The 41,104-nt window shown below is 69.0% G+C and carries 42 protein-coding genes and 1 pseudogene (1 of these 43 only partly in view); 30 read left to right on the plus strand and 13 right to left on the minus strand.

All coding sequences use genetic code 11. The features are described from left to right. From ACIRPP_RS29815 to ACIRPP_RS29870, 12 genes are all read left to right on the plus strand, one after another. Positions 1-451, plus strand: the end of a protein-coding gene (locus ACIRPP_RS29815) for an AAA family ATPase (RefSeq protein WP_403649172.1). Its footprint begins 512 nt before the window's first position; 451 of the gene's 963 nt are visible here — the last part of the coding sequence; the start codon falls outside the window, past its left edge; the stop codon is at positions 449-451. 97 nt (positions 452-548) lie between these two features. Then, positions 549-851, plus strand: coding sequence for a hypothetical protein (locus ACIRPP_RS29820; RefSeq protein ID WP_403649175.1), 303 nt, complete (start codon positions 549-551; stop codon positions 849-851). Positions 852-940: 89 nt separating this feature from the next. Further along, on the plus strand, positions 941-1,618 hold the full coding sequence (locus tag ACIRPP_RS29825; RefSeq protein ID WP_403649178.1) for a GGDEF domain-containing protein: 678 nt from the start codon (positions 941-943) through the stop codon (positions 1,616-1,618). Next, positions 1,615-2,055 carry a hypothetical protein gene (locus ACIRPP_RS29830; RefSeq protein WP_403649181.1) on the plus strand — a complete coding sequence of 147 codons (441 nt, stop codon included), beginning with the start codon at positions 1,615-1,617 and terminating at the stop codon, positions 2,053-2,055. The genes ACIRPP_RS29825 and ACIRPP_RS29830 overlap by 4 nt, the downstream gene beginning before the upstream one ends. Beyond that, positions 2,052-2,345, plus strand: coding sequence for a hypothetical protein (locus tag ACIRPP_RS29835; RefSeq protein WP_403649184.1), 294 nt, complete (start codon positions 2,052-2,054; stop codon positions 2,343-2,345). The genes ACIRPP_RS29830 and ACIRPP_RS29835 overlap by 4 nt, the downstream gene beginning before the upstream one ends. Before the next feature lie 20 nt (positions 2,346-2,365). Next, complete coding sequence (locus ACIRPP_RS29840) at positions 2,366-2,569, plus strand: hypothetical protein (RefSeq protein WP_403649187.1); 204 nt, start codon at positions 2,366-2,368, stop codon at positions 2,567-2,569. Then, positions 2,569-3,051: a hypothetical protein gene (locus ACIRPP_RS29845; RefSeq protein ID WP_403649189.1), complete on the plus strand. Its 483-nt coding sequence runs from the start codon at positions 2,569-2,571 to the stop codon at positions 3,049-3,051. Before ACIRPP_RS29840 ends, ACIRPP_RS29845 begins: the two co-directional genes overlap by 1 nt. Beyond that, positions 3,051-3,233, plus strand: coding sequence for a hypothetical protein (locus ACIRPP_RS29850; RefSeq protein WP_403649192.1), 183 nt, complete (start codon positions 3,051-3,053; stop codon positions 3,231-3,233). The genes ACIRPP_RS29845 and ACIRPP_RS29850 overlap by 1 nt, the downstream gene beginning before the upstream one ends. 90 nt (positions 3,234-3,323) lie before the next feature. Beyond that, positions 3,324-3,761, plus strand: coding sequence for a hypothetical protein (locus ACIRPP_RS29855; RefSeq protein WP_403649195.1), 438 nt, complete (start codon positions 3,324-3,326; stop codon positions 3,759-3,761). Then, the gene (locus tag ACIRPP_RS29860) at positions 3,758-4,444 is read left to right on the plus strand and encodes a hypothetical protein (RefSeq protein ID WP_403649198.1); all 687 of its coding nucleotides are present in this window, start codon (positions 3,758-3,760) and stop codon (positions 4,442-4,444) included. The genes ACIRPP_RS29855 and ACIRPP_RS29860 overlap by 4 nt, the downstream gene beginning before the upstream one ends. A 91-nt stretch (positions 4,445-4,535) precedes the next feature. Then, positions 4,536-5,801 (plus strand): ParA family protein, encoded by a 1,266-nt coding sequence (locus tag ACIRPP_RS29865; RefSeq protein WP_403649201.1) that lies wholly within the window; start codon positions 4,536-4,538, stop codon positions 5,799-5,801. 50 nt (positions 5,802-5,851) lie between these two features. Continuing rightward, complete coding sequence (locus ACIRPP_RS29870) at positions 5,852-6,883, plus strand: ParB/RepB/Spo0J family partition protein (RefSeq protein ID WP_403649204.1); 1,032 nt, start codon at positions 5,852-5,854, stop codon at positions 6,881-6,883. A gap of 293 nt (positions 6,884-7,176) precedes the next feature. Here the strand turns inward: ACIRPP_RS29870 and ACIRPP_RS29875 are convergent. Further along, positions 7,177-7,480, minus strand: a pseudogene (locus ACIRPP_RS29875) (IS5/IS1182 family transposase); the annotation flags it as partial. 648 nt (positions 7,481-8,128) lie between these two features. Here ACIRPP_RS29875 and ACIRPP_RS29880 point away from each other — a divergent pair. From ACIRPP_RS29880 to ACIRPP_RS29900, 5 genes are all read left to right on the plus strand, one after another. Continuing rightward, positions 8,129-9,466 carry a NucA/NucB deoxyribonuclease domain-containing protein gene (locus ACIRPP_RS29880; protein ID WP_403649207.1) on the plus strand — a complete coding sequence of 446 codons (1,338 nt, stop codon included), beginning with the start codon at positions 8,129-8,131 and terminating at the stop codon, positions 9,464-9,466. Between the two features lie 28 nt (positions 9,467-9,494). Next, positions 9,495-9,998 (plus strand): hypothetical protein, encoded by a 504-nt coding sequence (locus tag ACIRPP_RS29885; RefSeq protein ID WP_403649210.1) that lies wholly within the window; start codon positions 9,495-9,497, stop codon positions 9,996-9,998. Positions 9,999-10,295: 297 nt separating this feature from the next. After that, the gene (locus ACIRPP_RS29890; protein ID WP_403649213.1) at positions 10,296-13,127 is read left to right on the plus strand and encodes a hypothetical protein; all 2,832 of its coding nucleotides are present in this window, start codon (positions 10,296-10,298) and stop codon (positions 13,125-13,127) included. Positions 13,128-13,304: 177 nt separating this feature from the next. After that, positions 13,305-15,146 carry a MobF family relaxase gene (gene mobF, locus ACIRPP_RS29895; protein ID WP_403649216.1) on the plus strand — a complete coding sequence of 614 codons (1,842 nt, stop codon included), beginning with the start codon at positions 13,305-13,307 and terminating at the stop codon, positions 15,144-15,146. A 138-nt stretch (positions 15,147-15,284) separates the two neighbouring features. Next, a complete protein-coding gene (locus tag ACIRPP_RS29900; RefSeq protein ID WP_403649219.1) occupies positions 15,285-15,482 on the plus strand; it encodes a hypothetical protein in 198 nt (65 codons plus the stop codon). A gap of 635 nt (positions 15,483-16,117) precedes the next feature. Here ACIRPP_RS29900 and ACIRPP_RS29905 read toward each other — a convergent pair. Next, positions 16,118-16,546: a hypothetical protein gene (locus ACIRPP_RS29905; protein WP_403649222.1), complete on the minus strand. Its 429-nt coding sequence runs from the start codon at positions 16,544-16,546 to the stop codon at positions 16,118-16,120. 508 nt (positions 16,547-17,054) lie between these two features. Between ACIRPP_RS29905 and ACIRPP_RS29910 the strand changes: the two genes are divergently transcribed. Together ACIRPP_RS29910 and ACIRPP_RS29915 are read left to right on the plus strand one after the other, a co-directional pair. Next, a complete protein-coding gene (locus ACIRPP_RS29910; protein WP_403649225.1) occupies positions 17,055-17,945 on the plus strand; it encodes a replication-relaxation family protein in 891 nt (296 codons plus the stop codon). A 96-nt stretch (positions 17,946-18,041) separates the two neighbouring features. Continuing rightward, on the plus strand, positions 18,042-18,338 hold the full coding sequence (locus ACIRPP_RS29915) for a hypothetical protein (RefSeq protein WP_403649228.1): 297 nt from the start codon (positions 18,042-18,044) through the stop codon (positions 18,336-18,338). Between the two features lie 64 nt (positions 18,339-18,402). On the opposite strand, the gene ACIRPP_RS29920 is transcribed toward ACIRPP_RS29915, so the two are convergent. Continuing rightward, the gene (locus ACIRPP_RS29920; RefSeq protein ID WP_403649231.1) at positions 18,403-18,627 is read right to left on the minus strand and encodes a hypothetical protein; all 225 of its coding nucleotides are present in this window, start codon (positions 18,625-18,627) and stop codon (positions 18,403-18,405) included. A 135-nt stretch (positions 18,628-18,762) separates the two neighbouring features. Between ACIRPP_RS29920 and ACIRPP_RS29925 the strand changes: the two genes are divergently transcribed. Then, on the plus strand, positions 18,763-19,167 hold the full coding sequence (locus tag ACIRPP_RS29925; RefSeq protein WP_403649234.1) for a hypothetical protein: 405 nt from the start codon (positions 18,763-18,765) through the stop codon (positions 19,165-19,167). Between the two features lie 123 nt (positions 19,168-19,290). Here the strand turns inward: ACIRPP_RS29925 and ACIRPP_RS29930 are convergent, their stop codons facing one another. The 4 genes from ACIRPP_RS29930 to ACIRPP_RS29945 all read right to left on the minus strand — a co-directional run bounded on the left by ACIRPP_RS29930 (position 19,291) and on the right by ACIRPP_RS29945 (position 21,068). Then, on the minus strand, positions 19,291-19,500 hold the full coding sequence (locus tag ACIRPP_RS29930; RefSeq protein WP_403649237.1) for a DUF6207 family protein: 210 nt from the start codon (positions 19,498-19,500) through the stop codon (positions 19,291-19,293). An 81-nt stretch (positions 19,501-19,581) separates the two neighbouring features. After that, the gene (locus ACIRPP_RS29935) at positions 19,582-19,782 is read right to left on the minus strand and encodes a hypothetical protein (RefSeq protein ID WP_403649240.1); all 201 of its coding nucleotides are present in this window, start codon (positions 19,780-19,782) and stop codon (positions 19,582-19,584) included. Continuing rightward, on the minus strand, positions 19,779-19,919 hold the full coding sequence (locus tag ACIRPP_RS29940; protein ID WP_403649243.1) for a hypothetical protein: 141 nt from the start codon (positions 19,917-19,919) through the stop codon (positions 19,779-19,781). Before ACIRPP_RS29940 ends, ACIRPP_RS29935 begins: the two co-directional genes overlap by 4 nt. A gap of 576 nt (positions 19,920-20,495) precedes the next feature. Next, a complete protein-coding gene (locus ACIRPP_RS29945) occupies positions 20,496-21,068 on the minus strand; it encodes a DUF6233 domain-containing protein (protein WP_403649286.1) in 573 nt (190 codons plus the stop codon). Between the two features lie 83 nt (positions 21,069-21,151). Between ACIRPP_RS29945 and ACIRPP_RS29950 the strand changes: the two genes are divergently transcribed. Next, positions 21,152-21,763 (plus strand): hypothetical protein, encoded by a 612-nt coding sequence (locus ACIRPP_RS29950; protein WP_403649245.1) that lies wholly within the window; start codon positions 21,152-21,154, stop codon positions 21,761-21,763. A gap of 8 nt (positions 21,764-21,771) precedes the next feature. On the opposite strand, the gene ACIRPP_RS29955 is transcribed toward ACIRPP_RS29950, so the two are convergent. Next, positions 21,772-23,028: a hypothetical protein gene (locus ACIRPP_RS29955; RefSeq protein WP_403649248.1), complete on the minus strand. Its 1,257-nt coding sequence runs from the start codon at positions 23,026-23,028 to the stop codon at positions 21,772-21,774. Positions 23,029-23,264: 236 nt separating this feature from the next. On the opposite strand from ACIRPP_RS29955, the gene ACIRPP_RS29960 reads away from it, so the two are divergent. The 4 genes from ACIRPP_RS29960 to ACIRPP_RS29975 are packed head-to-tail and all read left to right on the plus strand — an operon-like array spanning position 23,265 to position 26,339. Further along, positions 23,265-23,414 (plus strand): hypothetical protein, encoded by a 150-nt coding sequence (locus ACIRPP_RS29960; RefSeq protein ID WP_179382408.1) that lies wholly within the window; start codon positions 23,265-23,267, stop codon positions 23,412-23,414. Between the two features lie 21 nt (positions 23,415-23,435). Then, positions 23,436-24,608 (plus strand): JmjC domain-containing protein, encoded by a 1,173-nt coding sequence (locus tag ACIRPP_RS29965; RefSeq protein WP_403649251.1) that lies wholly within the window; start codon positions 23,436-23,438, stop codon positions 24,606-24,608. Further along, positions 24,608-25,516 carry an aldo/keto reductase gene (locus tag ACIRPP_RS29970; RefSeq protein ID WP_403649254.1) on the plus strand — a complete coding sequence of 303 codons (909 nt, stop codon included), beginning with the start codon at positions 24,608-24,610 and terminating at the stop codon, positions 25,514-25,516. The genes ACIRPP_RS29965 and ACIRPP_RS29970 overlap by 1 nt, the downstream gene beginning before the upstream one ends. Positions 25,517-25,535: 19 nt before the next feature. After that, positions 25,536-26,339: a hypothetical protein gene (locus ACIRPP_RS29975; RefSeq protein ID WP_403649257.1), complete on the plus strand. Its 804-nt coding sequence runs from the start codon at positions 25,536-25,538 to the stop codon at positions 26,337-26,339. Here ACIRPP_RS29975 and ACIRPP_RS29980 read toward each other — a convergent pair. After that, positions 26,278-27,108, minus strand: a complete 831-nt coding sequence (locus tag ACIRPP_RS29980) for a helix-turn-helix domain-containing protein (protein WP_403649260.1) — start codon at positions 27,106-27,108, stop codon at positions 26,278-26,280. The genes ACIRPP_RS29975 and ACIRPP_RS29980 overlap by 62 nt on opposite strands. 644 nt (positions 27,109-27,752) lie before the next feature. On the opposite strand from ACIRPP_RS29980, the gene ACIRPP_RS29985 reads away from it, so the two are divergent. The 3 genes from ACIRPP_RS29985 (at position 27,753) to ACIRPP_RS29995 (ending at position 32,144) form a co-directional block, all read left to right on the plus strand. Next, positions 27,753-29,672, plus strand: coding sequence for a pRL2-11 (locus ACIRPP_RS29985; protein WP_403649263.1), 1,920 nt, complete (start codon positions 27,753-27,755; stop codon positions 29,670-29,672). A gap of 101 nt (positions 29,673-29,773) precedes the next feature. Next, positions 29,774-30,583 carry a hypothetical protein gene (locus ACIRPP_RS29990; RefSeq protein WP_403649267.1) on the plus strand — a complete coding sequence of 270 codons (810 nt, stop codon included), beginning with the start codon at positions 29,774-29,776 and terminating at the stop codon, positions 30,581-30,583. A 208-nt stretch (positions 30,584-30,791) separates the two neighbouring features. Beyond that, positions 30,792-32,144, plus strand: a complete 1,353-nt coding sequence (locus tag ACIRPP_RS29995; protein ID WP_382104296.1) for a helix-turn-helix domain-containing protein — start codon at positions 30,792-30,794, stop codon at positions 32,142-32,144. 64 nt (positions 32,145-32,208) lie between these two features. Here ACIRPP_RS29995 and ACIRPP_RS30000 read toward each other — a convergent pair whose 3' ends face one another. Both ACIRPP_RS30000 and ACIRPP_RS30005 read right to left on the minus strand, forming a co-directional pair. Beyond that, complete coding sequence (locus ACIRPP_RS30000; RefSeq protein WP_382104295.1) at positions 32,209-32,934, minus strand: DUF4145 domain-containing protein; 726 nt, start codon at positions 32,932-32,934, stop codon at positions 32,209-32,211. A gap of 81 nt (positions 32,935-33,015) precedes the next feature. Next, positions 33,016-34,047: a hypothetical protein gene (locus ACIRPP_RS30005; protein ID WP_403649271.1), complete on the minus strand. Its 1,032-nt coding sequence runs from the start codon at positions 34,045-34,047 to the stop codon at positions 33,016-33,018. Between the two features lie 275 nt (positions 34,048-34,322). On the opposite strand from ACIRPP_RS30005, the gene ACIRPP_RS30010 reads away from it, so the two are divergent. Further along, complete coding sequence (locus tag ACIRPP_RS30010; protein ID WP_403649274.1) at positions 34,323-35,204, plus strand: abortive infection family protein; 882 nt, start codon at positions 34,323-34,325, stop codon at positions 35,202-35,204. Positions 35,205-35,256: 52 nt separating this feature from the next. Here ACIRPP_RS30010 and ACIRPP_RS30015 read toward each other — a convergent pair whose 3' ends face one another. Beyond that, positions 35,257-36,639 carry a helix-turn-helix domain-containing protein gene (locus tag ACIRPP_RS30015; RefSeq protein WP_403649277.1) on the minus strand — a complete coding sequence of 461 codons (1,383 nt, stop codon included), beginning with the start codon at positions 36,637-36,639 and terminating at the stop codon, positions 35,257-35,259. Positions 36,640-36,835: 196 nt separating this feature from the next. On the opposite strand from ACIRPP_RS30015, the gene ACIRPP_RS30020 reads away from it, so the two are divergent. Then, positions 36,836-38,050 carry a hypothetical protein gene (locus ACIRPP_RS30020; RefSeq protein ID WP_382104286.1) on the plus strand — a complete coding sequence of 405 codons (1,215 nt, stop codon included), beginning with the start codon at positions 36,836-36,838 and terminating at the stop codon, positions 38,048-38,050. Positions 38,051-38,133: 83 nt separating this feature from the next. On the opposite strand, the gene ACIRPP_RS30025 is transcribed toward ACIRPP_RS30020, so the two are convergent. Next, positions 38,134-40,533: a Helicase associated domain protein gene (locus tag ACIRPP_RS30025; protein ID WP_403649280.1), complete on the minus strand. Its 2,400-nt coding sequence runs from the start codon at positions 40,531-40,533 to the stop codon at positions 38,134-38,136. Between the last annotated feature and the right edge of the window lie 571 nt (positions 40,534-41,104).

The following is a 41,104-nucleotide window of genomic DNA, read 5'->3' on the forward strand; positions in this document are numbered from 1 at the left end:
GCGCCTGAGCGGGGCCCGGCAGGCCGACCTCGGCCTGGACGGCAGCGACGGCCTCGGTGACCTGAACCTTGTGGCCCGGATGTTCGGCGAGGAGATCGTGCCGCTGTGGCAGTGGAAGCCCGGCTCGAACGTCGCCGGCGGCGACCGCGTCGCAGAGATCCGCCTCGGTCAGATGTACCTCACCCTCGCCTTGCGCACCGACGTGGACGGCGAGGGCGACGTCGGGTTCGACGTCATGGTGCCGTGCCCGCACGACGACGAATGCGACGGCTACGCCTGGGTGCCCGCCTACAGCGTCACCTGCCTGTTCCGCGCACTCAACGGCGACCTGGACGACGACGAGGACATCGTCTGCACCGTCCACGGCCCCAACAACGGCGACGACCAGGACGACGACCCCGACGGGCGCGCCGACCTCGAGGAGCAGGCCCTCGAAGCGATCCGAGGCTGACGGACCCTCCGTGCTGCCCCGGCCCTGGCTCACCGCCGGGGCTGGGGCGGTCGCGGTGGTCCCTCAACCACCGCGATCACGAGAGGAGACGGACGTCATGACCCTGCCCTACTTCGAGGTCGACGTCCCCATACGGAGCACCGAGACCCCCGGCCTGGAAGGCGTGCACGTCTTCACCGGCCAGGCCGACAGCCGCAGCGCCGCTGTGAAGGCCGCGCACGAGGTCTACGACGCGGCACGCACCGCGGCGGAGGCCGGACTTGAGATCCCCCACGGGCGCCCGGACGGCTGGGGCGCCTGCGGATACCGGCCCGGCTGGGAGCTCGACTGGCCCGCCGCGAAGGCCGGCCCCTGGAGGAGCCCGTACAGCTGGCTCAACTCCAGCCCCTTCGAGCTGTAGCTCTGCCCCGGGACAGGCGTCCAGGCGTGGAAACCGTCGCCTGCCCCGGGCCCACCCAACCCGTACGAGACGAGAGGGAGATCCTCAGTATGGACTCCGTCCTGCACCACCGGGGCCGAATCGGCTCGCGCACCCTCCTTCTGACGACCGCCGCCGTGCCGCTGACCGGCTGGGCGGTGCACGCCGTCGCGCTGCACAAGCGGCTCGCCGCCACGCGGAAGGACCCGCTGACCGGACTCTTGCGCCGCGACGCCTACACCGCCCGCGCCCGCCGGATCCTCGCCCGGCACGGCGACAGCGTGACCGTGGTCATGGTCGACGCCGACCACTTCAAGCAGATCAACGACACGGCCGGGCACCCGGGCGGGGACGCCGTGCTCGCCGCGTTCGGCGCCCGGATCACCGCGTGGGCGGGCCCGCGCGCCGCTGCGGGCCGCCTCGGAGGCGATGAGTTCGCGGTCGTACTGGAGCTGCCCGCCGGCCGTCGCGAGCAGCGCCTCGCGCAGCTGGTCCAGATGCTGCACACGCCAGTCACCCTGGACGACGGCCGCACCCTCAAAGTCGCCGCCTCGGTCGGCGCCGCGGCCGCCGACATCCTCGGCACCCGCGACCTGACCGGCCTGCAGAGGGCGGCCGACACCGCGCTGTACGACGGCAAGCACTCCGGCCGCGCGGTCCTCGCCACCCCCGCGCACACCACGGTCCCGTCCATCAACGGACGCCGGGCGGGCAGGCCGGGCACGGCCGTGTGGGGGCGGGCCGCATGAGCACCGCGACCCTGCCCGAGGGCGACTGGATCCGGGGCATCAGCATCCGGCAGCCGTACGCGGCCTGCATCCTCGCCGGGGCCAAGACGGTGGAGAACCGGCCCACGCGGTGGCGGCCCGGCTGGGTGCTGCTGCACACGAGCAAGACCATCGACCGGCCCGCCCTGCGAACTCCGCTGATCGGCCGCACGATCCGCGACCGCCAGCTGGTCACCGGCGCCGTGGTCGGCGTCGCCCGGATCACCGACTGCCACCAAGACCCCGACGGTGCGCCGCCCTGCTCGGAGTGGGCGCACCCGGGCGCCTGGCACCTGGTGCTCGACGACGTCCAGGAGCTCCCCCTGCCCGTCCCCGCGCGCGGGCAGGTCGTGCCCTGGAAGCCGACGCCGGACCTGCTGGATCGCGTGTTCCAGCAGCTGCCCGCCTTCCGGCCGTGACCCGCAGGGGACGCACGAAGAAGGAGAAGCCGCCGTTCGAGCCGGGCCTGATCCCGGCTCCCGGCGAGCTTCTCGTCTGGCGCGACGGCCAGCACTTCGACCGCTGGCAGGACCTCCCCTGCACGCTGTGCGGCCAGGGGACGCCCATGCGCTCCCACTCCGGTGAGCCCGTGCACAAGGCATGCGCGGAGGACTGGATCACCGCCAACCCCGTTGAGGCCCGCCTCGGGCGGTTCGCCTCCGACCTCGCGCCGAAGCCCAAGCCCAAGGGCCAAGGCGACCACGCCTGACCTCCACCTGGAGGACCTCCATGAGCAGCACCGACCGCAGCGTCGACCACGCCCTCGCCTACCCCGAGCCGCCCGCCTCCCCGCTCTGGCACCGCCATGGCACGAAGGCCCGCCCGCTCACCGAAGCCCAGCAGCGGCGCAACCGCGAGCTGCTGGACATCGCCCAGCGCACCACCCGGCCCCGCTCCCCTCGCCCCACCAAGACCCTGGCGGAGGCCAACTGATGGACACCAAGCACTGCGCCGTCGACGGCTGGGTCGACGCGATTCCCGTCCCCGGACCGCGCGACACCGTCACCTTCGACCTGGTCGTCCGGCCCGCCGACATCGACGCGCTCGACGACGACGCCCCCGACACGGTCATCACCTGCACCAGCGGTGACCCCCGAATCACCCACGAGCTGCTGAACGGCATACAGCCCGGCGACCTGCTGCGCGCGACCGGCACCCTGGTCCAGCCACCGGCACCCGGCGAGCACGCCCGGCTCACCGTCGACGCCCTGGAGGTTCTGGACACCGCACTGGTCCCCGTCCTACGGGAGACGGTGCTCGACAGGTACGGCGACTACGTCGTGATCTTCGACGGAGACACGGACGCCGTGCCCGTCTTCACCGCGCACGGGCAGTGGGTCGGCCTGGCGGACAACCCCGACGCCATCGCCACCCTCATCGACATCCACGAGCGCGTGAACGGCGGCGACGCCTGATGGCCACCACCGCGCACGCCACCCGGACCATCCTGGAGAGGTTCCCCGCCGGAGCTCCCCGCGGCTCCTGGCCGGCCGAAGAGTACGCAGCCGCCCAACGCGCCCAGGGCACCAACGCCCAGGTCGTGATGGACCTGCGCACCGACCAGTTCCTCGTGGTCACCGACACCACCACCCAGTAGCACCACCCCGGAGCGCCGCACCCGCCCTTCCCGGCCGGGCGCGGCGCTCCGTGTGTTCCCGCCCCTCACCACCGAGCAGGAGGCTCACCCTTGCGCCCGATCCGTCTGACCTCGTTCGGCTACCTGCACTTGCCCACCGGCCCGGACGGCTCCCCCGTCCCGCCCGCCGCCGACCGGATCGAAGACGTCCGCGACCGGCTCCGTGACCCCGCCGCCGCCCGCGACATCCTCGACCTCGACGGCCTCAACCCCCGCGTCCAGGACGTCGTCCTCGCAACCCCCGGCGCCCGCGAGCTACTCGCCAACCTCGCCGACTACGCCGACCTGCCCGCCGGCCCCAGCCGCATCGCCATCGGTTGCGCAGGCGGCAGGCACAGGGCCAGCGGTCTTACCGAACTCCTTGCCCGAGAACTCCGCGACCGCGGCCGCGAGGTCGTAGTCGAGCACCTGCACGTCCATCTGCCGCGCGTCCTCAAGACGCCCGCCGGCCCCCGCACCGCCAACACCGAGCAGGAGACCGCCCGATGATCCGTCGCTTCCGCCGCTGCGGCCACGCCCCAGGCGCCCTCACACCCGAGGACCAGGCCGTCGTCGACCAGTTCCGCGCGATGCTCACCGCCCTGCGCAACCCCGAGCCCTGGACGCCCGGCAGCGCCCGGGACATCGCCGTGCGCGTCGGCCCGTTCGTGGAACGCGCGCACACCCGACCTGGCGACGACCACGGCCCCGAGATGATCGCCGTCGCCCTGGGCCACCCCGACACCCCGCACGCCAGCGCCTACCTCCACGGCCGCCAGCTGGGCTACACCGAGCGCGGCTGGCTGCGCTGCGAGACGAGCGCGATCCTCGGCTTCTGGCAGCCCGGCTACGCGATGCTCACCCACGCCGCCGCCGGCCTGCCCCTGCCCGACGACGTCGGCATGGAACCCGCGCACTACGCCCTCTACATCGAGGCCCGCAAACGCAACGACAGCCGCGACGGCTACACCCTGCTGCGCGTCGGCCCGTACACCCAGACCCGGCACGCCCAGCAGGACCACGACCGGATCACCGCCGCGCTGGACGGACACGAGACCACCCTCGTGCCCGGACACCGCGTCTCCGCAAGGTTCGGACCGTTCGACGTCAGCGACCACCAGCTGTTCGCCGACCCGTACGAGGCCGACGCCGTGGCGCTCCTGGACTCCGCCGCGGGGTTGATTACGCCGTAATCAACCCCGCGGCGGCCTACCCACCCGTCGGCCGGACCTAACTAACGTGTCAGAGCTGTAGATGATCTAGGGCGTTAGTATGGTGTCCCGCATGACTTCGCCAGCCACCGCCAGCGACCGCGAGAAGGTCGTCTCCAAACTGCCGGGATGGCTCCGGCAAAACCTCAAGATCAGAGCCGCGCAACACGGCATCGAGATCCAGACGGCGGTCGAAGAGGGCATCAGGGACTGGAGCAGCCTCGCTTCCATGCCCACAACCATCGACACCGCCGGCGCCGACTCGTTCTCCACCTTCCTGCCCTCCGGACAGTGGGACGACTTTCGACAGGTCGCGGCTGAACGACGGGTTTCCCTCATTCAGGGACTCGCCCAATCCGTCCAGTTGTGGATCGACACCAACCCTGCCCCCGACGTCGCCCGCCCAGAGATCACCCGCCGCATCGTCGTCTGCAACCAGAAGGGCGGCGTAGGGAAGACCGCTATCACGGCTGGCCTGGGCGAGGCCTTGGCCGAAGACCCCAACGACCTACACCCAGTTCGCGTCGCTAAGGCACTCACCAAAGCCCTGCGGGCAAGCGAGACGCAGACGACAGGAGCCGCACCATCGGCCGACCCACTCGACATCGAGAACCTTCCCGGTCCAGGCCTGCAGGTACTACTCGTCGACTTCGACCCCCAGTGCCATCTCACCAACCAACTCGGCGCTACCCCCCTGCCGATGAACGGCGACAGCCTCACCAACCACATGGCAGGCGACGCCAAGGGAGACATCCGCGAACTCATCGTCTCCATCGATGACAGCACGTTCGACGGAAGACTCCATCTCCTGCCTGCCTGTAACGACGCCTTCCTGCTCGACGTACGTCTCTCCGCCGTACGTGCCAGAGAGGCAGCGCTCGAGCGGGCGCTTGCACCACTGGAGGCTGATTACGACGTAATCATCGTCGACTGCCCGCCCAGCCTCGGCCTCAGCATGGACGCTGCGGCCTACTACGGGCGCCGCCGCGACGGAGAAGGGCCCGGACAATCCGGCGCCTTGATCGTCGTCCAGGCCGAAGACAGCTCAGCAGACGCATACGAACTCCTCACCACGCAGATCGACGACCTGCGCAATGACCTCCAAGTCGACATCGACTATCTCGGCATCGTCGTCAACCTCTACGACTCCCGCCGCGGCTACATCGCCACCTCCTCCCTTCAGGGGTGGGTCGACATAAAGGACCCCCGCGTCGTCGGTCTAATCGGTGACCTCAAGGAACAAAAGGAAGCTGTCCGAGTGAAGCAACCACTCCTGTCATACGCACCCAAATCACAGCAGGCAGTGGCCATGCGCGCGCTGGCAAGGGAGGTCCTGTGACTAAGGCAGATCAGCTGGGTGCTGGCCGCTTCGGCGGTGGAGTCCGCTCAGTGAGCGCACGTCGACAGGCCGTAGCTGCCGCGACCGGAGTCCCGACCGAAGGCGTCGTATCCCCAACCGAACTTCCCGTCAACCGAATCAGCCTCAACCCCGACAACCCTCGATCCAGTCTCGGCAACCTCACCGACCTTGCAGGAAGTCTCCAAACTCACGGGCAAAAGCAAGCGATCACGGTCATGAACCGCGACGCCTACATCAAGGCCAACCCCGAACGGCAGACCGACCTGGAGCCCGACACCACCTACGTCGTCATCGACGGAAGCAGCCGACTGGCAGCCGCCCGCGAAGCCGGTCTGACCAGCCTCAAAGTGATGGTCAGCGACGACCAGGGATCCACGTCAGAGGAACTCCTCGAATCAGCCCTCGTAGCCAACATCCACAGGCAAGACCTAGAAGAACTCGACGAGGCCCGGGCACTGCAACGCCTCCTCGCCATCCACGGCAGCCAGCGAGCCCTCGCGAAGAGACTCCACCGCTCGCAAGGCTGGATCTCACAACGCCTCGCCTTGCTCAACCTGACACCCGAACTCCAGGCACGCATCGGCGAGGAACCAATCGACCTTCTCCGGGCTGTCGGCAACAAGCCCCACCGAGAGCAGGAAGCAGCGCTCAACGAACTCAAGACAGAACGGGCCAACAAGGAAGCCTCGGGGCAAGCGAAGCCCACGAGACAGCCCGCGCACCCCACACCAACCACAGAGGACATGGAGGCTGAGACTGATTACGCCGTAATCGCCAGGGGAGCTTTGGCACACGAGCCGCATGCCGACGGTGTCCCGGAGCCGCGTACTGGCTCACGTACGGCCGCTGCATCCCCCGACACCGCCGGAGATGAACTCGCAAAGCGCAGTGACGTGCCAGACCAGGCCGAACAGACCAGGCCAGCACTGAAGAGGTTCCCCTACGGGGACGGTGAGTCCGCTGCCTACTACCTCATCAACAAAATGCCGCCGGACGAGTTCAACAGAATGCTTGACCTTCTCATCCAGCACAGGGACAGCCAGGCCACCAAGACCCCCTAACCTCGATCTTGCGTGACGGTCCGCCGCCGGAGTCGGTGGACCGTTTGCGCGCTGAGGGCTGCGGAGGGACAGGCTGTGGCCCGAGCGTCGTCTCAGGTGGACGCCGGGTTCCACTGCTCCGGGTGGGGAAGGGACTGTCGTAGGGACGGTGGGGCTTTGCTGGTCAGAGGGTTCGGCAGGAGTGCGAGCCGTGTGGGGGCGGCCGTGATGAGGTGTCAATCGTTGGCCTAATGACCTGTGCACCTCAGAGGCATCATCGACGGTGCAGGCACGTGCCGGATGTGGCGTCTTTACAGGTAGCGGCGGTCGCGGCGTGAACTGTATGCCTTGTCGCTGCTGACGTGGTCGGGCCGGGGCCGAGGGCGTCCGCTCAGCGGCCGGGGGACCCGGTCCAGGACCTCGATCAGTTGCGACGTCGCCCCCTGGCCCGGCGTGAGCAGAAAGGGCAGTGGGCGGTAGCCGCCTTCGCCGACGAGGTGGATCTTGCAGATCAGGCCGCCTCGGGTCCGTCCGAGTCCCTCGTCGGGGCGGTTGCGGGGTGTTGTCACTTTTTGGGACCCGCGGCCGGGCTTTGCGGGCGCCGGCCGCATGCTGATGGGGCGGGCCCCCTCGCCAGCCTCGCTCCCTTCAGAACCGGATGGGTAACGCGGACGCGCGCCTTCAAGCCCGCGCCCTATCCCAGGTGCGGCACTGAGGCGCCTGGCTGTGGTGACGATGCCCGGCAGCTCCACTGAGTGAAGTCCACCGCGCGGACCGCTGACCGCGGCGAGCGCTCCAGCTTCTCGGTCACGACCTGGTCGTCGTCGACCGGCCGTGCGTGGACCTGCGCGTCGAGGGGCAACACAGGTACGACGCGACCGGACCGGTGACCGCCGCTGGCTTGGACGTCCACAGTGTCCGCCCGGCGGGGGACCGGCATGCCGGGTTTCAGGACTATGGTTCCGGAGACGACCGCGACGTTCCAGGCAGCGGCCCCACCGGCCACATTGATCCGGGATGCGCTGCACCTTCTTCTCCACTCCACCCTAGGAACGCCTGATAGCGCCCCCTGGGGCCGTTATCAACGGCTCATGCTCCGGTGTCTGAAATGGCACGATGACTCGGACCAGCGGGCGGAATCTCAAACCGCGTTGTGGGTTCCCTGTGCTTGAATCTCGTCGACCCGGCGCGGACACGTCACTGACCAGGCGGTCGTCTGCGCTGTTCGTTCAAAACAGGGGACACAACTTGAGATTGAAACGACTGATGACCGCGGGAGCCGTGTCGCTGGGGCTGCTGGGAAGCTGCCTGAGCGTGGCTCAGGCAGCTGCGGCGCCGGTGCGCGGATCGGACACGACGGCAGTGCAGACCACAGGGGATGCCGTACCGCTCGAGCGGGATTCCGTGCTGCTGCCGGAAAACCTGGACGAGTCGTCACAAGCGCTGGATGACGAGCTTTCCCTGCCGCTGCCTGAAGCGCTCGAGGGGGAAGCATCCGAACTGGCTACGCCGGCACTGGGAGAAGACGAACCGGTGACGGAGGAGTTCTCGTCACCAGACCCGCAGGCAGGCTCTGCGGCTGCGCAGGCGGCGTGCCGGACTCAATTGGCGGCCGCGCAGGCAGCCGACAGTGACAGCCCGGTGGCGTGTGTCCAGTGGGGCACCAGTGCACCAGCGGCCGACCTGCGTGCGGCAGTCGACGCCTGGCCTGTGCCGAAGTGGTGTGATGACCACGGTGCGAACGGCAAGTGGTACGTCAACCGGTTCAAGGCATGCGGGATCTTTCCGGCCGATCTGACGGTGACGAACCCGCGCACCGGTGCGGTGGTCGGGAAGATGCACTACCTCACCCGCGCCTACGCCTACAGCGCCCGGGACGTCAAAACCTGGGCCTACCAGGTTGAACTGCTGGAAGTGAACAGCTCCGGAGTGGCCAAGGGCAGCAGCGCCGTCGGGAGCGGCACCTGCGCGGGCAAGTGCAAGGTGACCAAGAGCACCTTCCCATCTCAGGCGATGAGCAAGAGCAAGGAGCCGGTCGGCCAGTTCTTCCTCGACACCACCATCAAGACATCCCCCAAGGGACAGAAGGGCGACGGACAGGCGACGGCGGCATGGACGTTCACGAACCCCGCCTGGGCCGGCCCCAGTACTCAGATGAAGCTGCCGACTCCTGCCGTGCGGTGCGACAACGCCCTGCCCGGCACGTCGAAGCCCGGCTGCGTGATGCCTCACATCCCAGAGATGGCCTACGCGAAGAACGGTGAGTACCCGGAACTCGCCAAGCACATCGCGTACGCGCAGAACACCAAGAAGCTGCCCGGCAAGCACGGCACCAAGAGCTACCTGTCCCGGCTGACGGACAAGAAGAAGATCAAGGAAAACCGGAGCAAGGCGTGCCCCGCCAGTCTGAAGCGGCCGAAGGGCAAGCAGTGCGACGAGTACCCCTTCGCATCCACCTGGCAGGGCGCCAAGACCGGGGGCGGCAAGTTCAGCCGACGCATGATCGATGGTCGCCAGAACGAGGAAGGCGGCAAGGCCCTGGGACGTTTCTACCTGTATAACCGCATCATCGAAAAGGACAAGTTCCTGGTGTGGATCAAGTAGAAGACCACCGCCGGGGGAGGACTGCGACATGCGCGACCACACGGCACGGGGCCGGCAACTCGTCCCCGTGCAGTACCACCAGTTCGACATCAGCGACGAGGACGGCCCGACCGGCCCCGACATCGACCGCAGCCACAACGGACTGGTGCGCGTCACCGACGGCATCGTCACCGTCATGACCGGTATCCACACCGGCGACGTCGACGTCACCGTCACCCTCCACGACACCCCGCCCGAACCCGATGCAGGAGGCTGGCAGGACATCGTGGAGGTCTCCGCACACTCCGTATCCGGCGACCTCCGAGTCCGCGGCATTATGGACGACCTCGACGAAGAACTCCCCGTCCTGGCGTTCAACGGCCCCGGTGACTACCGACTGCGCGTGCACGCCCGTGGCCGCGACACCGCCGTCGACCTGGCCCCGGACGAGGTCACCGAGTGGTACCTCATCCAAGCCTGGCCGGCCCCCGCCGAACCTGTCACCGTACGGCGTCGGAGCGACAACTACGGGGCGTCAGTCCGCACACACTGAATGGCTGCTGGCCACGCCTGCCCGCTCACCGGAATACGGTGAGCGGGCAGGCATGCTGAGCTGCAAAGATGGTCTACGCCTGGCGTCTGATGAGGCTGTCAGGCGCGGCCGCACGACTCAGCGAGTACGCGGACCTTAAAGTCAAGCGCGCCATGCTACTCAAGGAGTCGTTCCGGGTGTGCACGTCATCGCCTTGCTCGGTGTGCATAAACTGCGCCACCTCCGGGGGAACGCCCGTTACCGTGCTGGCCTCGGGAGTAGCATCCGCAGGTTCTGCACTCGGGGGAAGGTGGACGGATGCTGCGGCTGCAGGCCTGGCTGGAGTTATGGGCGGCGAGGGCCTTCGATTTCGTCGACGGTGTCGACAAGCCGGCGATCTACCAACGGTGCGTGCTGGCCGCAGTTGACGCGCCCGAGACGAAGCGGCTTCTAGGCAAACGTGCTGGCGTGGACCGCGACGCCGTCGTAGAGCGCATGATGACGATGCGGTACCACCGCTACACCATCCTCCGCTGCCCATCATCCCTGCTCGACAGAGCGATAGAGGACCTGGCCGAGGCCCGGGACAAACACGAGCGAGCGGCTCGAGCGACGCCTTGGAACTGGCGAGTGGTCTGCTCGCTGGTCGCTGCCGGCGCTTTGGCCCTGTTGATATTCAGTGGCCTACTCGCCCTGCTCATAGCGGTTGTGGTCGCGGCAGTCATCATGGTCACGCTGTTCATCTGGCGCGGGTCCCGACTGTGGTCCAACCTGAGGCAGTGCCTGATAGCCGCAGGGCTCAAGGGCGCGTGGCTCGTTCAGCGCATAGAGGTAGGAGCGTGCGCCGCACGCTGGGGTGAAGAGCTGCAAGAGACAGGTACTGGTCCCGTGGTGGCTGATCTGGTCCGCCACATGCTGGGCGACGACCCCGACTCCCTCTTCATCCCCGACGACTACGAATGGGGCCTGCGCGCGCCCCGAGCGCCCGGCTTCATCATCGAGAACGCGGCCCGGCGTCAACTCGAGCGTAAGCTCACACACCTTGAGGACGGCACCATCGCCGTCTGCGGCCCACGCGGTGCGGGCAAATCGACGCTGCTGGAGCAGTGCGTCAAGAAGGCTGGCTTCGGCGTGATCGTCCAAGCGCCGGCCACCTACGCTCCCCACGACTTCCTGCTGTCGCTGTCGGTCCAGCTGTGCGAAAAGTACATGCGGGCCCGCGGCTATGAGCCCACCGGCTTCGCGCGCCTGTCGCCCGCGCGCCGAGCCCTGCGGCGAATAAGGATCCAGGTCAAACGGCTGAGCCGGTGGAGCTCCTTCGCGGTGCCCGCCACCGCCCTGGTGGTGCTGGGGCTTTCCGCCTCGGTGCGGTCCTTCTACAAGCAGTACGCCACGACCGCATCGGACGCCGCACACGCGTACACCAGCGCGATACACGACGACGTCACGGCCATCTGGCAGGGCCACGCCGTCGTCGCGAGCTTGGCCGTCACGATCGGCGGGATCGCCTGGTGGAAGTCACGGCACGTAGCCTGGCTGCCCCGCATGCTGGGACGCCTGTGGATGCGCGGCATCAGACCTATCGGTCTGCTCCTGGCCTGGGTATCCGCAGCCACTCTGCTGCTCGACGAACAGATCCGCCAGCAGGCCCTGAAACTCCACGCCACCCAGCCCGAGGCCCTCTACCGCGCTGTCGGCTACGCAGGAGGGCTGCTGCTCGTGTGGTGGTTCTTGCGCTTCGTTCGCGACATGGGAGTCGAGTTTCCACTTGGAAGGTGGCACATCTTCCTGGAGAGGATCTTCCGCCCGATCAGCGCCGCCGCGGGAATCTACCTGCTGTTCTTCCTCATCACGAACCCGCAGATACGGTCCCTTCTGGAGGACCCGGAAAACCCGCTGCGACTGGCAGGCATCATCGCCGGAGTCCTGGTGTCGAAGCTGGGGGACTGGCAGCCGCAGTCTGAAGAACCCGAGTTGGTCACGCGATGCCAGAGCCACCTCTACCGTCTTCAGACGATCCAGCAGGCCACCCACGGCCTGACCACCGGGAGCACTGCCCAGATCCTGAGCCTGGGCACCAACCACTCCGCGTCTGTGTCCACCGTCCCCCCGAACTACCCGGAACTGGTTGAAGAATTTCGCGAACTGCTCAGGTGCATCGCCATCGAGAGGACTGAAGCGGGCAAGACCGTCGTGATCGCCATCGACGAAGTGGACCGCTTGGGCGCGGACACCGATGCGCTCGCGTTCCTTCGGGAGATCAAAGCCATCTTGGGCGTTCCTCTGGTCCACTACCTGATCTCGGTTGCTGAGGACGTGGGAGCCGCCTTCGTCCGCAGAGGACTTCCGCACCGGGACGCCACCGACAGCTCCCTGGACGACATCATCCATGTCCAGCCCAGCACCCTCAGCGACTCACGCGCCATCCTCGCCAAGCGCTCACAGACACTGAAGGAACCCCACATCCTGCTCGCCCACGCGCTGTCAGGCGGCATCCTGCGCGACCTGCTCCGCTACGGCTTGCAGCTCCGCGAGACACAGGACAAGACCCAGTCCTACGAGCTCACCGACATCTCGCGGCAACTCATCCTGGAAGAACTCGCGGAGACCTTTGCTGGCTTCCGCACCCTGCTGAGCAAACTGCAGTGGTCGCACGACACCAACGGCATCCTCGCTTCCTTCCGCACGCTCAGCAGCTACCTGCGTGACCCCTGTCCGTGCGTAGAAGCGGATGTACTCCGCACGCTTGATCACTTCGCCTTCCACGCCTACGGCGTCCGCCCCCTTCCTGCGACCGCCGGCGACTCGTCACATCGACCACCAGACGATCCGGAGATCAGCAGCAGCGCACGCCAGCTCATCGACGAAGCATCCACGTACGCCTACTTCTCACTCACCCTGCTCGACATCTTCAGCACCGACGGACTCGAGCGCCGTACGCAACTGGCAGCCGGGCACGGCCAGGACGGCGATCCTGAACGGCTGGCCGATGCACGACAGGAACTCGGGATATCGCCCTACAGCGCCCGTCCTCTGATCGACAGCATTCGCAAGGCATGGTCCCTGCCTCTCGGAGCGGCCCCCGATAGTCGTATCCCAGCATCAACTGTGAGGTGCCCCCGCCACAGGAGCCGACCGAACATCCCGTGAGGTCAACTCGGTCGACCGCCGATGCGCAGCATTTACATGGCCCGGCGGTGTCCGCAGAGCGGACATCATCCCGCCGAAAGTGCCCGCCGCACGGGATTGGCGGTGAAGTTCCAGTGAAGTCTCCCGCCGGGCGGGATCACGCTTTCTTGCTGGTCAGAGCCGGTATTTGCTGTGGCGGTGCTGAGTGTCGCGAAGATCCAGAGGCGTAACGCGTGGCGGTACTACATACGCGGAGTCGCGTTCGGGGACGGCCGCCGCCTGGTCGGACAGTCGTTGAAGGACGCCCAGGAGCTGGCCGGGCTCCCACCGGGACGGTGGCTGGGGCGTGGTCTGCGTGCGCTGGGACTGACCGAGGGCGCGGAGGTGTCCGAGCGTCAGCTGGAGCTGCTGTTCGGCGAGGGCCGGAACCCGGACGCCGACCGCATCGAGCGCGGCCTCCTGGACGACGGCGTCGACGCGGCCACGGCCCGCCGGCTGACGGTGCTGGGGCAGCCGATCGAGGAGATCGAGGCCCGCAAGCAGACGCCGCTGCTCGGCATGGACTTCACCTTCCGGCCCCAGGCGTCCCTGATCGTGCTGTGGGCGCTGGGAGACGCCAAGACGCGCCGGATCATCGAGCGGGCACACGAGCGGGCCATCGCCAAGGCGCTGCGCTGGCTCGAGGATGAGGTCGCGGAGACCCGGTGGTCCTCGGGACGCGGGCGCGCGAAGACGCCGGCCTTGGTCGTCGCGGCCTTCCGGCACTTCGACAACCGGGACGGCTTCCCGCTCCTGCACGATCACTGCCTGATCCTCAACCGCGTGCAGCGCCTGGACGACGACGGCGAGCCGGTGTGGGGCGCTCTGGACACGGTCCGCCTCTACCAGCATGTGGTGGCCGCCGGGACGCTCTACACCCTTGCGATGACGACCGAGGTGTGTGAGGAACTGGGGTTGGCGACGGTGCCCCGGGAGGTGACGCCGGGCCTGCGCCCGGTGATGGAGATAGCCGGTGTCGACTCCGAGCTCATCGACTGGTCGTCGACCCGCCGTCAGCGGATCGAGGACGTCCTGGAGGGCCTCACCTACAAGTACGCGCAGAAGCACGGGCGGCTGCCCGGCGAGCGCGCCCGCGAGGGCCTGGCCTGGTGGGCGGCGCAGGAGACCCGCCCCGAGAAGAAGACCCCGCGCCCGCTGGAGCAACTGCTCGCATGGTGGCGGGCGTCCGCGCTCCTGAAGTTCGGCAAGCAGATGGTCGACGGGCTCCTTCAGCGCTGCCGCGCAGTGGGTGCGGCGATCCGGGCCCGGGTGGACCCGGTGGTGGACACTGCGCTCGCCGCCGTCGACGTCGCCGCGGTCGTCTTCACCGTGCGCGGCACCTTCGCCCGCCGTCACGTCCTGGCCGAAGCCCGCCGGCACTTGCTGGAGACCCTGCGCGGCCAGGAGTTCACGCGCGGTCTGGACGACTACATCGCCGACCGCGCCCTGTCCCACCACTCTCGTCAGCTCACCGTTCCCCAGCCCGGCCGCCGGACCCCGGCCCCCGACCAGCTGAGCTACACCGCCGACTTCGCCTGGCCCGGCCGCTGGTGGATCGCCGGGGCTGACGGCAAGCCGCCGCGGGCCGCCACCCGCTACGAGCGGGCCAAGGTCGCCAGCCTCGCCGTGCGGAACGCGATCCGCGCCGCCCGCACCGCGCCGGCCGCCGACCACCACACCGAGGCGCCGCACGGCGTCGACCACCCCGGTCGGGACGCCGCGCTCACTCCGGCGCAGCGGGCCGATGCCGTCCAGGCCCACCAGCAGGCCGCGATGCCGCAGGAGTACCTGGAGGGCCGCACGACCGACCCTGAGACATGGATGCGCACACCGGCCAACCTGGAGCGGCTCGCCGCCATCACCCGCGCAGCCGACGCCCGCCGCCGCGCCCTCGAGGACCGGGAGCTCCCGGCCCCGGCCGCCGACCCGGTCGACTCGCGCCGCCAGGAGCACGAGCAGCAGCACCCGCAGCCCGGTCCCGGCCAGGGCCTCCAGCCGTGACGGCCGGGGACCGTCCGGCGGGACGGACGACGAAGTCACCGTGCCAGGAGCCGGGAGGCGACTGGCCGCCCGGCCCCGGGGCCACCCGGGAGCAGGGAGGGTGCGGGGGACCGGTCCCCTTTGAGCGCGGAGGCCCCGATGGTTGCCCCGATCCCGCCGTACCTGTCGCCGGAGCGCCTGGAGTACCTCCAGCAGCTCGCGGACGCGTCCCGGCTGCGCACGGCTCTGTACCCGTCGCCGAAGCAGCCGCCGATCCGGCGCCGCTCACGGCAGTTCCCCGGTGGCCGGCCGAACCCGTGGCGCACCGCGCGCCTCCGTCGGCGCCGCCGCGGATGAACCGGGGCAGTGCGGTGCGCACCACCCGGCGATGCGCTGAATCGTGCGCATCAAGGCGCGACGATTCGCCGAATCCTGCGCACCGGTGCGCGCACCGACGATTCGGCGAATCCCCGCCCTGCGTATCGGTGCGCAGGGCGAGGCGCGCGGCAATGCGCACCGTCACCCCGATGCGCACACTCAGGGTGACGGTGCGCGGGGTTGGCGCGGTCGCCGCGCACCCCTTGTCCAGATGCGCGGCACCGGATGCGCACCCCTTGTCGAGCTGAAAATCAACCCTTGTCGGCGTCGCAATCGGCGACGTTCTTCCTAGACAGCGTTCGCTACCGCCCGCATCGTCCCCTTATGCGTGCGCGATTCGGTGTATCGAGGGGAGAACTCTCCCTCCCGCACCCGCTCTTGAGCCCTTCACTCTGGGTGAACCGGTGCGCGGTGCGGTGCGCACCCCGCACCACGTGCGCACCGCCGCGCGGGAGTGCACCGCATCGTGCGCACCAGGCCGGGAGCGAACCGCACCGCGATGCGCACCATCCGGCAGGGGCGCGCTGCATCGCGCACAACTCATCGCGCCGCGCGCACCCGATGCGCACCGAGGCGCGCGGCCGGCGACATCGACCGCGCGCCTCACCGGTCCCTCAGGCCGTGGCCAGTCCGTACCCGCTGCCGACGTTGCCGCGGACGTCGGCCAGGAACTGGTGGACCTGGTCGACCTCCTGCATGCACTCAATCAGGAACCCTGCTGCGATCCAGGCGGCTTGCGCCCCGCCACCGGCCAAGCACCAGCGCTTGAGGTACCGGCTCGCCACGGCCACCAGCTTTCCGAGGACATACCCGGACTCGCAGTCGGTGTGCTCATCGGGCACGACGCTGATGTAGTCGGCCAGCAGCAGCGAGCCGAACTCGCCGACCAGCACGGCCAACTCCGGGCCGTCGGCGTGGAACTCCGCGAGCGCTGCCTTGTCCTGCTCGCTGTCCTGGTACCGCCAGACCAGCTCCACATAGTCGGCGGCCCGCGCGATCTGCTCCGGGGCAAGCTGGGGCACCTTCGACGCCGTCATCTCCATGACGCTTCCTCACTGTTCGCACGCCGGGCGCCTGCTGCACCCGGCTAACCCCTACGGTGCAGCCCCTGGCCTGTGGACAGATTCCGGAGCCGGGGCGGGGCACTGCTCGTGACGTCGGTCACGGACGAACCGTCCGGACAAGGGGTGGTCAAGGGTCATAACGGACACCGCGCGCCTGAGCGAGCAGACCGCGGACAAGGGGTGCTTCCTCACGGTGGGCCCCGGCTCGCACGTCCTTGTGCGTGCGGGCCGGACCTGTCACCGATCCGGCCCTGTACGGCCGGGGAGATCCGAGGACGCGATGACCACTGCCCCCGTTCCGCCGACCCAGCCGACGCCGCCGACCTCGGCGGGCACCGATGCGACAGCCGGCCCCGCGGCGAGCCACACAGCAAGCCCCGCGCCCAGCCCCGTAGCTTCCGGCCGCCACCTGGCGGTTGTCGCTGATCAGACCCCTTGTCGACCGGCTCCGGCCGATTGCAACTCCTCTTCTCCCAGCACTGATGTTGTGCCTGGAGAAGCGTCCCGGCCGCAGAAGGCTGCCGCGAAGGCGGGAGCCGAGATCCGCGGCGACGTGCTGCTGTGTCTTGCCCAGCTCCGCCTGGCCACGCCCCGCCAGCTCAAGGCCCTGCTGCTGCCGGACCAGCAGGGCACCGACTACGTCCGCCGCGCGCTGCGCAACCTGCGCGCTGACGCCCTGGTCGGCCGGACCTACCGCGCCCAGCAGAGCTACTGGTACTGCACCCCGGCAGGCCTCGCCGAAGCCGCCGCCTCCGGTGAACTCGCACCGAGGGCCGGCCGGAACACCGGGAAGCGCATCGCCGCCAGCAAGACGGGTCTTCGGGAACACGGCCTCGCACTGGTCGACACCGTCGTCGCCTTCCACCAGGCGGAGGTGGCCGACTGCGCCGACTGGCAAGTGGAAGTCGCCCACCCCACTCCAGCCGGGAACCTGGTGCCCGACGCCGTGGTGCTCCTGGCAGACGGCTCCAGCGCGTTCGTGGAGATCGACCGCACGATGTCCTACGCCCGCCTGGTCGCCAAGCTGGAGCGCTACGACGCCTACCGCAACGCGCCGCCGTCCGGACGCGGCAACGCTGCCCGGGCCCCGCGCAGCCACTGGCAGGAGACCTACGCCGGGCCGTCCCTGGATCGGTCCTTCCCGCCGGTGCTGTTTGTCTTCGCCGCGGCCCCGCGCCGCGCGGCCCCGGCCACTCGGGAAGCGGCCTTCCATCAGCGCGCCCAGCACGTCCACGGCGTGAACTACCGGATCATCGTGGCGACCACGACGCTGGGGCAGCTGACCAAGCACGGCCCCGATGAACCGGTGTGGCGCTTGGTCGGCCGCGGCGAGGGGGAGGAACGCTGCTCGCTGGACGCGTTGCCGAAGGCACGGTGAGTGCAGCGGGTCCGGTCCGGCCTGGGTGAACCAAGGCACGGGCCGGGCCCGCCGCCGCGCCGGGGTGCTGTCGGTGGCGGCTGCGAGGCTGGACGGATGAACGGAGACGAGCAGCTGCTGAACGGCCGCGTCTACGGCCACGACCACGACGATCCCAACCCCGGCCCGCTCCCGCACCGGACCTACGCCGAACTGGTCGGCGGACCGCTGGACGGCCTGCTGCTGGACATCCACGGATGGCGGACCGTGGAAGTCGACGACGGGGTTGCCCTGACCACCGAGCTCGGGCGGTTCCCCGGGGGCCGCGCCCTGTACGACCCGCGCCCCGGCGAACCCCGCACACCCGGCCCGGGTGTGAGCTGCCGCTTCTACTACTCCGGCGACACGCCCTGAGCCTCGCCCCGACCACGAGCCCGACCACGGCAGGCCAGAGCGCTGCTCGCCCCTACCGGCTTACCTACGACCGGCCTTCGGTCAGCTGGCTGGCGGTGTTCTCGATCCACAGCAGCGTCCACTCGACTCCGGCCTGCCATCCGGGCTCCGCGCCGGCGTACCGTCCTTCGGCATCGGCGCGGATGTTGGCCGCCAGGGCACGCAGTTCGTTCTGGAATCTCTGCCGCAGGGCCGTGTCCATGGCCTTGCGCATCTCGTCAGTGATGTCACCGGGTCGGAGCTCGCTCATCGCCCCACCTTGGACGACCGCCCCGACCCATGGCCATACCGCCAGGTCACCAACCTGGACGCCGCACGGCGAAGCCCTGGCCAGCCGCTGATCACCCATGGCAGGCTCGGGCTCTCAGGCGAGGGGAGCATCTCGATGAAGGGTTTCGCCGAGACGGAAGGCGAACTGTGCCCGGACTGCAAGGCGGGCCCCGGCCCGAAGAACGCACGCGTTGCGGTCGGGATGCCGGAGCAGATGTGGCACACGCCCGACTGCCCGCAGTACGTCATCATGCAGATCAACTGGAAAGAGGGCTCCCGCCGCATCGAGGAGCAGGATCAGTGGGCCAAGGGCGTCTTCCCCGCCGCCCACGCGAGGCTGAAGCAGGCCGCCGCCGCCCTGCCGCCGGGCACGGCCGCCCAGCCGTTCGTCGACGCCCTGAGCGAGCTGGTCCAGGCGCAGGCGGACACCACCGGCTTCGTCGTCCTTCACCGCTGGGCGGAGATCCTGGAACGGCACTTCCCGCCGGAGCTCCCCAACCCCGACCACACCACCGAGTAAGCGCGTCGCAGGCCCGACCACGGAGCAGGACACCCCGACCATGAGCCCGACCATGGCAGGTCAGCGCGCTGGCCTGCCTCCCCGGTCGTCGTGCCTGGCACGAGGTCGGCACCCGCCGCGAACCTACGCGTCGGCGTCCTGGTGAAGGTCCAGGAAGAACCGCAGCCGCACGCCGGGCTCGTCAGGCTCCCGGGTCGTACGGTCCGCCGGCGAGATGGCGCACCGCGCGGCGAGTAGCTCCTGGACGGCGAAGGCGGTCGCGTCATCGGCGGCCGCGACCTCCACCACGGCCAGGCCCGGCACCGCAACATGCGCATCATTGATCTGCCTCACGCACTGCACGACGTCCCGACGTCTACAGAAGTTCTCCAGCCGGGGCGTCTTCACCCGACCGGGTACGTAAGCGAACCGCGGCTAGACGCGCGTGCTGACGTAGCGCACGCCCGGGCCCCACCGCTCCATCACCGGCGCCATGCACCACTGGCACAGCGGCGAACCGCCGCTGCCGTACCTGTGGGTCCTGCGCTGGCATCCGGCGCACAGGCCGACCCGGTCACCGGGGCAGGTCAGCGCGGACGGGTCGGGTTCCGCGATCGGCGGCGGGGGAGTGGTCATGGTGTTCCTGTTCCGGTGACGCCTTTGCCAGTCACCTCGCCCGCAGAATATCCGCCCGGATGAAACTGCTGTTCGATCCGCGTCCGGTCGGGCGGCAACATCTCTTGCGCCAACCCTTGCGCCTTCTCCTGCGGCATCTCTTGCGACTTCTCTTGCGCGAGCCTCGCCGACGCCGCCGCGTGTGTGCAGGTCATCCCCGCCGTGCGGGCGTGGTCGGGCCGCTGACATCCCCGTTGCGGCAGCTTTCGCCCATGTCCCTGGCTGGAGTTGAGGGTGAGGGACAGGGGCGGGATGGGCGGCGCGGCCGCGGCCGGGGATCGGGGCGCGCTCACCGGTGTTGCGCGCCGGGCGGGGCCGCCGCGCCCGGCCGCCGACACAGCGGCGGCCGTCGGGAGCAGGGAACGTGACGGACGCGGGTTGCGGTGGGCGGTGCGCTGGGTGTTGCACAGAAGTGTTGCGCTGGGTGTTGCGGTGGATGTTGCGCAGGCCGTCTCAGCGTCCTGGAGTCCCCCCAGGTCACCACGGGTGGGCGACGTGGTCGGGCCGCTGACATCCCCGTTGCGGCCCCCTTCGCCCACGCCCTGGCTGGTGTTGAGGATGAGGGAGGGGCGGGATGAGCGGCGCGGGCGCGGCCGGGGATCGGGGCGCGCTCGCCCATGTTGCGCGTCGGCGTCGCCGCCGCGCCGGGCCGCCGACCCAGCGGGCGGCCAGGGTCAGGAGTCATCGGTGGCGGAGTCGGTGATGTGGTCGAAGCCGCGCAGGAGAGGCGTGAGCTCCTGGGCGCACCCGCACAGCGTGCACAGCCGCGTCGCCGGGTTCTCCGCGACGTCCAGGTCGCGCTTCCAGTCGAGCAGCGGCGCATCCTTCGGCGCCTCCTCGCAGTCCCGCGCGTGCAGAACACCCTGGGCGGGACCGCGCCCGACGCTCACCTTCTGCAGCACCCATCCCGAAGGCCGGCGCTCCCCGAGGACCTCGCGGACCGCCGACTGCGGTGACGGCTGAAGCCGTTCGGTGACGACCTGGTCGTAGTCGACGCCCTCGACCGGCCGCACATGCTCCGGAGCGCGCACCCACACCCGGTACTCCGCCGCCTCCACACCGCCGTCCTCGCGATCCCGGAACGACGGAAGCCCTACGAGATAGACCCAGCCCGTTTCCGTCTGCTGCCGCTTCCACAGCCGCGCAACGACTTCCTGCGGGTCGGTCCCGAGCAGAGGATCGGCGGGCAGCACGACCCGCACGGGAACCGGCACCAGCTCGGGTCCGGCAGCGTCGTCGGAAGGCATGGTCACGGCCCCACGGTAAGCGGGGGACCGGATCTGCCCTGGACCCCTCCAGACAGGCGAGGGCACAGATAGCGTCCTGCCTCATGACCACCACCGACACGATCGCGGCCCTCGCTCTGGCTGTTGCGATCGTCGCCGCCATTGCTGCCGTTGGGTCCTGGAAGGCGGCGCGCAACTCCTACGTGGCCGCAGCGACCCTGTCCCGGATCGAAGAGCAGCGCCTGCACGCCGATCTCACCCCGGTCTTCCGCTGCACGATCGTGGCCAACGAGGCCCGCTCCACCGCAATGCTGCGGGTTCACCTCGAAGGCCCACCCGGGCTGCTGTCCCACGACGCTGTCGAGATCACCGTGTCCATCCGCAACGACAACCCCCACCGGGGCAGCGCACCCCAACTCGCCGGCACCCCGACCCCCGAAGAGGTTCGCGCGCACATCTGGGGCGCATGGAAGTTCAGCGCGGACGGCCGCGACGACACCGGCCGCACGGTCGCACCGCAACAACTGGCGGTCGGCGAGTGGACCCAGTTCGGACTGACTCCCACCTCTCCACCGTCGTGGTCAGCGACCACCATGGACGACTGGCGCAGCGACTACGCGAACACGCCGGTACGCCTGAGCATCACCGCCAGGTCCAAGGGCAGCGAATGGACCGTCCCGCTGGAGGTCCCCGTCACCATCCAGGGCGCCCCCTGACCGGTGGATCAAGCAGCGAGGACGTCCCGGAGCTCCCGTACGGCGTCCTCGCGGTGGTGCTGGGCGGGGATCGCCTCGTACAGGTCCAGCGCGCGGCGGCGGACCAGCCCGGTGCGGTAGCCGTCCGGGAGCGCGGTCAGGGCGGTGATGGTGCGGTGGCAGGCCTGCTCGGTGTCGCCGTCGTGGTGGGCGCAGGCGGCGGCGTCGATGTTCAGCAGGGTGCGCGTCATGCTGCTGGTCGGGGCGGAGAGCTCCAGTGCGCGCTGCTGGCTCTCATGGGCGCGGGCCGTGTCTCCGAGGGTGGTGTAGGCGTGGCTGAGGTGCACGTGATGTTTCTGTTCGCTGTAGGTCAGCCACGTGTCCGACCGATCGCCCTCGGGGAGCCGGTCCATGAGGGCGTCGGCTGCGGCCAGCGCGGCGCGGGCCTGCTCGGGCTGGTGGTTGAGGGCGTAGGCGCGGGCGGCGACGGCGGCCGCGAGGGTCGCCGCGGCGGTCGGCCGGGCCCCGGCAAAGTGGCGGGCCTGTTCAGCGAGGCCGGCCGCCGCCTTCGGGGCACCGTAGTTGAGCGGCACCATCGCCTCGCGGGCGCGGACCCAGGCGTGCAGCTGGTCGTCGCCGGATTCGGCGGCGGCCCGGGCGGCGGTGGCGAACCAGGCGCGGGACTCGCGGCGGCTGCCCAGGTCGTGTAAGACGATCGCGGTCATCCCGGCCATCTGCCCGGCCGTCCGGCACAGCCTGGCCCGGACCGGGGCGGGCTGCGGGACGGTGAGCAGCGGGCGCAGGGTCGTGAAGTCGGCGACCAGGTCGGCCAGGACACGGGTGGGCTGCTGTCCGTGGTAGCCGTACCCGTAGCTCTCGGCTGCGGCCTCGAGGTCGGCGAGGTCCTGGGGAGTGTCGGGGGAGAGGGTCTGGTCGACGTCGGTCCGGGCGGCGGTGAGGGCGGCGAGCGCCGGGGCGGTGAGGCCGGCGGCGAGCGCGCCACGAAGCAGGTTGCGGCGCTTCATCGGATCATCTCCATGGTGGGACTCCGTGCTGAGAGCGGCGGTGTCTTCCCAGGGTTGCGCAGCGAGGCCCAGTAGGGCACCGGGAATGCGCAGACCGGCGGCGATTCGCTCGACGGTGGCCAGTGCGGTGACCGAGGCCGTGCCGCGGGCGATCTGGCTGACGCGCTCGGACTTGAGGGCGCACGCTTCGGCGATCCGGTTGAAGGAGATGCCCACGCCGTGAGCCATCGCGAAGACCACGGAGAAGTCCCTGTCCTGCAAGGCCCTAACGAAGACGGGGTCGGCCAGCAGACGGCGCGGAACCTGGGCGGGTGACGGCGGTAAGTCGTCCACAAGTCCCCCTGAACGCTCGTGGAATGACGCTGCGTCAGCCCAACGACCATACCCACCCTGGGGCCCCCATGGAGGGGTTAGCGCCAGCCGTTGTCGTGGCTGTACTGGCGAGTGTCGCGGCCGCGGCTGTCCAGGGCCCGGCCGACCGATCAGGAGGAGGACCCATGCAGAGTCCCGTCCAGCCCCCGCCCGCCACGTCCGGGCCGTCGACCGGCGGCCTGGTCCGCTCCCGTCGGCTGATCGTCGCCGCCCGGGGCCGCAACGCCATCCCCTCGGACGGCGGCGGCACCGGCAAGAGCGACGGCAACGACTGACGGACCGGGAGCCCTGACGCGATGACGGATGTGTCCATCGCGGCATGCCTGGGCGAGGACTTCCTCGCCCAGGCACTGCACCGCGAATACCGCCACGTACCCGGCGCGCTCGATGTCGCCGGACTGATGACCTGGGACGACCTCAACCACATCCTGGCCGCCCACCGCCTTGAGCCGCCGCGCATGCGGCTCTCCCGCAACGGCGAGACGCTGCTGGCCGGCGGATACACCGCCCCGGTGGCCACCCGCCGCCACACCGTCTGGCACCGCCTCCACCCCGCCGAACTGCACGCCCGCCTGAAGGAGGGCGCCTCGCTCGCCCTGGACAGCGTCGACGAACTCCACCCGCCGATCGCCCGGCTCGCCGAAGCGATCGAGCGCCGTCTGCGCACCCGCGTGCAGGCGAACCTGTACGCGTCGTGGACCAGCACCGAGGGCTTCGGCGTCCACTGGGACGACCACGACACCGTCATCGTCCAGATGGACGGCGCCAAACGGTGGCGGATCTACGGCACCACCCGCCCCTACCCGCTGTACCGCGACATCGAGGACCCCGGCGAGGCACCCACCGAGCCGGTTGCCGACCTGGTCCTGCACCCCGGCGATGTGCTGTACGTGCCGCGTGGCGTGTGGCACGCGGTCTCCGCCGACCAGGGCGTGCGCTCCCTGCACGTCACCTGCGGCCTGCAGACCCACACGGCGACGGACCTGATGGCGTGGGTGTGCGAGCAGCTGCTCACGCACGAGGACTGGCGGCGCGACCTGCCGCTGCTCGCCGCGCCGGACGTCCAGGCCGACGCCGTGGACGGGATGCGTAAGCGGCTCGCCGAACTGCTGGACGACCCGACACTGCTCGCCCGCTACCAGGTCGCGATGGACGGCCAGGCCGTCGGCCGGATGGCGCCGAGCCTGCCGTACATCGACGGCACCCCGGCCGACCCTGGCCTGCGGGTGCGGCTAACCACGGCCCGCGTCGTGCTGGACGTCGGCGAGGACGTGGTGACGCTGTCCGCCGCCGGGAGCACGTTCGAGTTCGCCCCGGCCGCTGAGGCGGTGCTGCGCCCGCTGGTAGAGGGCGGCACCGTGGACCTGGCGACGCTCGCCGACGCGGCCGGCCTGGATGTGGAGGACGTCGCCGGGCTGGTCCAGGAGCTCGTGGCCGGGCAGGCCGCGACGGTGGGGAGCCTTCTGTGATGGCACAGCTCGCTCTGGGCACCTACCGGTGCCGGGCGATCCCGGAGGCGGCTGCCCGTGCGGTCGCCTCCGGCGCGCAGTGGATCGACACCGCCCCCAACTACGCCACCGGCCGCGCGCAGACTCTGCTCGCCCCGGCCCTGGCCGCCCACCCAGTGCTGCGGGTCTCCACGAAGGCCGGCTACTTCACGGCGGCCACCGGTGCCGAAGCCGTGAACGCCGGGGCCCTCACCGAGGACCAGGCCCCGGCCGGGCACAGCCTCGCCCCCGACTACGTGCGCTGGCAGACCGGCCGCAACCGCGAGCAGCTCGGGCGCGACCGGCTGGACCTGGTCCTGCTGCACAACCCCGAGCGCGCTCACCCCGGCGACCGCCCCGCACTGCACCGGGCGATCCGGGACGCCTTCGCTGTCCTCGAGGAAGCCGTGGCGGCCGGGCACGTGACCGGGTACGGCGTCGCCACGTGGGCGGGCCTGGAAGAGGAGGCGTTCACGGTGGGGGAGCTGCTCGCCCTGGCCGCCGAAGCCGCCGGCGGACAACAGCATCACCTGGTCGCCATCCAGCTGCCGGTCAACCTGGTGATGATGACGCCGATCGTGCAGGCCCTTCACGGACAGGGGCCGCTCCCGGCCGCCGCCGACGCGGAACTGCGGGTGATGGCGTCGGCCCCGCTGCACGGCGGGGAGCTCCCCGGCATGGTCGACCAGGAGCTCGCCGACCTCATCCGGCCGGGCGTGACGCCCGCACAGGCGTGCGTCCTCGCCGTCGCGTCATGCCCAGGGGTGACGGACGTCCTTCTGGCCGCCTCCGGTGCGCCACACTGGAAGGAGGCGGCCGAGGCCGTCGCTCAACCCTCCCTGACCGCCGCCAAGTTGCGGGAGATCACTGGTGTACTCGCCTCCCCCTGACCCGGACACCGAACAGCGCATGCGCGCCCACCACGCGCACACGGCGAGGGCCCTGGACGTCCAGGTGGAGCCGGGCGCGGAGTTCTGGGGTTGGGCCGGGCGCACCCTGGGTGCCCCGGCCCGCACCGCTACAGGCGCGCCGGTATGGCTCCGGCTGGTGTCCGCGCCGGAGGACAAGGCCGCGGGGAAGCTGTGGGACGGCGCCCTCGATGCCCAGCACGCCTTCGGCGATCTCGACGGTCACCGGCCCGCCCTCCTGGCCGTCCATGACGCCGTCGACGACGGCACCGCCTACCGGGCGGAACTGTCGGTGCGCGTCGACGAGCCGGTCCTGTCCGGCGACCCGATCCTCCAGCACGACCTCCAGCTGCCGGACTCCTGGTGGAAGGAGCTCGCCGGGACGATGGAGAAGGTGTCGGCCGTCGACACCGACCGCGTCGCCGTACGGCAGCAGTACATGGAGCGGGCCATCCCCGAGTTCGTCGGCATCCCAGCCCCGGCCGTCTCCAGCTGGACCACAGCCCATGCGGATCTGCACTGGGCGAACCTCACTTCGCCGCTGCGCCTGCTGGACTGGGAGGGATGGGGCCAGGCTCCGGAGGGGTTCGACAGCGCCACGCTCTACGCCTACTCGCTGCTGAAGCCGGACACCGCCGCCCGCGTCCGCGCCGTCTTCCCCTTGCTGGGCAGCCCGGCCGGCCTCGCCGCCGAAGCGACCGTGTGCGCACAGCTGCTCCAGACCGTGAGCCGCGGGGACAACCTCACTCTCGAAGGCCCGCTGCGGGACTGGTCCGAGGAACTGCGCCGCCGCCAGTCTGCGTAGACGACTGGTCGTCCGTGCAGTCGCGCAGGTACTGGTGAACACAAGCCCGGAGCTTGGTGATGTATGCGTCCACGTCGCTCTTGACGTAGTCGTAGACCGCGTCGTGGTCCTTCATCTCGTATGCGGGGACGGTGATGAAGGCTCGGAGTAACGGGCTGGTGGCCAGATAGAGGGCCAGCTGAGGAAGGCCCTCCGCGGTGGCAAGTTCCTTCACTTTATCGAGGAAGAAGTTCACCTCGGTGACCCCGTAGGCGGGCTCCGAGTAGTTGAGCAGGGGCGAGGGCGCCCTCATCTCTTCTCCGGCCGTCTCTAACTCGGCCCGCCGGAATTCAGGGGTCGGCATCGTGGCCAGGAAGTCGAAGTAGGCGTCCGCTATGCGGCGCTCACGGCGCCGCTCTCCCATCTCTCCCTGTTCCAGGGATTCCTGAAGGGAGCGCACCTGGCCGTGGAGCCGGTCCACTTCGGCTCCGAGCGCGTCGATCTGCTCCTGCACGTTCTTGGCGTTGCCCCGCTCCGTGCGGGGCCGGGCGTCGTTGAGCGGCGACCACGCATTCACCCAGGGCCTGGTGTCTTGGCCGCAGGCGCGGACCAGCTGTTCCAGGGTGCGCTGCTGCGGCCAGTTCTTCCCCGCCGTGATGCCGCGCACCGTGTTCCCCGAGAGGCCGGCCTTCTTGGCGATGTCTTCGGGGCTCTTGCCGGTCTCGGAGACCAACTGCCGCAGCGCCTGGGTGAACTCTTCCGGCGTACGCGCCCCATCCGGGTCGGCCATAACTCCCCCTCAGTGCTCCGCAATTTCCGCAGATCGTAGAAGTCGCGGCGGCTTCCTATCAGGGCTTTTGCCACACGTGGCCGCAACCTCGTCCGACGTCGATCACTTCGCGCCACCTGCGAGCGGCACCGACCTACAAACGTGTCATCACTCGCCGATGAACACGGAGACCTACATGTCGCTGTACGAGATCGCTGCTGAGATCGGCCGCGGCCTGCTTACTCAGCTACCGTCCGCGCTGCTCGTGGCCCTAACCACGGCTGGTCTCACGACAGCCAGACGGAGGCGGCGCACCCGGGGCCAGGGGGACAGGGACGGAGACAGCAGCAGTGGCTAGTTCCCCCGCAGGGGACCTTGGCTGCGGTGTGGCCTCCACATACGGACGCCTCGCTGATCTGCTGAACGGGCGGTTGGCGAGGCCGGGCCCGCGCGGACGCGCGGGTAGCGTCTCGCGCCGCCGGCCCGGACGCCATTCCCCGAACGGGTTGTCCTTTTGGGCGCCGAAAAGTGTCCACAGCCGTCCGCTTCGGCGCCGAACTCTATCCACAGGGAGATCGTTTTAGCGTCCTCGTCCGGCGTGGGTGTCCGCTTCCGGCGGCACCGTGACGCCCCACGCACACCTGGCACGAAGGGCGTTGGACGGCATGGCGCAGACGAAGTTCGACAAGCAGGTAGAGGAGACCGCCGAAGCCCTCATGTTCGGCATCGGCCGCTTCCTGGCCGGCCGGGACATGGACGGCATCAAGCGGACCGACGCCACGTTCTGGCACCCCGGCACCCGCGTCCTGCCCAAGGTCGAAGGCCGCGTCTCCCGATCGTCGTACCGAGCCGGGTGGCAGCGCCTCACCTTCCGCCTCACCGGCCTCAGCGCCACGGCCGGGGGCGGCTGGGGGCTGTGGGAGCACCAGGACACGGCCCGGGCATGGTGGGAGAACCCGGATGCCGCTCCCCTCGCGGCCCTGCAGACGGGCGGGATCAGCGCGGCCTCCGCTGCGGCCGCCGGCGGACTCGCGTACGGGCTGCTGACCCGTGAGCGCCGCGAGCTGATGCGCGAGTGGGTGACGCCGCTGCACCAGGCGCTCGCCGTGCCGCTGGGGATCGCGGAGCAGACCGACCCGCGCCGCTACCTCCACATATCGAAGAACTTCAGCGACGACGACGCGGAGATACGCGTCGACCTGCCGGTGCATCTGCGGTTCTCCCGCGACGTGGTCGCCGACCTCATCACTCAGAAACTCGCCCTGGAGGGCGTGACGTTCTCCTGGCACCCGGCCGGGCGTAAGCCGTACGTGCTAGTGAAGAAGACCCGCAAGCCTCCGAAGAAGGCCGCCTTCAAGGCCCCCAAGGTGCGGGAGCTGGTGGCCAAGGCTCCGGAGTCCGCGCCCCTCATCGGCATCGGCACCGGCGGCAAGACCGTCGCGGTCGACCTGGACGCCGAATCGCCGCACATCCTCGTCAACGCGAGCACGGGTGGCGGCAAGTCGGTGACGCTGCGCTGCATCACCTGCCAGATGCTCCACCACGGCTCGCAGGCCTTCATCCTCGACTACAAGCGGATCTCCCACCCCTGGGCGCGCGGCATACCCGGCGTCACGTACTGCGCCGACATCGCCGACATCCACGACGCCCTGGTCCAGCTCGGCTGGGAAGGCCGGCGCCGAACACGTGTCGCCGACGAACTCGGCATCGACGCTGACCCGGACGCAATCGGCCCGCGACTGCTGATCCTCCTGGAAGAGGTCAACGCCACCCTGCGGCAGCTGGCCCGCTACTGGGACAAGATCCGCGAGTCCGGCGACCCGAAGACGTCCCCGGCGATCGACGCGCTCATGGAGATCCTCTTCATGGGCCGCCAGATCCGCATGCACGTCCTGCTCGTTGCCCAGTCCGCGACCGCCCGTGCCCTTGGTGGCCCGGAGGTCCGCGAGCAGTTCGCCACCCGCATCCTGGCCCGCTACAGCATGAACGCCTGGCGCATGCTCGCCCCCGAGATCCACCCCGCTCCCAAGAGCACCAAGCACCCCGGCCGCGCCCAGGTCGTCATCGGCGGCACCGCGCGCGAGACGCAGGTGCTGTTCTTCACCGACGCCGAAGCACGCGAGTGGGCCACCACCGGCAGGTCGGCGTCCTCGGACGGAACGCGCCCCGCCGTCCCCGCGCAGCCCGCCCCAGCCGAGCTCCAGACGGCCGCTGACGGCCCGCAGACCACCGGCCCCGACGACCACGACCAGGCGCCGACCCCGCCCACGGAGCCGGAGACGCCCGCACACGCCGCTCTCCCCGACCAGCGGGACGACGCCGCCGACCCGCCCGGCACGATCGCGTCGACGTCGTCGGCGAACCCGGCCGGGGACGTCGACGACCAGGCGGTGGGGCTGCGCCAGGCCGCCGAACACCACCTGCCCTACACCCTCGCCGCGCTCCGCTACGCCCGCGCCAACGACCCGTCCTTCCCCAGCTCGGTCGACAAGCGCGGCGCCGAACTCCTCTACCGCGTCGGCGACCTCAAGCGATGGGCACGGAACCGGCCCCGCGCCGCTTCCGGCACCACCGACCTCGACTGACCAGCAGCCCGCGAACCGGACCCGCCCGGCCCGCACGATCCCCCCTCGCCCTGGAGAACACCCGGTTCACCAGGCACAGCACAGAAAAGGAACACCGCACCATGACGACCACGACCGCGCTCCCGAAGCTGCTGCGCCTCACCGACCCCGGCCTGCGCGAGCAGCTGCAGGCGCTGCCCGCCTCGGCAGCGCTGATCGGCATCGGCACCGACGGACGGGCCATCGCCGTCGACATCGACGCCGCGCCGCACATCCTGGTCTGCAGCGGCGCCGGCGGCGGCAGCACGACCATCCTGCGTACCCTTACCGCCCAGTTCCTCCACCAGGGCGCCCACGCCCTGGTCCTCGACACCACCCGCATCTCCCACCTGTGGGCGAAGGACCTGCCGACGGTGACGCACCGCGGCAACGTCGCCGGCATCCACGACGCCCTGGTCGGCCTCGCCTCCGAGTTCCAGCGCCGTATCGACCTCGACGGCGACCTCGACGACGTTCCGCGGCTGATGGTCGTGATCGACCGGGCCGACGCCACCCTGCGGCAGCTCGCCCGCTACTGGGAGACGTTCCGGCAGGAGGACGACCCCAAGAAGTCCCCGGCCGTCGCCGCCCTCGAGGACGTTCTGCACGAGGGGCGAGCGGCCCGCATCCACGTCATCTACGACGGACTCGCCGTCGCCGGTGGCCTCGACCCCGGCGCCCGCGAGCAGTTCTCCACTGTCATCCTCGCCCGGGTCAGCACCGGCATCTGGCAGCGGCTCGCCCCGATAGACGGCCCCGCCCCGAAGAGCAGCGCCCACCCGGGCCGTGTCCACGTTGTCAAGGACGGCGACGCCCACCCGACGCAGGCGCTGCTCATGACCGACGCCGAAGCCGCCGACTGGCTCACCGCCACGGCGGCCGGGGAGATCTGACCCGCGTCTGGACACACCACGGGCCCCGGGGGAGACGACCTCCCCGGGGCCCGGTGTATGGCGTCGTGCTGTTCAACGACAGCGCGACGCCGACGGCACGGGGGTGCGCTGCCATTGGCAGGGCCGCCCCAGCTGAAATCCGGTCGGTGTTGTCAGTGCGACCCCGCATGCTGGAGGTCTCACTGAGACGAAGGACCCCGGGACGACCATGACTCTTAACTTTGAGGCAGACCAACCAGTAGTCGGGCTGAAGAGACAGCGAGCGCTGATCGAAGCCGTCCTCGACGCAGGCAGCGCGGACGAAACGCGCTGGCTGGAGTGGAAGTCCCGTCTGGACGTCTCGAAGGCCGAAGGAGCCTTCACCGTATCGAAGGCGATCCTCGGGTTCGCCAACCGGATGCCCGATGTGGCAGCGCAGTGGGCCGGAGGTCACGCCTACCTCCTGGTCGGGGTGGAGGAAGGGGCTTTGCACGGGGTCGCCACACATGACATCGAGAAGGTCGACGCCTGGCTGGGGCGCTACATCGGCGACTTCGACCGCTACCAGTTCACCTACGTCCCTTTCGACAACGGCGAGGGAACACGGCACGTCATGCTCGTCGATGTCTTCCCTCCACGCTGGGGTGATCCCATCCACCCCCTACGCAAGGAGCACCAGAACTTCTACCCCGGCACGGTCTTCCACCGGTATGCCGGCAAGACCATGCCTGCCCGCGCAGCCGAGATCGACGCGCTCACTGAGCGGGCACGCCGGGCAGCCAAGCGCGTGAACGTCGACGTCGCCCCGGTCACCGGCACCGTCGCCCTGCTGCCTCCCCTAGCGGACAGGCGCAACCACATCCTGGACTCTCTGCGCAAAGACTTGATGAAGCAGCTCGACACCGCACGCCCGAGGAAGCAGGGCACAGCGGCACGTCCCTACTCTTTCGCGGCGCTGTACAACGCCAGCTCCGACTACCGCTCCCCCGAGGAATTCCGGCAGGAGGTGGAGCAGTACCTGAACGACTTCGACCAGGCCATGCAGCAGTCCCTGGCACACGCGGTCCGCGCCCTCGTGGCACCTCTGACGCTCAAGCTCACCAACCCCGGCGAAGAGAACCTCACCAAGGTCGAAGTCGTGCTGAGCCTTCCGGACACCGTCCTGGCTCACGTCGCGGACGACGATGAGGAAGTCGACTGGCCGGACCGGCCCAAGGAGTACGGAACAGGCACGATGCCCATCGGGGTAGGGATGATCGCGGGTATGGCCGCCCTGCGGTCGCCGGCCTTCGCTTTGCCATCCCTGCATGCACCAGACATCACGCAAGAAGACGGCCGCACCATCATCCGCTTCGATCCGGTGGACCTGCGCCCCCACGAAACCGTCACCCTCGACCCGATCACGCTCTACAGCATCCAGGAAGCGGCCGCCGACGCGGTCGCAGGGAAATGGCGGGCGACAGCGACGAACGTCAGCGGTAAAGAAGAGCGGTCTCTGTCCCTCCCCACACAGCGTCTGGAACTCGACATGAGCACAGCAATCGCCATGGCCGAGGATGCCGAAGACGACTCAGAGGCATAGGCAGACCACGTAGGCGTCAACCGCCGTCTGAGCCCAACGCTGAGTCGACCGCAGCAAGCGTGCATCACGGGTTCTGCTGAGCTGCTTCGTGACGTCTTCTGCGCGATTCCGCCATGCGTCGTCGCTGCGCGGGCTGAACGTAGAGGAGAACCGCTGCTTCGGCGACCAACTCGGCAATGTCAGCGAGTTCTTCGGCGGAGTACGCGACGCCGTGATGCACACTGTCGTTCCCGACGACTCGCGTCTCGTCCAGAGCCGTGATGACGTCGGCAGGCAGGCCTTTGGCCGCGAGCTCCTGGATCTTTCCGTGCAGTGTGTGATGCGTGGCGCCCTGGTCCTTGCACAGCTCTTCCACCGCCGACCGGTACCCGACGCCGGCGAGCCGGGCCGCGCCGGAGTTTTCTGCCCGTGAGGCTTCCTCGTACGCGCTGCGAATCCGCTCTGGTACGTCTGGGGGCAGCACGCGGGGTGGGGGAGAGGGCCACAGCACCAGCCGCGTCAGCTCTTCGATGCGGCTGTCTTTGCCCCAGCCTGTCTGCTTGCACTCGATGACTTCCAGGACCGAGCGACCGCACAGCTGGCACACCCAGCATTCCTGCTGCGTCCATGAGGAGTGGGGGTGCACGGGCAACGACCCCTCGTCGCCGAAGTCGCCAAACGCGTACTCACGGCTCTCCGGAGCGATCATGCGCTGATCGACCATGTCCATCACGGTGCCAGTGGCGCAGTCCGGGTAGGGGCACACGGCTCTACGCTGCTGAAGGGAAACCAGCTTTTCCTGCTCAGTCATCACAACACTGTAGTGAAATGGGCATTTCAGATACACCGGCTTTGTTGCGCAAGCGGAGGGGCCTGGATACGTCAGCGGTAGTCAGTTCGAATCGGCATGGCCGTGGCGGCGCAGGAGACGTACGAAGAAGTCGGTGAGTACCTCGGCAGCCGTGTCACCGCACAGCTCGTGGCCACCGATGCGGTAGACCTCATAGCCCTGAAGCGTGAGCTCGCGGTCCTCCGCCACCAACGAGGCGTACCGCGCAGGATCAGGAAGCCAGCCGACGCCAGGCTCCTGCCCCACAGTGCGGCCGGCAGGGCGGGCGTAGTGCTGGATGCCGTCGACCTCGATGACCGCGCGGGCCCGATGGTTCATCAGCAGCAGGAAGTCCATCCTCTGTCGGGCAAGGCGGCTGGCCCCGCCCAACTCGCTAATGGTGTAGGGGTCGTAGTGGAGGTAGACCTGGGGAATGAGCGCCGGGAGGTCGAAGCCGAGCTTGAGGTAGGTGTCGAACACCAGCAGTTCAGCACCGTTGTTGCCCAGCGAGCGCCGCAACCGCTCCCGCAGGGAGATCCGCGCCCGTGTCGGGTCACCTGAGTGCTCGGGGTGCTGGCGAACCCACCAGGTGACCAAGTCCTGCCAGCTCAGCCCGCGGTCTTCCAGCGGCTGGTCATACACCAGGCAGTACTGCTCGTTCTTGACGATGCGGATGGTGTTGCTGATGGAGTCCGGCAGCACGATCTGCGGTTTGGGGCCGTCGGCGGCGAAGATGAGGTTCTTCAGCTCCCCGGAGACGCCGTGCAGTCCCATCTGAGCCAGCAACTGTTGCAGGTCGTCGTCGCCATACTCATCGACCACTCGACGGGCTATCGCCGTCAGATCGGGGAGCGGCTTGTCCTCCAGCCGGGCGTGAACATAGGACCTCTTGCTGTTGTACGGATCTTCGTCTGGCTGCTGCGGAGCGAGCCCCAGGTACTCGCACACCGCAGCGAGCCGGTTGGCCTTGACGTGAGCCCACAGCGCCTCCGCGATGGCATCCCGCAGCTTGAACACTGGCACTCCGGACGGCAAGTTCATCCCGCCATCATGGAGGTCCAGCACCTGGCACGGCAGCAGCGCGGGCGAAGGCATCTGGATCTGAGTCCGGGCAGGGCGGTACGGCCAGGCGCACCTACCAGACGGCGGGGAGCACTCCCCGCCCTCGCGATGGGCTGGCCGCCGCTGATGTGGCCCCAGTGCGGTTCCTCCAACGAGGTCTCGTGGCCGTCGTCCAGGACAGTGGGGACCGGCGTGTGGATGGAGCTCAGCCCGGCCTGCGACGCCGAACGCCCTGCCGCCAGCGCGCTCATCTGCTGGCATCTGAAAAATCGGCGAACGCTGTCCGGCACGCGCCGTATCTTCTGACCATGTCGTCGTACCGCAGAGACCTGGTCAGCCGAGCCACCCGCAACGAGTTTCGCTCGCTGGCTACCGGCATGACCGTCAGGGTGGTAGCGGAGGCATGGCAGAACCACAACTTCGCACCTGTCCCAGAAGACGAACTGCGCTACGACGACACCAGCGTCCGGCGGATCACCTTCGAGACGTACGCCGCAGCTGTCGACTGGAGCGACTACAGCCAGGTCAACCGGGCCTTGCTCGTCTTCGAGGACTTCATCCGCTTCTGCAAGCAGAGCGGCTGGGAAGGGAACTGGCTCGAAGAGGTGACCGTCAAGCTCGAACGCGACGGTCTGCTGTTGGACGAACGAGGGCGGATCACCTGGAACCGGCGACCGGTTGTCGCTCGGCACCTTGAGGACCTAACCGACCCATCCGGGATCCTCGCCGAGCTGGAGCGGGTCGGCACCACCATCACAGATGATCCCGCAGCCGCGATCGGAAGCGCCAAGCAGCTCATCGAGGCCACCGCGAAGACCGTCCTAAGAGAACGCGGGATCGCTGTCGATGAGCACGCCAAGGTGCCGGCACTGGTCAAGCAGGCCCAGAAGGCACTCCACCTCGATGCATCGTCGGTCACTCCGGGCCCCGACGGCACAGATGCCGTCAAGAAGATCCTCGGAGGCGTCGCCTCGATCGCGGTCGGTGTGGCAGAGCTACGCAACCGCGGATACGGCACCGGGCATGGCCAAGCCAGCGCACCCAGCAACCTCGGAGTACGGCACGCGCACCTCGCCGCCAACGCAGCACTGACCTGGTGCCAGCTGATGCTGGACACGCTTGCCGACCCCGCCGCTCCCTGGCGCAAGCAGCAACACCCAACGGCCTCGGCCGCAGCAGGATCGCCGTAGGAGCGGCCGAAGCCGACCCGCAACACACCCGGCACTGGGAGGGGGCTCCTGGTCAGGTCACAGGAACGGAGACCTGCTGTGCCCAAGTGCTGATCTGGGTTCGTTCGGGTTCGGACCATCCGCTCGCGATGATCGATCCGTCGCGGCTGATCTGAGGGGGCTCGGCAAGGCCGTAGTGCTGGAACAGGTCACTGATGAGCAGCGACGCCGCCTGTACGAGGCCGATCCCGCCGTCTGCCAGGTCGTTGAGGAGTGCGTGGGCGCGGCCGACGGCACTTCGGTGGGCAGTGGCGCTGACGCGCACCCCCCTCTCTTGGGGAACCAGGGCCTCGTGGGCGAGGTGGATCTCTCGCGTGCGCGGCAGATTCGGCAGCCTCATCGGGCCGCCTCCAATGGGCGTTTGGCTCTCCAGCCGCACGCGCAGAGCAGCCGTGCCGGCGGCGCCGGTGCGGGTGACCGCGTGCTGGGCGAGGTGGCGCAGGGCCGACAGCACGAGGGTGACGATGGAGTCAGTGTCGGCGCCGTAGGGCCAGGTATTGCTGTCGTCCTGGGCGATGCCGAGCATGGGGGTCCGTGCCGCCCAGGCGCCCGACCCGTCGGAGTGTAGTTCGGCGACGTACCGGGGTGGGCGGTCGTCGAACAGGACAATGCGGCGCGCGCCGACCATAGAGCTGTAGAAGGTCGCCGCGGTGCGCCCCAGCAAGGGGACAGCCGCCAACTCCTGCGTGCTCACGCGCTGAACACTCGCGTGGTCGATCACCATGTCACCAGCGATGTCAGGCACGAGCGACACCGTCAGCAGTGGGTCGCCTGCTTCCAAGAAACTGCGCCCTTCGAGGCGCTCGGCAGTCTCTTCGACGTCGTGATCGATCCGAGAGATTCGATCCGTGCGGTCAGCGAGCTGCTCGAATCGCCGGCGGTAGGCCGTGGCAATCTCGGCTTCCGTCAGCCATGCGGTGGTGCTGCCGTTGCGCCGCGGGTAGGCCAGACGGGTCTGTTCCACGATGGCGTGCGGTGCGTCCAGGCTGCGCGGAACGGCGATGAGCAGGATTCCTTGAATCGAGCCGGGCTGGTCGTGCTTGGGAAACAGCTCGATCCGCGGTGTTGGCCGGAGGTTGGAGGCAATGGTCTGGCGGATCTGCCGTACCTTCCCGTCCGTGAGCTCCACCGGAGTCACAGCATTGGGGATGGAAGTCCGGCGGTCCTCGGCAAGTCCGAGGACCAGCACGCCACCGATCCCGTTCGCCAGCGCCGCGACATCCTTTGCCAGCTCGGCCCGACCCGCCTGATCGGCACTGTAGTGCGGCCCCTTGTAGTCGAGATCTTCGTCTTCCCTCGGGTCCGGGTTGCCCACCAGGGAAGCGAGCTGCGCGTAGGTGACCTGTTCGAGCGACGCGCCCAGAAGGGCCTCAACTCGGGGGAAACGAGGCGACATGACCCCTGAATCTAGCGCTGGAGTCAGCAGGCACACACAGTGTTATCGATCTCGGTGTCGGCGCAAATGAGCAGCGAGGCGCGCCCGTCACAGACACCTGGAGCGGGCCGACCCGATGGCGAAATTCTGAGACCGCCAGGTGCTCCGATCTCTACGATCGTGTGACGATTCGCGCGAACTGTTCAAGGAGTAACCAGTGGGGGAAGTCGTACTTCACCCGGCAAGCGATCTGATCTCGGACAGCGAGGTCCCCGCGATCATGGGGCAGATCCGGCCGCAGTGGCAGTCCAAAGGGCTGATCGAACGGGTTCGGCGTCTGCTGCCGGTGGATCCGAGCAGCGCGTGCCAGCGGCTGCTGAACGCCGCAGTCCAGGATCTCCGCGAGAAGGTCCAGATCGCCGGAATCGACATCGCCTCTGAAGTTGCCGCAGCGCACAAGCTGCCGCCGATCAACCGCGGCGACCGCGGTGCCGAGGACATCGAGAACTACTCCACGGCCAAGCTCATCGACCTGTCGTACCGGATGGGACTGCTGAGCCGGCCCGAGTGGCGCAAGATGACCCGCGCCTACGACATCCGCCGGGACCTGGAGCATGAGGACGCCGAGTACGAGGCCGGCATCGAGGACTGCATCTACATCTTCAAGACCTGCGTTGACGCGGTCCTTTCCCGTGACCCCATCACGCTCATCCACGTCTCGGAGGTCAAGCAGATCGTCCAGGCGTCGGGTCCCGTCGCCGCCGACCCCGACCTCTTGACCGACTACGAGCACGCCCCCGACACCCGGCAGCTGGAGATCCTCAAGTTTCTGCTGAGCATGGCCCTGAGCGACAAGGAACCCGAACTCGTCCGAGGAAACTCCTACGCCCTCATCCAGGAAATCGACCCCTACACCCGCGACGCCGTACGCGTTGACCTGGCCAAGTACCAGATGGACAAGATCGGACGTGCGCCGCTCACCGAGCTCCAGGTCCGCGTCGCCCACGCGGCTGGCATCCTGCCGTACTTCCGCAAAGCTCAGCGGACTGCCTTCTTCCGCACCCAACTTGAGGCCCTGGAGAAGATCGGCCACACCTGGAAGGCCAACGCCTCCCACGGACCCGCTCTCCGACTGTTCCCCGAGTTCGGCGGGCTCGCCGCGGTTCCCGCCGACGTCCGGGTGCAGATCATCCGCTGGATGACCCTGTGCTACATCGGCGAAGAGGGCGGCTACGGCACGATGGGCCGCAACCGCAGGGTCTTCTACAGCAACAGCGCCGCGCCCCTCATCGAGCAGATGTTCAAGGAGGACCGCGAGATCATCCGTGATGACGTCGCCGGCCTTCAGAAGGACCGCAGCGTGAAGCGGGTCTGCTCGGATGAATACGTCGCCCGGCGCTTCCAGGACCTCCTGGACCTGGTCGACGCCTGACACGACGAACCCGGGCGCCAGGAAGCCAGCTTCCTGGCGCCCGAGATGCTGGCCCGGCGAGTGCATTCACCAGTCGTCCGGCGTCATGCGACCGCTGCCTCCGCCGCCCAGTCCAGCCCGAGGTCGGCCAGCGCCTGGAGCTTGTCGGCGGTGAGCTTCCCGCGCCTCGACTTCTGGTTCGAGAGAAACACCCCCAGCTTCACCTCAGTCCCATCAGGCAAAACCTCGACGTGAGAGCGGCTGACAGGCCCCACAGAGCCCTCTCGCTCCTTGTACTGCGCCAGGGCCGCTACGCCCCGCTCGAAGGCCCCAGAGGCCGCCTTGGGGGCCTTGGCGGGTGCCTCCTGCTCCGGCGGCAGGGGCACGACGCCGATGGCCTCCAGGAGCTCACGCTGCCCATCCATCAGCCCATCCCAGACCGCACGTTGGCGCTGCTTCGCGAGAAACCGCCCGACGTCCATCCCGTGCACGGTCACGCCGGGCAGGACGTCCGCCTGGCCCTCATCGCGCACCAGCTCCCGCAGCGCGGCGTAGTGCCGCTGCCAGTCCACCGGCCAATCCGGGTTCCAGTGCGGGTCTACGGCCTCCAGCGCGTCCTTCCACTCCGGGTGGCCGTCCAGCGCACCCGCGCGGCGCAAATTGCTCAACCACTGCCCCACCGGCCTGTCCAGGGCTGTTGCCGACCTCGGAGCACAGAGGGTCCAGTGATCCTCGTAGTACGCCTTCGCGGCCTCCAGGTTCTCCTGGAAGCGCTCGTCAGCGACGCTCCAGACCATGCCGAGCTTCTCCAGCCGCCGGGCGCGCTGGCCGGTCATCTGCCCCGCGCCGTAGGCCCGTCGCTGTTCTGCCACCCATGACCCAAGGGGGTATGCGCCCTCTTTGTGACCATATGGGACTCGGGCGTGAAGCTCACGCTCGGTGAACTTCTTCAGCGCCGCCCAGCCCCTCGCCCAGTCCTGCTTCTCCGTGTCGATCACATTGAAGCTGACCCAGTCCGCGACCATCACTGGATCACGCGGAGCCGCGAAACGGAGCAATAGACGAGATTCTTCCTCGCCCTCTTCGGGCGCCGGACCGATGTTCACGGACGGCTGCGCCACGTCTTTCTGCGGCTCCTGCGGAATCGCGAGCAATTCCACGGCCTCTTCATCATGAGCCCGGAGACCTTCGAGCACCTTCACCAACGGCCGATACGATCCGGAGGTGAACATGTCTTCCGGTTTCTCTCCCGGCTGGAGAAATACCGGCACGATCAAAGAGGCCAATTTCCCTTGCCCCGGCTTCTGCCGCAATGCCCGCCCGATGGCCTGCACGATGTCGTGCGGCGCCCCCTTCGGGTCCAACAGAGCCACACTGTCCACGGCGCGGATGTCGACGCCCTCACCCAGGACCCGGCAGTTCGAAAGCACCGCACGCCGGGCGGTGGAGCCGAACTCACCCAGCACGCCGCGCCGGCGCTCCGGGACGTGCTCGCCGCACAGCCAGTCCGCCCAGATCTGCGCCGGGTACTTCTCCGGCTGGTCGGCGTGCAGCTTCGCCGCGACGCGCTCGAGGCCCTCCGCGTAAGCCTGTGCCTCTATGGTCCGGTGGTGGAAGGTGATGCAGGTCTGGAGGCTGTGCTGCTGCATCGTGTGCAGGAGTGCGGCCTGCAAGGCTCCGAGCCGCTGACCGCGTACTTCCTCGCTGCGCCGCTCCTCACCCATCAGCTTGTCCGGGGTGACGACCGGGTCCTGGAGCTCCAGCACGATGATCTGGTAGCGCGCCAGCAACCCGCGGGAGACGGCCGACGCGAGGCTGAGCTTGTACAGGACAGGGCCGAACACGGCCTCGTCGTCCATGGAGGCCGCCATCTCCTCCGGCAGCGCCTCCCGAACTCCTTCGGCGACCTCCCAGTTGGGCCGCTCCTGCCAGATCCGTGGAGTCGCCGTCAGGTACAGGCGGCGGTGCGCCGGGATGACGGTCTGGTCGTGGATATCCGCCCAGGCCTTACCCATCGAGCCACTTGTCCTGTGTGCCTCATCAACTACCGCGAGGTCCACGGGGTCCAACTTCTGGCCGTAGACGCCCTCGAAGGCCTCTGCGAGGACACCCAGGCTGGCGTAGGTCGCGTAGATGCTGACGGGCCCCTGGCCGTGCCACAGCGCCAGCTGCACCGGGTTCGTGGTGGAGCGCACCTTCAGGCTCCACAGCTCCGGGTCGTCCTGGAGCGAGCACACCGCAACCGCCGGCCCCTTGTGCCCGGCCTCGTGCCACGCCTTCACCGTCTGCGCCAGGAGATCCAGCGTCGGCACCAGAACGAGAATGCGCCCCTTGGGCACAATCCGCTTAGCCGACGCCGCCGCGATAATCGTCTTCCCCGTGCCGCACGCGGCGTGCACCTGCCCGCGCAGGCCATTGAAAGGAATACCGCCCGGCGGGATATCGAGGCCGCGCACAATGGCGGCAACGGCCTCGATCTGGTGGTCACGCAGTTTCACGGCCATGCCCCGTTTTCTCCTTCTCGCGGAACGGTGCGCGTAATCAGAAAGGGAATCCCGGCGCGGTGGGTGCGGCTCGGGGGTGTGGTGTCTGTACCCAGACTCTACACAGTGCATCACCGTGATGCAGCACTCTTGCGCCAACTTCCGTCCCCAGGGTGATACATGGCCGAATCTCACCCCCTAGCGGCCGGTTGTCCTGTATGCTGACGGGGTGTTACTGGGCCTGTCCGTGCGGGTTTCGGGAGTTGAGGAGGGGTCAGGGTGGAGCGTAAGCGGAGCCCGTCCCTGTGGTGGGGCCGGCACCTGTTGGGCCGATGGTCCGTCACTTCCGTTGCGGGGGTGATGGCTGGGATTCCCAGTGGCTACACAGGCCCGAGCATGATGCACCCCCCTTGCTGCCAGCCGTGGCGACCGCGCTTGCGCGGGTGCCCTCAATTCGCGCTTGCGCGAATTGACACCCCGTCGGAATTCCGTTTACGGAATTCCATTCCGGCGCTTGCGCCGGAATTCGAATTGCGCTTGCGCAATTCGCGCTCTATGCCCCGGCTTGTCGGGGCATATCCCGCTCCGCGGG

The organism is Streptomyces sp. NPDC101219 (assembly GCF_044767675.1).
Lineage (GTDB): Bacteria > Actinomycetota > Actinomycetes > Streptomycetales > Streptomycetaceae > Streptomyces.

Coding starts and splice junctions, on each gene's coding strand:
- ACIRPP_RS29860 (WP_403649198.1), top strand. CDS start 3,758: ATGATCCGTCGCTTCCGCCGCTGCGGCCACGCCCCAGGCGCCCTCACA.
- ACIRPP_RS29960 (WP_179382408.1), top strand. CDS start 23,265: ATGCAGAGTCCCGTCCAGCCCCCGCCCGCCACGTCCGGGCCGTCGACC.
- ACIRPP_RS29845 (WP_403649189.1), top strand. CDS start 2,569: ATGGACACCAAGCACTGCGCCGTCGACGGCTGGGTCGACGCGATTCCC.
- ACIRPP_RS29940 (WP_403649243.1), bottom strand. CDS start 19,919: ATGCCGCAGGAGAAGGCGCAAGGGTTGGCGCAAGAGATGTTGCCGCCC.
- ACIRPP_RS29970 (WP_403649254.1), top strand. CDS start 24,608: ATGGCACAGCTCGCTCTGGGCACCTACCGGTGCCGGGCGATCCCGGAG.
- ACIRPP_RS30005 (WP_403649271.1), bottom strand. CDS start 34,047: ATGCCTTCGCCCGCGCTGCTGCCGTGCCAGGTGCTGGACCTCCATGAT.
- ACIRPP_RS29830 (WP_403649181.1), top strand. CDS start 1,615: ATGAGCACCGCGACCCTGCCCGAGGGCGACTGGATCCGGGGCATCAGC.
- ACIRPP_RS29950 (WP_403649245.1), top strand. CDS start 21,152: ATGACCACCACCGACACGATCGCGGCCCTCGCTCTGGCTGTTGCGATC.
- ACIRPP_RS29825 (WP_403649178.1), top strand. CDS start 941: ATGGACTCCGTCCTGCACCACCGGGGCCGAATCGGCTCGCGCACCCTC.
- ACIRPP_RS29865 (WP_403649201.1), top strand. CDS start 4,536: ATGACTTCGCCAGCCACCGCCAGCGACCGCGAGAAGGTCGTCTCCAAA.
- ACIRPP_RS29985 (WP_403649263.1), top strand. CDS start 27,753: ATGGCGCAGACGAAGTTCGACAAGCAGGTAGAGGAGACCGCCGAAGCC.
- ACIRPP_RS29935 (WP_403649240.1), bottom strand. CDS start 19,782: ATGACCACTCCCCCGCCGCCGATCGCGGAACCCGACCCGTCCGCGCTG.
- ACIRPP_RS29975 (WP_403649257.1), top strand. CDS start 25,536: ATGCGCGCCCACCACGCGCACACGGCGAGGGCCCTGGACGTCCAGGTG.
- ACIRPP_RS29900 (WP_403649219.1), top strand. CDS start 15,285: ATGGTTGCCCCGATCCCGCCGTACCTGTCGCCGGAGCGCCTGGAGTAC.
- ACIRPP_RS29965 (WP_403649251.1), top strand. CDS start 23,436: ATGACGGATGTGTCCATCGCGGCATGCCTGGGCGAGGACTTCCTCGCC.
- ACIRPP_RS29885 (WP_403649210.1), top strand. CDS start 9,495: ATGCGCGACCACACGGCACGGGGCCGGCAACTCGTCCCCGTGCAGTAC.
- ACIRPP_RS29850 (WP_403649192.1), top strand. CDS start 3,051: ATGGCCACCACCGCGCACGCCACCCGGACCATCCTGGAGAGGTTCCCC.
- ACIRPP_RS30010 (WP_403649274.1), top strand. CDS start 34,323: ATGTCGTCGTACCGCAGAGACCTGGTCAGCCGAGCCACCCGCAACGAG.
- ACIRPP_RS29880 (WP_403649207.1), top strand. CDS start 8,129: ATGACCGCGGGAGCCGTGTCGCTGGGGCTGCTGGGAAGCTGCCTGAGC.
- ACIRPP_RS30000 (WP_382104295.1), bottom strand. CDS start 32,934: ATGACTGAGCAGGAAAAGCTGGTTTCCCTTCAGCAGCGTAGAGCCGTG.
- ACIRPP_RS29920 (WP_403649231.1), bottom strand. CDS start 18,627: ATGAGCGAGCTCCGACCCGGTGACATCACTGACGAGATGCGCAAGGCC.
- ACIRPP_RS29945 (WP_403649286.1), bottom strand. CDS start 21,068: ATGCCTTCCGACGACGCTGCCGGACCCGAGCTGGTGCCGGTTCCCGTG.
- ACIRPP_RS29925 (WP_403649234.1), top strand. CDS start 18,763: ATGAAGGGTTTCGCCGAGACGGAAGGCGAACTGTGCCCGGACTGCAAG.
- ACIRPP_RS29915 (WP_403649228.1), top strand. CDS start 18,042: ATGAACGGAGACGAGCAGCTGCTGAACGGCCGCGTCTACGGCCACGAC.
- ACIRPP_RS29980 (WP_403649260.1), bottom strand. CDS start 27,108: ATGGCCGACCCGGATGGGGCGCGTACGCCGGAAGAGTTCACCCAGGCG.
- ACIRPP_RS29840 (WP_403649187.1), top strand. CDS start 2,366: ATGAGCAGCACCGACCGCAGCGTCGACCACGCCCTCGCCTACCCCGAG.
- ACIRPP_RS29905 (WP_403649222.1), bottom strand. CDS start 16,546: ATGGAGATGACGGCGTCGAAGGTGCCCCAGCTTGCCCCGGAGCAGATC.
- ACIRPP_RS30025 (WP_403649280.1), bottom strand. CDS start 40,533: ATGGCCGTGAAACTGCGTGACCACCAGATCGAGGCCGTTGCCGCCATT.
- ACIRPP_RS29990 (WP_403649267.1), top strand. CDS start 29,774: ATGACGACCACGACCGCGCTCCCGAAGCTGCTGCGCCTCACCGACCCC.
- ACIRPP_RS29820 (WP_403649175.1), top strand. CDS start 549: ATGACCCTGCCCTACTTCGAGGTCGACGTCCCCATACGGAGCACCGAG.
- ACIRPP_RS30015 (WP_403649277.1), bottom strand. CDS start 36,639: ATGTCGCCTCGTTTCCCCCGAGTTGAGGCCCTTCTGGGCGCGTCGCTC.
- ACIRPP_RS29890 (WP_403649213.1), top strand. CDS start 10,296: ATGCTGCGGCTGCAGGCCTGGCTGGAGTTATGGGCGGCGAGGGCCTTC.
- ACIRPP_RS29995 (WP_382104296.1), top strand. CDS start 30,792: ATGACTCTTAACTTTGAGGCAGACCAACCAGTAGTCGGGCTGAAGAGA.